The sequence below is a fragment of the Streptomyces griseus subsp. griseus genome, assembly GCF_003610995.1.
Taxonomy (GTDB): Bacteria; Actinomycetota; Actinomycetes; order Streptomycetales; family Streptomycetaceae; genus Streptomyces.
This window is the reverse complement of sequence record NZ_CP032543.1, coordinates 1,663,931-1,720,771: the sequence shown is the minus strand read 5'-3', so window position 1 is coordinate 1,720,771 and position 56,841 is coordinate 1,663,931. Positions and strand designations below refer to the sequence as shown.

Here is a 56,841-nt window from a genome sequence, read left to right as displayed (position 1 = left end):
GGCCACACCGGGTCCTCGGCCCGCACCGCCCCCAGGTTCTGCACCGGGCCGTAGCCCCACGACCGGTTCTGGATCAGCTGGACGGCGGCGGTCAGCGCCACCGCGGTCAGCGTCAGCGCGAGCGCCCGTACGCCGTGGTCGTGAAGTCTCGTCCGTACGGTGGTGACGAGCGGGCCCCACTCCCGCCACGCGGCCCGGCGCAGCGCCGGGAAGCGGTTCATCTAGGGGCGCCGAGTCGCGCGCGGTGCAGCCACTTCGGCAGCCCCGGCGCTTCCAGGAACCCTTCGGCGCGGCCCGCCGCGATGGAGATGCGCGCCAGGTCGGCGCTCTTCTCGAACAACATGAAACGTGGCTCCCAGATCGGTCGGTACTTGGCGTTCGCCCGGTAGAGCGACTCGATCTGCCACCAGCGCGAGAAGAAGCTCAGCAGCGCACGCCACAGCCTCAGCACCGGTCCCGCGCCGAGCCGCGATCCCCTCTCGAAGACGGACCGGAACATGGCGAAGTTGAGCGAGACCTGAGTGATCCCGATCTCGCCGGAGCGCTGGAGGAGCTCGATGACCATGAACTCCATGAGGCCGTTCTCCGCGTCGCGGTCACGGCGCATCAGGTCCAGGGAGAGGCCGTGGGGGCCCCAGGGTACGAAGCTGAGGACCGCGCGGAGTTCGCCGGGCTCGGTGGTGGCGTCCGTGTCCCCCTGGGCCCCCGGCTTCCCTTGGGTCTCCGGCTTCCCGCCCTCGCCTCCGTTCCGGCACTCCAGCATCACGCACTGTCCGTCCGCCGGGTCGCCGAGGCGGCCGAGCGCCATGGAGAAGCCGCGCTCGGTCTCCCCGTCGCGCCAGTCGTCGGCGCGCCGGACCAGCTCGGCCATCTCGTCCTCGGGGATGTCCGCGTGGCGCCGGATCGTCACCTCGTAACCGGCGCGCTTGACCCGGTTGTAGGCCTGGCGCACCCCGCGCATCGCCCGTCCGTCGAGGGTGAAGTCGGCCGTCTCCACGATCGCCTCGTCACCCAGCTCCAGCGCGTCCATCCCGTGCCGGGCGTAGACCGTGCCCGCCTCCTCGCTCGCGCCCATCACCGCCGGGATCCAGCCGTGCTCACGGGCCTCGGCGAGCCACGGTTCGATCGCGCCCGGCCAGGCCTCCGGGTCGCCGATCGGGTCGCCGGAGGCCAGCGAGACCCCGCCGACCACCCGGTAGACCACGGCGGCCTTTCCGGTGGGCGACCAGACGGCGCTCTTCTCCCGGCGCAGCGCGAAGTAGCCCAGCGAGTCCCGGTCGCCGTGCTTGTCCAGCAGGGCGCGCACCTTGGCCTCGTCCGCGGGGGAGAGCGGGTCGACGGCCCGGCGGGAGCGGAACGCGGCGTACACGACAGCGATCAGGAGCAGCGTCGAGAGGATGTTGATCACGACGTTGACCCAGCCCGGGGTGGTGATCCCGGGGAAGCGCGAGTCGTCGGCGGCCACGGAGATCAGCCGCAGCGCGCCGTAGCGCCAGCGGTCCAGGAAGGTGGAGCGGTACTCGTCGTGGGCGGTGTTGGTGACGGTGACCAGGGCCGTCGCGACCAGCGAGGTGACCAGCAGCCCCACCACGGCGACCAGGGCCGCCAGCTTGGGGTTGGAGCGGTCGCCCTTGGCGTAGAACTCCCGCCGCCCCAGCAGCAGCGCCACGACGAAGGCCGCCGTCAGCCCGAGCGAGACCCAGTTCTGGGCGTGCTGCCGGATCTCCGCGAAGAAGAACGCGAGGACCAGAGCGACGAGGACGAGCCCGCCCAGCACCATGTTCACGATCCACGCGGCCCGCTTGCGCCGCCGCATGGTGACCGCCAGGAACAGGGCGATCACTCCGGAGGAGAACCCGGCCGTGAGCAGATACGGCGTGAAGTAGTTCTCGGTGTTGTGGCGGCGCAGGTCCTGGCCGAGGCTGACCCAGACGGCGCTCAGGAAATTGATGAACGAGACGATGCGCAGATACCAGATGGCGAACGCCGCGCCGCGCCGGGACCGGGCGGTGCTGCGCCGGGCTGTCTCTTCGGCCGATCGAACCTCTCCCATGAGAGATGATCATATGGTGCATTACGGGCATGGGGGCGGTGGGGCCGCCCGTGGCCCGTACCAGGCCGGGCGGTGCGGGCCGGCTCGCGCGCCCGCACCGCCCCCGGCCGCTCAGGTCGCGTCCGGTGCCTTCACATCGTCCTCGGCGGGGGCCGCCTCGTCCTCGTCCGCCGCCGCCACCGGCGTACGCTCCGGCAGCTCGGCGGCGAACGCGGCCGCCGCCTGCACCAGCGGCAGGGCCAGCAGCGCCCCCGTGCCCTCGCCCACCGTGACCCCGTGGTCCAGCAGCGGGGTCAGCGCCATCCGGTCCAGCGCCTTCGACTGCGCGGGCTCCCCGCTGACCTGCCCGGCCAGCCACCAGTCCGGCGCCCGGAACGCCGCCCGCTGCGCCACCAGCGCACAGGCCGCCGCGACGACCCCGTCCAGGACCACCGGCATCCGGCGCACCGCCGACTGGAGCAGGAACCCGGTCATCGCGGCCAGATCCGCCCCGCCCACCGTGGCCAGCAGCTCCAGCTGGTCGCCGAGCACCGGCCGGGCCCGGCGCAGCGCGTCCCGGATCGCGGCGCACTTGCGCATCCAGGCCAGGTCGTCGATGCCCGCACCGCCGCGCCCGGTCACCACGGAGGCGTCCGTACCGCACAGGGCCGCGACGAGGGTGGCCGCCGCCGTGGTCCCGCCGACGCTCAGGTCGCCGAGCACCACCAGATCGGTGCCGGAGTCGGCTTCCTCGTCGGCGATGGCCATGCCCAGGCGGACGGCCCGCTCGGCCTCCTCGGCGGTCAGGGCGTCCTCGATGTCGATGCGCCCCGATCCGCGCCGCACCCGGTGACGTACGACGGACTCGGGAAGCAGCTCCGGGTCGCAGTCCACCCCGGCGTCCACGATCCGCAGTGGCACCGAGAAGCGCCGGGCCAGCACCGCCACCGGGCTCGCCCCGTCGAGGGCCGCCCGCACCAGCTCCTGGGTGGTGCCCGCCGCGCGCCCCGAGACGCCCAGCTCCGCCACCCCGTGGTCACCGGCGAAGAGCACCACGCGCGGCTGCGAGAGCGCCCTGACCGGTACGGACTGCTGCGCGGCGCTGAGCCACTCGCCCAGCTCGTCCAGCCGGCCGAGGGCCCCGGGCGGGACGATCAGCCGCTCCCGCCGTTCCTCGGCATCGCGCCGTACACCCCCGTCGGGGCGTTCGATCAGGTCGGAGAAGTCGTCCAGGTTCACGGAGGTCTGCCTCGCGGGTCGTCACGTCGGTTTCCGGTCCGGGCACCCGGCGGCGGGCCCCTGCCGGGAACAGTACCGGTCGGCCCGGACGGCCCGAGAGGTAGCGGTGACGCCCCCTCACGCCGCGAGCCCTGCTCAGGACCGGCCGACCGGCCCCCTCACGCCGCGAGCCCCACGCCTGAGCGGCCCCTCACCCGCCAGGCCCGCTCAGGACCCCCCGGCACCCGCGAGCCCCGCTCAGGACCGGCCGACCGCCCCTCACCCCCGCAACACCACCGCCTGCCCCGCCACCACCAGCAGCACTTCCTCGCACTCGGCCGCCACCGCCGCGTTCAGCCGCCCCAGCTCGTCCCGGAACCGCCGCCCCGCCGGGGTCGCCGGGACCACCCCCGCACCCACCTCGTTGGTCACCAGCACCACCTGACGCCGGGTTGCCCGCACCGCCGCCACCAGCTCCGCGACCCGCGCCCGCAACGCCTCCTCGCCGCCGTGCCGCCACCGTTCGTCCTCCCAGGCCTCCACCCGGTCCATCGCGTCCGTCAGCCACAGCGACAGGCAGTCCACCAGCAGCGGCGGCCCGTCCGAGTCCAGCAGCTCCGCGACCTCACAGGTCTCCTCGGTCCGCCACGCGCCCGGCCTGCGCTCCCGGTGCAGCCCCACCCGCGCCGCCCACTCCGGGTCCCCTTCGCGCCGCCCGCCGGTCGCCACGTACACGACCTCGGGGAACGTCTCCAGACGCCGCTCCGCCTCCAGCGACTTCCCCGACCGCGCACCGCCCGTCACCAGCAGCCGGCGCGGCACATCCGGCACCACCGGGTACTCGCCCACCACCAGCGTCGTCCCGTCCGGCACCGCCCGCGCCCCGGCCGCCGCGAGGAGCCTGTCCAGCGCCGCACCCGGAGGGGCGTCGTGGTCCAGATGGACCGCGATCACCTCGGTGGCCGGGCCGACCGCGCCGACCGCCCGCAGCCGCGCCACCGCGTCGGGCCGCCCGATCACATCGCAGACGACCAGGTCGTACGGCTTCTCCTGCCGCCCGTCGAGACCGGCGGGCGCGGCCCCCGGCGGCAGGTAGAGCAGCCGCTCGCCCTCCGGGGAGCCCACCTCGTAACCGGTCCCGGGCGCGTCCATCGGCACCGCCCGCACCCGGTGCCCGCTGATCAGCGTCAGCACCTGGCCGTCCGGCACCCGCCCGGCCGGCGGCAGGGTGGGCGGCAGCTCCACGGCGGGCCCGTCGTGCGGATGGGTCAGCAGCACCTGGCGCACCGCGCCCAGCGAATGGCCCGCGCGGGCGGCCGCGAACACCGCTCCCGGGGTCAGGTCGAGGAGCAGCGCGTCGTCGACCAGCAGGGCGGTCGCGGCGCGCGCCCACGGGCCGCGGGCCGTCGCGCAGGCGGCACAGGGGCAGGAGGGGCGCGGCAGCCCGTCGGGGGCTCCGGTGCCGAGCAGAGTCAGTTCCACACCTTGATCCTCCCGCGTCCCCCCGCGAGGTGCGCGCCCGGCTAGGCTTCGGGCAGCAACTGACCCAGGAGCAGCAGCGGGCCCAGGAGTCGGGCAGCAACGCGACCCAGGAGGCGGACATGGCGTGGACGTGGCGGTTCGAGAAGTCCGACGGTACGGAGACGGAGCCGGCCCTGCAGCCGGAGGAGTTCACCACCCAGGGCGACGCGGAGTCCTGGATCGGTGAGTTCTGGAAGGAGCTCCTGGAGGGCGGCGCCGCCCAGGTGACGCTCTTCGAGGACTCGACCAAGATCTACGGCCCGATGAGCCTCCAGGCCGACGGCGCCTGAGCGCAGCGCGAAGGGGCGGTACGGGAGCTCCCGTACCGCCCCTTCGCCGTGCGGGGCTCCCGTACCGCCCTCGCCCCGTGCGGGCCTTCCGTACCGCCCCTGCCCCCTGCGGGACTCAGATCTCCCCGAGCGTGACCTCGGTCGTCCTGCTGTCGCCGCCCCGGGTGTAGGTCACACTCACCTTGTCGCCCGGCTTGTCGCCCGCCAGGGCCTCGGAGAGCGACGTGATGGTGGCGACGGTCGTGTCGCCGATCTTCGTGATGATGTCTCCGGCCCGCAGTCCCGCCTCGTCCGCCGCCCCGCCGCGCTCCACGCTCACCAGCGCCACCCCGGCCGGCCGGTAGGAGTCGTCGACGACCGTACGGCCGGTGATGTCCAGCGCGGCCCGGCCCGAGTCGGTGACCCGGCCGTCCTTGATGATCTGGTCGGCGACCGTCCGCACCATCGAGACGGGGATCGCGAAGCCGATGCCCGGCGCCGCGCTGTCGCCCAGCTGCGGGTCGGTCGCCGCGAGGGTCGGGATGCCGATCACCTCGCTGTCCAGGTTGACCAGCGCCCCGCCGCTGTTGCCCGGGTTGATCGCCGCGGAGGTCTGCACCATGTTGGCGATCGTCGCGCCCGTGCCACCGCCGGCCCGGCTCTCGCTGACGGTGCGGCCGAGCGCCGAGACGATGCCCTGGGTGACGCTGCTGGAGAGGCCGAGCGGCGAGCCCATCGCCATCACGATCTGCCCCACCTCGACCTTCTCCGCGTCGCCGAACTTCGCGGCCTTCAGCCCGTCGGGCACATCGTCCAGCTTGATGACGGCCAGGTCCTGCTCCGGGTAGGAGGAGACCAGCGAGGCGTTCAGGACCGCCTCACCGGTGGCGACGGTGACCTTGAACTTCTTCTCGTCGCCGATCACATGGGCGTTGGTGACGATATGGCCCCTGTCGTCGTAGACGATCCCGGAGCCGAGGCTGTCCGACGCGTCGATCTGCACCACCGAGGGCAGCACATCGTTGATGACGGCCTGGTAGGCGCTCTGCAGATCGTCGGTGTCACGGGCCGCCGAGCCCTGGGCCGTGGCGGAGGGGCTGGCCTCCGGCGCGGGGGCGCCCGCCCGGTCCGTGCCGGAGCAGCCGGCCGCCAGGGCGAGCGCGCAGGCACCTGCGGACAGGGGGAGCAGCAGCCGCCGCACGGAGCGGTGGGAGGGGGATGCGTCCATATCCGGAGTCTGGTGGACCCACCCTTTCGGGTGCCTGTGCTGATGGGCCGAACGAGGGCCCGCGCCCGCTAGCCGCGCACCCCGCACAGGTGGAGCAGCGCCGCGACGCCCCGGTACGGGTCGGTCCGGCCGGCCCGGTCCTCCAGGGTCAGCACCCGCTCCAGCTCATCGGCGGACAGCTCGGTGCCGTCGGCCGTGTTGTCGGTGAAGACCCGCACCCCGTACCAGGCGTGCAGCGGGGCGGCGATCCCGGCGAGGGTGGCCCGCAGGGCGTCGAGGCGGTCGGCCCGCACGGTGAGACCGAGACCGTTCGTGTACGTCGCGGAGTCGAAGGCCTCCAGGGCCGCGCCGAAATCGCCGCCGAGCCCGGGGCGCATCGCCAGCGCGTCCGCGTTCCGTACGAGCAGCGAGAGCAGACCGCCCGGGGCCAGCATCCGGGCCAGCCCGGCGAGCATCGGGTCGGGCTCCTCGACGTACATCAGGACACCGTGGCAGAGCACCACGTCGAAGCTGCCCGGCAGGAAGTGCACACCGGTCTCCCGGCCGTGCCCCTCGATCAGTTTCATCCGCTCGCGGATGCCCTCGGGCTCGGTCGCCAGGACCTCGCGGGCCGCCCGCAGCAGCTCGCCGTCCGACTCCAGACCGGTCACCGAGTGACCGGCCCGCGCCAGCCGCAGCGCCTGCACACCCCGGCCCATGCCGACGTCCAGGACGCGCAGCCGCTGACCGACCGGGAACCGCCCGGCTATCTGCTCGTCCAGCTGCCGGGCGACCAGCTCCTGACGGACGGTCTCGCGTACGCCGGTGGAGCCGGAGGTCTCCGTGCTCAGGGCCGCTCTCCGCGCTTGACCTGCGGCTTCGGGAGCCGCAGACGACGCATCTGGAGCGTGCGCATCAGACCGTAGGCGACGGCTCCGCGCTTGGGGGTGTCCGGGAAACGCTCCCGCAGCTGCTTCTTCAGCCGGATCGACAGACCGATCGAGTCCAGCACGATCAGGATGATCACACCCATCCAGAGCATCAGCGAGATGGTCTGGATGTTCTGCACCTGGATCACGCTGAGGATCAGGATGACCACGGCGAGCGGCAGGAAGTACTCGGCGATGCAGAAGCGCGAGTCCACGAAGTCACGGACGAAGCGCCGCACCGGGCCCTTGTCGCGGACCGGGAGGTAGCGCTCGTCGCCCGACGCGAGCGCCTCACGCTGCCGGGCCAGATCGGCGCGGCGCGCTTCGCGCTGGCGCTTCACGGCCGCTTTGCGGTCGGTCGGCGCGCTGGACGCGGCGCGTCGGCGCTGCGTCTGGGCCTCGCTGCGCTTGGGGGTGGGGCGACCCTTGGGAGCCTGCGGGTCGCGGGGCTGCTGGGAGAGGTCCGCCGTCACCTTGTCGGTGGGGGCCTTCTCTGTCTTGGCACGGCTACGGAACACAAAACCCAAGGGTACGGGGTCGGGATACGGGCTCGTGGACCCGGGCGGGAACGATCCGGCAACGGACGGCGTCCTGGTAAGTACCCCGACAGGGGCGTAAGGGGTGTTCACCACGGGTTTCCCTGACCGTCGTCTACACCCTGGGCGGGAGTGATCGCAGGGGGCAGTCGTCCTTGGGTAGGAGCACATCGGGACTCGAACAGTGCGGTAATAGAGGCAGGACCCGTACTGTGGGTTCTATCGGGAGTGCTGGAGCTCAGTCCGTCAGAAGGGGGCGCGCGAAGCCCATGAGCGGTGTCATGAAGCGTATGGGGATGCTTTTCCGCGCGAAGGCAAACAAGGCCCTGGACCGGGCCGAGGATCCGCGCGAGACCCTGGATTACTCGTACCAGAAGCAGCTGGAGCTGCTTCAGAAGGTGCGTCGCGGCGTCGCCGACGTCGCGACGTCCCGCAAGCGGCTGGAGTTGCAGCTGAACCAGCTGCAGGGCCAGTCGTCCAAGCTGGAGGACCAGGGCCGCAAGGCGCTGGCGCTCGGCCGTGAGGACCTGGCGCGTGAGGCGCTGTCCCGGCGCGCCGCCCTCCAGCAGCAGGTCACCGACCTGGAGACGCAGCACACGACGCTGCAGGGCGAGGAGGAGAAGCTCACCCTCGCGGCCCAGCGGCTGCAGGCCAAGGTCGACGCCTTCCGCACCAAGAAGGAGACCATCAAGGCGACCTACACGGCGGCCCAGGCGCAGACCCGGATCGGCGAGGCCTTCTCCGGCATCTCCGAGGAGATGGGCGACGTCGGCCTGGCGATCCAGCGGGCCGAGGACAAGACGCAGCAGCTCCAGGCGCGGGCCGGCGCCATCGACGAGCTGCTCGCCTCCGGCGCCCTGGACGACCCGACCGGCACGGCGAAGGACGACATCGCCGCCGAGCTGGACCGGATCTCCGGCGGTTCGGATGTGGAGCTGGAGCTGCAGCGCATGAAGGCCGAGCTGGCCGGCGGCTCCTCGTCGCCGCAACAGGCGATCGAGGGCGGTGCCCAGGACGGCACCCAGCAGTCGCAGCAGTCCCCGCACAAGTTCGACAAGCAGTGAGGGCGGCGTCATGATCGTACGGATCATGGGGGAGGGCCAGGTCAAGCTGGCCGACAGTCACTTCGCCGAGCTGAACGAGCTGGACGATCTCCTGCTCAAGGAGATGGACAGCGGGGACGGCCCCGGCTTCCGCACCACGCTCCACGCGCTCCTCGACAAGGTGCGTGAGCTCGGCACTCCGCTCTCCGACGACTCCCTGGAGCCGTCGGAGCTGATCCTGCCGGCGCCCGGCGCGACCCTCGAAGAGGTGCGCGCCATGCTCAGCGACGACGGGCTCATCCCGAACTAGACGTACCTGCTCCACCAGCACTCACGCATCTGTGCCCCGCGTCCGGTCCGCCGGCGCGGGGCACACTGCTGTTCGCGTCCGCCCTCCCCGTACGGTTTCGTGGTCGTATCGGCACCCCGCGGAGACGGATCCGTGGGCGGCACGCCGTACCGTTGCTGGACGTGACCACCCTTCCCTCCGGGTTCGCGCGCGCCCGCCGCTGGCTTCGGGACCACCCCCTCGCGTTCGACGCGACCCTGGCGTTCTGCGTCCTCGTCGCGATGATCTGCGGCTCGTTCGCTGACCCGGGCAAGGGGCACGGGCCGACGTTCGGAACCCGCACCCCCGGCGCCTTCAGCATGCTGCTGATGGTGCTGGCGGCCTCGGTCCTCGTCCTGCGCCGGCGCCACCCCATGGCGGTCCTCGCGGTGACCGGGGTGTTCACGGCCACCGAGTACATCTTCACGGACCCGCCGGCCCCGGTCGTGATGAGCACCGTCATCGCGCTCTACACCGTCGCCTCGCGCACCGACCGCCCCACCACCTGGCGGGTCGGCCTGCTGACCATGGGGATCCTGACGGTCGCCGCGATGGCCTTCGGCTCCACGCCCTGGTACAGCCAGGAGAACCTCGGTGTCTTCGCCTGGACCGGGATGGCGTCGGCCGCCGGGGACGCCGTACGCAGCAGGCGCGCCTTCGTCGACGCGATCCGGGAGCGCGCGGAGCGGGCCGAGCGCACCCGGGAGGAGGAGGCCCGCCGCCGCGTCGCCGAGGAGCGGCTGCGGATCGCCCGGGACCTCCACGACGTCGTCGCCCACCACATCGCCCTGGTCAACGTGCAGGCCGGGGTCGCCGCCCACGTCATGGACAAGCGCCCCGACCAGGCGAAGGAGGCGCTCGCCCACGTGCGGGACGCCAGCCGCTCCGCCCTCAACGAGCTCCGGGTCACCGTCGGCCTGCTCCGCCAGTCCGGCGACCCCGAGGCGCCCACCGAACCCGCCCCCGGCCTCGCGGTCCTGGACGGGCTGGTGGACACCTTCCGCAACGCCGGGCTCCCCGTCGAGGTGGCCGGCGCCGACCGGGGCCCGGGGCTCCCCGCCGCCGTCGACCTGGCCGCGTACCGGGTCATCCAGGAGGCCCTGACCAACGTACGCAAACACGCGGGCGCCGGGGCCAGGGCCGAGGTGAGCGTCGTACGGGTCGGAGCCACCGCCGAGATCACGGTCCTGGACAACGGCCAGGGGAGCGCGGCCCGCCGCCCGGGCACGGAGAGCGGCGGCGACCCGGCGGGCGGCACCGAAGCCCCCGACGGCGGCGGCCACGGTCTCCTCGGCATGCGCGAACGCGTCACCGCCCTGGGCGGCGCCCTCACGGCGGGACCTCGCTACGGAGGCGGGTTCCGGGTCCATGCGATCCTGCCCATCGAGGCCCGCGCGGGTGAACCGGAACCGCCAGGCCCGGCGGCCACGACGGGGGAGCGCCGATGACACAGTCCGCAACCACCTCCGAGCCGCCCATCAAGGTGCTGCTCGCCGACGACCAGGCCCTGCTCCGCAGCGCGTTCCGGGTGCTGGTGGACTCCGAACCCGACATGGAGGTCGTCGGAGAGGCGGCCGACGGGGCCCAGGCGGTGGAGCTGGCCCGGGCGACCGGCGCCGATGTGGTGCTGATGGACATCCGGATGCCGGGCACGGACGGGCTCGCCGCCACCCGCATGATCAGCGCCGACCCGGCGCTGGCCGCGGTGCGGGTGGTCATGCTCACCACCTTCGAGGTCGACGAGTACGTGGTCCAGGCCCTGCGCGCCGGAGCCTCCGGCTTCCTCGGCAAGGGCGCCGAGCCGGAGGAGCTGCTCAACGCGATCCGGATCGCCAACGCGGGCGAGGCGCTGCTCTCCCCGGCGGCGACCAAGGGGCTCATCGCCACCTTCCTGGCCCAGGGCGGGAGTTCGGGGGAGGGGCCGGACAGCGCGGAGTACGGGGAGCGGCTGGCCGCGCTCACCGTGCGCGAGCGGGAGGTGCTCGTCCTGGTGGCGGGCGGCCACTCCAACGACCGGATCGCCGAGCGGCTCCAGGTCAGCCCGCTCACCGTCAAGACCCATGTGAACCGGGCGATGGCCAAGGTGGCGGCCCGGGACCGCGCCCAACTGGTCGTCATCGCGTACGAGTCGGGCCTGGTACGCCCCCGGGTGGAGTGAGGCGGAGCCGCAGGGCGCGGAGGGTGGAGAGACGGCGTACTCCACCTGCGGTATGCGCGGCATGAGAAAGCAGTCCGGGGGCCGACGTCCGGGCGATCCGGGTCGGAGATCGTATAAGCGGGCGGCTTGTCCCCGCGCGGACCCCCGGAACGGACCCCGTCACGGGCCCCGGCTCCCCGCTCTCCGCCCATCCGTCTCGCACGCCACAGAAGAGAGACCCACCCATGTCCTGGCTGTCCAGATTCAGCCTCGCGCAGCGGGCCCTGATCGGGCTGATCTCTATCGTCGCGCTCGTCTTCGGCGCGATTGCGATCCCGCAGCTCAAGCAACAGCTGCTGCCCACCATCGAACTGCCGATGGTCTCGGTGCTGGCCCCCTACCCGGGTGCGTCCCCCGATGTGGTGGAGAAGCAGGTCGTCGAGCCGCTGGAGAACTCCCTCAAGGCCGTCGACGGCGTCGAGGGCATCACCTCCACCGCCAGCGAGGGCAACGCCCTCATCATGGCGACCTTCGACTTCGGTGACGAGGGCACCAAGCAGCTCGTCGCCGACATCCAGCAGGCGGTGAACCGGGCCCGCGCCCAGCTGCCCCCCACCGTCGACCCGCAGGTCATCGCCGGTTCCACGGACGACATCCCGACCGTGGTCCTCGCCGTCACCTCCGACAAGGACCAGCAGGCGCTCGCCGACCAGCTGGACCGCACGGTCGTCCCCGCCCTCCAGGACATCGACGGCGTCGGCCAGGTCACGGTGGACGGGGTGCGGGAGCTCCAGGTCTCCGTCGTTCCCGACGACAAGAAGCTCGCCGCGGCCGGTCTGAACGCGGGCGCGCTCGCCCAGGCGCTCCAGGCGGGCGGCGCCACGCTCCCGGCCGGTTCCTTCTCCGAGGCCGGCAAGAACCGCACCATCCAGGTCGGCGGCGGCTACACCTCGCTGAAGCAGATCGAGGACCTCCAGGTCGTCGCCAAGGACCCGGCCGGCGCCCCGGACGGACCGGGCAAGCCGGTGCGGCTCGGTGACGTCGCCGAGGTGGAGCAGGAGCCGTCGACCGCGGTCTCCATCACGCGCACCAACGGCCGGCCCAGCCTCGCCGTGATGGCCACGATGGACAAGGACGGCAGCGCCGTCGCCATCTCGGACGCCGTCCAGGACAAGCTCCCCGACCTCCGCAAGGACCTCGGCGCCGGCGCCGAGCTGACCATCGTCTCCGACCAGGGCCCGGCCGTCTCCAAGTCGATCTCCGGTCTCACCACCGAGGGCGCGCTCGGCCTGGTCTTCGCCGTCCTGGTGATCCTGGTCTTCCTCGCCTCCATCCGCTCCACCCTGGTCACCGCGGTCTCCATCCCGCTCTCGGTCGTCCTCGCGCTGATCGTGCTGTGGACCCGCGACCTGTCTCTGAACATGCTGACGCTCGGCGCGCTGACCATCGCGATCGGCCGGGTCGTCGACGACTCGATCGTGGTCCTGGAGAACATCAAGCGGCACCTCGGCTACGGCGAGGAGCGCCACGAGGCGATCATCACCGCGGTCAAGGAGGTGGCCGGAGCGGTCACCTCCGCCACCCTCACCACCGTCGCCGTCTTCCTGCCCATCGGTCTGGTCGGCGGCATGGTCGGCCAGCTCTTCGGCTCGTTCTCGCTGACCGTCACCGCCGCGCTCCTGGCCTCGCTGCTGGTCTCGCTCACGGTGGTCCCGGTCCTCTCGTACTGGTTCCTGCGCGCCCCCAAGGGCACCCCCGAGGACGCGGCGGAGGCCCGCCGCGTCGCCGAGGAGAAGGAGGCGGCGAGCAAGCTCCAGCGCCTGTACGTCCCCGTCCTGCGCTTCGCGACCCGCCGCCGGGTCACCAGCCTGGTCATCGCCGCCGCGGTGCTCATCGCCACCTTCGGCATGCTCCCGCTCCTCAAGACCAACTTCTTCGACGCGGGCGAGCAGGAAGTCCTCACCGTCAAGCAGCAGTTGGAACCCGGCACCAGCCTCCAGGCCGCCGACGAGGCGGCCCGCAAGGTCGAGAAGGTCCTCACCGACGACAAGGGCGTCAAGGACTACCAGGTCACCGTCGGCTCCTCCGGCTTCATGGCGGCCTTCGGCGGCGGTACGGGCTCCAACCAGGCGTCCTACCAGCTCACGCTGAAGGACGCGGCGGACTACGAGGACGCCCAGGACCGTATCTCCGAGGCCCTCGGCAAGCTGGACGGCATCGGCGACACCACCATCGCGGCGGGCGACGGCTTCGGCTCCCAGGACCTGAGCGTCGTGGTCAAGGCGTCCGACGGTGACGTCCTGAAGAAGGCGGCCGAGGCGGTCCGTACCGAGGTGGCCACCATCAAGGACGTCACCGACGTCCAGAGCGACCTGGCGCAGAGCGTCCCGCGCATCTCCGTCACGCCGAACGAGAAGGCGGCCGCCGCCGGATTCGACTCCACCACCCTGGGCGGCATCGTCGCCGGAGCCGTACGCGGCACCCCGGCCGGCACCGCGATGCTGGACGACACCGAGCGTGACGTCGTCATCAGGTCCGCCCGCCCGGCGGCCACCATGGCCGAGCTGAAGGCCCTGCCGCTCGGCCCGGTCGAACTCGGCGACATCGCCACGGTGGAGCTGGTCCCCGGCCCGGTCTCGATGACCCGCATCGACGGCCAGCGGGCGGCGACCATCACCGCCAAGCCCGTCGGCGACAACACCGGCGCGATCAGCACCACCCTCGCCTCCAAGATCGACGCGCTGGACCTCCCCGAGGGCGCCACCGCCACCATCGGCGGCGTCACCGAGGACCAGAACGAGGCCTTCGCCCAGCTCGGCCTCGCCATGCTGGCGGCCATCGCGATCGTCTTCATGCTGCTCGTGGCCACCTTCCGGTCGCTCATCCAGCCGCTGATCCTGCTGGTCTCGGTCCCGTTCGCGGCGACCGGCGCCATCGGCCTCCTGCTCATCACGGGCACCCCGCTGGGCGTCCCCGCGATGATCGGCATGCTGATGCTCATCGGCATCGTGGTCACCAACGCGATCGTGCTGATCGACCTGATCAACCAGTACCGCTCGCGCGGTCTCGGCATCGTGGAAGCCGTCATCGAGGGCGGCCGCCACCGCTTCCGCCCGATCCTGATGACGGCGCTCGCGACCATCTTCGCCCTGCTCCCGATGGCGCTCGGCGTCACCGGCGAGGGCGGCTTCATCTCGCAGCCGCTGGGCGTCGTGGTGATCGGCGGCCTGATCAGCTCCACGGTCCTGACCCTGGTACTGGTCCCGACGCTGTACGCGATGGTCGAACTCCGCAAGGAACGCCGAGCCGAGAAGAAGGCCGCGAAGCGCGCGGCCGAGACGGGCGTCCCGGCGCAGCCGGAGCCGGCGGAGGCGAAGGAGACGGAGCCCTCGGGCGTGTAGCCGCCCGCCGCACGCCACAGGGGCCTGTCCCGCGCACCCGCGCGGGGCGGGCCCCTGTGGTGTGTCAGGCGTCCCCGCCGAGCGCCTGGATGATCCGGCGCCAGGTCTCCCCGTGCGGTTCGGGGTGGCGCAGGCTCAGGGCGGTGGTCTCCCGCACCAGCCGGACCCGGGTCTCCTCGTCGGACCTGTGCCGCAGCGCGGTCAGGTCCGCCGGGTCGAAGCCCTCGCTCTCGCCCGAGAGCACCAGCGCCACCTGGGCGTGGGTGAGGGAGGAGAGCCGGTCGCGGAAGACCTGCCCCTCGATGCCGCCGCCGTGCATCAGCGCCGTGCCGTCCCCGGCCTCCAACGACCGGTCCACATAGGCCTGGAGGGCCTCCCGGTCCTCCACCAGCCGGTAGGCGGCGTCCAGCCCCTCGGCCCGGCCGATGTCGAGCACGGCGACATGGGCCAGCGGGGTGTCCTGGGGCGGCTGGACGGTCAGCAGACGCGGGTGCTCCTCCAGATAGGTCCGGGACTCCGCCCAGTCCTCGCACTCCAGCCACTCCGCCAGCTGCTCCGAGAGGATCAGCGGATCGTAGGCGGCGGTCACCCCGTGGACGAGCACGGCGTCGCGGAGCAGGGCGTGCCGCTGCGCCCCGCGCGGGTCCAGCACCGCCAGCTCGTCCAGGGCCGTCGCCGCCTCCTCCCTGCCCAGCACCTCGGCGTTCTTGGACCAGAAGTCCCGCGACCGGGGCCAGTTGGGCGCGAACATCCAGGCGCTCACCAGCTCCAGGGCCTCCGGCGTGAGGGCGAGCCACCCCGGTACGGAGGTGAAGGTCTCCTCCTCCCACGCCGTGTGCACCGCCTTGATGTCACCGTACGAACGCAGCGCCTGCCGGGCCCGTACGGTCACGGTGTCCGCGCCCCCGCCGCTCTCCCCGTCCTCGTCCAGCCACGTCACCAGCTCGGCCACCCCGGTCGCGGGCAGGGGGTCAGGGCAGCGCAGCAGGAACGCGCTCCGCTCCACCCCCAGCCGCCGGGCGGTCGCCGGGTCGGCCGCGGCGAACTCCTTGACGGTCTCCTCGTACTCCTCGATCGCCGCCGCGTGCTCGCCGGTACGGGCGAGGGCGCGGGTCAGGCCGTCGAGAGCGGAGACCAGCGGGCCGGCGGAGGTGCCGGGGGCCTCCAGCGCCAGGGACCGGAGGAGCGCCACCGCCTCCGAGAACGCCTCCACCGCCACTTCGGCGTCATCGACCCGCTCCAGATTCGTCCCGAGCCCCTGGAGCGCGTCCGCCAGCTCGGGCAGGAAGGCGTCCCCCTGCTGCCGCAGCAGTTCGACGGCCTCCCGCGCCGGGCTCAGCGCCTCCTCCGGGCCGCCGTCCTCGCTCTCGGCCAGACCCCGGGCGAGGGTGCGGAGGGCGGCGGCGAGGCCCGGGCGGAAGCCCTCGGGCCGCTCGGCGACCAGCTCGCGGTACAGGGCGACGGCCTCCCGCGCCGTGCGGAGGCCCGCCTCCGTCTCTCCGGCCTTGTGGAGGTGACCGGCGAGGCCTTCCACCGCCGTGGCCAGCTCGGAACGGAAGGCGTCCGGCTGTCGCGTGGCGAGTCCACGGAAGAGCCCGCACGCCTCCCGGGCCGCCTCGACCGCCCCCGAGACGTCGCTCACCTCCCCTCGGTGGCTGCCGAGGGCGTGCAGAGCGGCGGCGAGCCGGGGGAGGAAGGTCTCCGCGTCCTCCGCCGCGAGCCCCCGGAACAGAACGACCGCCTCCTCCGTGTGCGGCACGGCCTCCACGCTCTCCCCGGCCCCCGCCAGATGCCCGCCGTACCCCAGCAGGTACTCCGCGAGCGCCGGGACCGACGCGCCCGGCCCGTCCTCCTCCACCAGCTCGCGCTGGAGCCGTACGGCCTGCTTCCCGAACGGCACGGCGCCTGACCGGTCCCCGGTATCGGCGATGCGCTCGCCCAGGGCGTCCATGGCCTGCGCCAGCTCCGCCTGGAAGCGGTCCGGGCGCTCCATGCCGAGCTCGGCGTAGATCCCCGCGGCCTCCTTCGCCTGGCACAGAGCCCCTTCCCGGTCCCCGGTGGCGGCGAGCCGGTCCGACAGCTGGTGCAGGGCCCCGGCCAGCTCGGGCAGGAAGCCGCCCGGCGGCTCCTCGCCGAGGGACCGGTAGATATCGACCGCCTCCCGGGCGGAGGCGAGGGAGCCCGTACGGTCCCCGGCCCCGGCCCGGCGGGCAGAGAGCCCGCCCAGGGCTTCGGCCAGACCGGGCAGACCGGCCGCGGGGTCGCGCTCGGCGGCGCCGCGCCGACTCCGTACCTCTTCCTCCGCCTGCGCCCGTCCCGGGTCCGCCACGACGCTCCGGTGCCCCACACCCGCCCCACGTGCCTCGACACCCACGCCCGTCCCACGGTCCTCGTACCTCATGCCCGCCCCACCGTCCTCGCCGTACATTCCGTTCAGCTCTGTCGATCCCGCCCTGCGAAGGGTCGCTGCGGTGAGTAGCAGCGTAGTTACGGGGAGGTGGGGCCGGGTGTCGTACGGAGAAGATTCAGCCTGTGCGTGAAAGGGGGTGAGAAGTGGCGTCCACCGCCGGAAGCCCTGGAAGCCCCGGTACGCCGACCTGCGGCATACCGGGGCTTCCGGCGGTGGACGCGGCTCCCGGTTACGGCAGCGCCAGCATCCGCTCCAGCGCGAGCTTCGCGTACTTCTCCGTCTCCGGGTCGACCTCGATCCGGTTGACCAGCTTGCCCTCGGCCAGCGACTCCAGCGTCCAGACCAGGTGCGGCAGGTCGATCCGGTTCATCGTGGAGCAGAAGCAGACCGTCTTGTCGAGGAAGACGATCTCCTTGTCCTCCGAGGCGAAACGGTTCGCCAGGCGGCGTACCAGATTCAGCTCCGTACCGATGGCCCACTTCGAGCCGGCCGGGGCCGCCTCCAGGGCCTTGATGATGTACTCCGTCGACCCGACGTGGTCCGCCGCCGCCACGACCTCGTGCTTGCACTCCGGGTGCACCAGGACGTTGACGCCGGGGATGCGGGCCCGGACGTCCTCGACCGACTCGACCGAGAAGCGGCCGTGGACCGAGCAGTGGCCGCGCCACAGGATCATCTTCGCGTCCCGCAGCTGCTCGGCGGTGAGGCCGCCGTTCGGCTTGTGCGGGTTGTACAGGACGCAGTCCTCCAGGCTCATCCCCATGTCCCGCACGGCCGTGTTGCGGCCCAGATGCTGGTCGGGGAGGAAGAGGACCTTCTCGCCCTGCTCGAAGGCCCACTCCAGGGCCCGCTTCGCGTTGGACGAGGTGCAGATCGTGCCGCCGTGCCTGCCGGTGAAGGCCTTGATGTCGGCGGAGGAGTTCATGTACGAGACGGGGACCACCTGATCGGCGACCCCGGCCTCCGTCAGCACGTCCCAGCACTCGGCGACCTGCTCGGCGGTGGCCATGTCGGCCATCGAACAGCCCGCCGCCAGGTCCGGCAGCACGACCGCCTGGGCGTCCGTGGTCAGGATGTCCGCGGACTCGGCCATGAAGTGCACCCCGCAGAAGACGATGTACTCCGCCTCCGGGCGCGCGGCCGCGTCACGGGCGAGCTTGAACGAGTCGCCGGTGACGTCCGCGAACTGGATGACCTCGTCGCGCTGGTAGTGGTGGCCGAGGACGAAGACCTTGTCCCCGAGCTTCTCCTTCGCCGCGCGGGCGCGCGCGACCAGGTCCGGGTCGGAGGGGGAGGGGAGGTCGCCGGGGCACTCGACGCCTCGCTCGCTCCTCGGGTCGGCCTCCCGGCCGAGCAGCAGCAGCGCGAGGGGTGTCGGCTGTACGTCCAGGGGCTGGGCCGTGGTCACGTCACGCACCCTTTCTTCTCTGCGTTCTGCTCTGCGCTTCTGCGAACGCGCCTTTTCGTCTATTTGACGCTATCTATCATAGCTCCTTCGTGTCACTTTGACGATGCCGATAGCGTCGATGTGACGCATCCCCCGGGCGGCCGGGTGTGCGAGCATGAAAAGGAACAGACAAGCGCTTGGCCCGGAATGAATCCGCGGCGCAGGCGGTTGAACCGTCGGCAAGCAGTCCGTACAACCCGGGAGAGAAGCAGATGTCCGTATCGGACGAGACCACCACCGTGAGCGACGGCATCCTCCTGTCCGACGCCGCCGCAGCCAAGGTCAAGGGCCTGCTGGAGCAGGAGGGCCGCGAGGACCTGGCACTGCGCGTCGCCGTCCAGCCCGGCGGTTGCTCCGGCCTGCGCTACCAGCTCTTCTTCGACGAGCGTTCGCTCGACGGTGATGTCGTCAAGGACTTCGACGGCGTCAAGGTCGTCACCGACCGCATGAGCGCCCCGTACCTGGGCGGCGCCTCCATCGACTTCGTCGACACCATCGAGAAGCAGGGCTTCACGATCGACAACCCGAACGCCACCGGCTCCTGCGCCTGCGGCGACTCGTTCAGCTAGCCGCTGCGAGCACGGAAACGTACGTACGAGGGCGGCCCCGGGAATCACTCCCGGGGCCGCCCTCGCAGGTTCATCGCATGCTCAGCCGCGCGGCACCGTCGCCCCGCTCTCCGCGTCGATCACCGTCCGGTCGCCCAGCGGCTCCTTCAGCGTCACCGTCCGCTTCAGCTCCTTGGCGATCATGATGCAGGCGCCGTCCTTCTGCTTCCCCTCCGTGATGGTGATCCGCACCTGACCCGGGCTCTCCTGGGCGCTCGCCGTGTACGTGGAGCAGACACCGCCCCAGAAGGTCACCTCAAGGGTCCGGCCGTCGGCCGCGTACGAGGTGGCCTTGCGGTCGCCCGAAGGCATCGGCTCGGTGGGCTTCTCGACGAACTCCGGCGCCACCGCGATCTGCGTGACCGTGCTCTCCGGCCCGCCCGGCGCCTGCCGGACGTGGAACAGCCACGACGGCACGAGGGCCTGCCGGCCGTCGACGTACTGGAGGGCCAGGCCGAACACGGCGTCCTCGACCGTCTGTGTGACCGGCGCCCGCTTGCCGTTGGAGGGCACGCACTGGAGGCCGGTGGGCTTGGGCTCGCCCTCCAGCGGTACGGGGGTGGCGCAGCCGCCGATGTCCTTGCCGCCGTCCCCCTTGGCCCCGCTCGTCTCGTTGAGCTGCTTCAGCGCCTCGTCGGCACCGACCACCGGGTAGGTGTCGCCCTTCTCCAGCGCCTTCAGCTGCCCGCTGCCCCCGGCCACCTTGCCGTCAGGGCCGATCCGCACCCCCGTCGACCAGCCGTACGTCGGCAGCCCGTCCACCTCGGGGTCCGCGTTCACCACGCGTACGTCGCCCATGAGCTGGCCCGCGTTCAGCGCCGCGTCGTCCTGGCCGACCGCCTTGAGCACCGGCGCCGCGGCGGCCTTCGCGGCCTTCTCGCTCACCGGCTGCCCATCGGCCTCCGGCGGGCTCTGGTTCGCGCACATCTTCCCCGGGTCGCAGGGCTTCGTGGGGGTGGTGCGGGCGAACGTCCAGGTGCCCGGGGCCTGTTTGGTGACCTTCAGGAGCGCACCGGGCCCGTCCTCGTCACCGACCACCCAGGACGCGTCCACGGTCCGCGGTGTCCCCGGGATACCGAGCGCCTTCGCCAGCCGGGCGACCTCCGCCGAGGCGACCGTGCCCGTGGCGCGGTGGACCGCCGCCTCGGCGGGGCCGTCGGGGAGCTGGCCCGCCGCGCGGTAGACCACGGGCGGACCGTTCGGGTCCGGTTCACCGGGGGCGATACCCGGGGGCGGGGTGCTCGGGTCGCCGGGCGTGGCCGGGCCCGCCTCGGCGACGGAGTCCAGGGCCAGCACGGGGGCCTTGTCGCGGGAGGCGGAGTCGCGGTCCGCCGCGTTGCCGCCGGAAGCGGTGGCGGCCCAGTAGGCGCCGCCGCCCCCGGCCAGCAGCACCGCTGCCGCCACCGAGGCCACCGCGAGCGGCGGACGCCGCCGCCGGGGGCCGGTCACGTCGTTGTCGGGTCGCTCGGTGCTCACCGGATCGCTCCTTCGACTGCGTTGCCGTCGCGTTCACTGCCGCGTGCCCCCGGACGGGGACACCGGTGGGACGGAGCGGAGGAGGATGCGGTTCCCCTACGACGGCGAACCGGGCGCGGAGCCCGTACAGTTCCGGCCGGAGACCGTACCGAAGCGGTCAGTCCCCGTACTCGGACATCGCGTCGATCAGCCGCGCCGACGCGGGCGGCACCGTGACCCCGTGGATGAGCGACGGCTTCACCGGCGCGGTGACGGTCTTCACGGGGGCGGACCAGTGCGGAGCCATGCGCGCACAGTCCCCGCGCAGCTCAGCCAGGCTCACTTCGGACTCTCGCGATGCGGTGTGGTTCGACATATCCGCACCGTAACCACGGTCACGCTCAGGTAGAAAGCCCTACTATCGGGTAGTTTTCCCTTTTCCCACCCGGAGAGCTCACCCGGTAGCGTGAACTGTCACGCCGTCCCGGAGGGCGCACCTCGGCCCTTCGCCTTCCGCAGGAGAAGCCTCCCCGTGCGTATCGCAGTCACCGGCTCCATCGCCACCGATCACCTCATGACCTTCCCCGGCCGCTTCGCCGACCAGCTGGTCGCGGATCAGCTGCACACGGTCTCCCTCTCCTTCCTGGTCGACAACCTCGATGTGCGCCGGGGCGGTGTGGCCGCCAACATCTGCTTCGGCATGGGCCTGCTCGGCACCAAGCCGATCCTCGTGGGCGCCGCGGGCTCCGACTTCGACGAGTACCGCGCCTGGCTGGACCGGCACGGCGTCGAGACCGGCTCGGTCCGGATCTCCGAGGTGCTGCACACCGCCCGCTTCGTCTGCACCACCGACGCCGACCACAACCAGATCGGCTCCTTCTACACGGGTGCGATGAGCGAGGCCCGCCTCATCGAGCTGAAGAGCGTCGCGGACCGCGTCGGCGGCCTCGACCTCGTCTCGATCGGCGCGGACGACCCGGAGGCGATGCTCCGCCACACCGAGGAGTGCCGCTCGCGGAACATCCCGTTCGCCGCGGACTTCTCGCAGCAGATCGCGCGGATGAACGGAGAGGAGATCCGCATCCTGCTGGAGGGCGCCACCTTCCTCTTCTCCAACGAGTACGAGAAGGGGCTCATCGAGTCCAAGACCGGCTGGAGCGACGAGGAGATCCTGTCCAAGGTCGGCCACCGGGTGACCACGCTCGGCTCGCGCGGTGTGCGGATCGAGAAGGCGGGCGAGGCGGTCATCGAGGTCGGCTGCCCCGAGGAGGAGTCCAAGGCCGACCCGACCGGCGTCGGCGACGCCTTCCGGGCCGGGTTCCTCTCCGGTCTCGCCTGGGGCGTCGGCCTGGAGCGCGCCGCCCAGGTCGGCTGCATGCTCGCCACCCTGGTCATCGAGACGGTCGGCACCCAGGAGTACACCCTGCGCCGCACCCACTTCATGGACCGCTTCACCAAGGCGTACGGCCACGAGGCCGCCGCCGAGGTCCGGCAGCACCTGGCCTGATCAGCTGAGCCGGCGGACCACATAGGCCGAGCCCCGGTCCGCCGGCTCCTCGCCCACGTACTCCTGCTCCCGCATCTCGCACCAGGCGGGGATGTCCAGCCGCGCCGCCTCGTCGTCGGCGAGCACCGTCACCGTGGCGCCCACCGGCACCTCCCCGATCACCTTTGCGAGCTCGATCACCGGGACCGGGCAGCGCCGGCCGAGCGCGTCCACCACCAGGGAGGCGACGGGCGCGGGGGAGGGCGGCGAGGAGACCGGGGCGCCGAGCCGCTCCCGTACCTCCGCGACCACCCCGGGCACCACCTCAAGGAACCGGTCCACATCGGCCTCCGCCGTGCCCAGCGGCAGCGACACCCGGACGTTCCCCTCCGAGAGCACGCCCATCGCCTTGAGCACATGGCTCGGCTCCAGCGTGCTGCTCGTGCAGGACGAACCGGACGATACGGAGAAACCGTGCCGGTCCAGCTCATGGAGCAGGGTCTCCCCATCGACATAGAGACAGGAGAAGGTGACCAGATGCGGCAGCCGCCGCTCCGGATCGCCGACCACCTCCACATCGCCCACCCGCTCGGCCACCACCGACCGGATCCGGTCCACCAGCGCCCGCAGCCGCACCGCCTCGGCCGCCGCCTCCTCTCGCACCGCACGGAGCGAGGCCGCCGCCGCCACGATCGCCGGCAGGTTCTCGAACCCCGGCGCCCGGCCCGACTCCCGCTCCCCGGCCGGGCCTTGCGGCGCGAACCGCACCCCCTTGCGTACCGCCAGCAACCCCACCCCGGCCGGCCCGCCCCACTTGTGCGCGCTCGCCGTCAGCAGCGACCAGCCACCCGCCACCGGCCCCCACCCCAGCGACTGCGCGGCGTCCACCAGCAGCGGCACCCCCGCCTCGGCGCAGAGCCCGGCCACCTCCGCCACCGGCTGCTCGGTCCCCACCTCGTGGTTGGCCGACTGGAGGCAGGCCAGCGCGGTGTCGGGCCGGAGCGCTCCGGCGTACGCCACCGGGTCCACCGCCCCCGACCGCTCCACCGGCACCTCGGTGGACGAGCCGCCCGCCGCCTCGTGCGCCGCCGCCGAATGGAGCACCGACGAGTGCTCGACCGCCGAGAGGGCCAGATGGCGGCCGACACGCCGACGCCCCGAAAGAGCGCCGGCGATTCCCGCGTGCACCGCACTCGTCCCCGAAGAGGTGAAGACCAGCTCGTCCGGACGGCAGCCGACCGCGTCCGCCGCGGCCTCCCGGGCGGCGTCCAGCAGCAGCCGGGCGCGCCGCCCCTCGCGGTACAGGCGGGCGGGGTCGGCCCAGCCCTCGTCCAGCGCGGCAAGCAGCGCCTGGCGTGCGACGGGGTGCAGAGGGGCGGCGGAGGCGGCGTCGAAGTAGGGCACGCCGCCACGCTAGCCCGCACCGGTCCCCGCCCGGCGCCCGCCTGCCCGGACCGGCCGGGAGAGAGGGCGTCAGATGGCCGCCGGAGGCCCCGATTCCACCCCTTCGGGGAGTCGGGCGGCGCGTTGGGCACCCTCCCCGCGCGACCCCAAATAGCGTCCAGTAGGGTTTGGTCCGCATAAACATCCAAACCCCTGCCCGCGACAGGGACGGCGACCGACCAGAGAGACGGGCGCGCCGGCCGTGCGGGCGAGACTCTCGGGAAGGCGCTACGTGAGTCCCAACGGCTCCGACCGCTCGTCGCGGCGCCCGATGCGGCGGAAGCTGCCGCAGGTGCTGACTGCGGGCCTGGTCCTGGCGACGGCCTCCGGTTGTTCATACAACTGGGAGGATTTTCCCCGCCTCGGTATGCCCACCCCGGTAACGGAAGAGGCCCCTCGGATCCTCTCCCTCTGGCAAGGCTCGTGGGCGGCAGCGCTCGTCACGGGTGTCCTTGTCTGGGGGCTGATCCTCTGGAGCGTCTTCTTCCACCGGCGTAGCCGGACCAAGGTGGAGGTACCTCCGCAGACCAGGTACAACATGCCCATCGAGGCGTTGTACACAGTGGTTCCCCTCATCATCGTCTCGGTGCTCTTCTACTTCACCGCGCGTGATGAGTCGAAGCTCCTCGAACTCTCCGACAAGCCGGCCCACACGGTCAACGTGGTCGGCTACCAGTGGAGCTGGGGCTTCAACTACATCGAGAAGGTGGAAGGCCAGCCCGCTGCGGGCGGCGAGGTTCCCAAGGAGCTCGCGGCCATCCCCCAGAAGTTCCAGGATGACTTCCCGAAGGACGCCACCGGCGTCTACGACGCGGGCATCCCCGGGACGCGCAACCCCCAGAACGGCAACCCGGGCCCGACCCTGTGGCTGCCGAAGGGGGAGAAGGTCCGCTTCGTCCTCACTTCGCGTGACGTCATCCACTCCTTCTGGGTGGTGCCGTTCCTCATGAAGCAGGACGTCATCCCGGGCCACACCAACGTCTTCGAGGTCACTCCCAACCGGGAGGGCACCTTCATGGGCAAGTGCGCCGAGCTCTGCGGCGTCGACCACTCCCGGATGCTCTTCAACGTCAAGGTCGTCTCCCCGGAGCGGTACCAGCAGCACCTCAAGGAGCTGGCTGAGAAGGGTCAGACGGGCTACATGCCGGCAGGCATCGAGCAGACCGACCCGGCCAGGAATTCGGAGAAGAAGCAACTGTGAGCATCCTCAACGAACCTCAGGGTGCGGCACCGGCAGACGACTCGTACGAGGACGAACTGCCCGTGCGCCGCAAGGAGCCGGGAAACGTCGTCATCAAGTGGCTGACCACCACTGACCACAAGACGATCGGCTCGCTCTACCTGGTCACGTCGTTCGCCTTCTTCATCATCGGCGGACTCATGGCGCTCTTCATGCGCGCCGAGCTCGCTCGTCCCGGCACCCAGATCATGTCGAACGAGCAGTTCAACCAGGCGTTCACGATGCACGGCACGATCATGCTGCTGATGTTCGCGACGCCGCTGTTCGCCGGATTCGCGAACTGGATCATGCCGCTCCAGATCGGCGCGCCCGATGTGGCGTTCCCGCGGCTGAACATGTTCGCGTACTGGCTGTACCTCTTCGGCTCGCTCATCGCGGTGGCCGGCTTCCTCACGCCGCAGGGCGCCGCCGACTTCGGCTGGTTCGCCTACGCGCCGCTGAACGACGCGGTCCGCTCGCCGGGCATCGGCGCCGACATGTGGATCATGGGTCTGGCCTTCTCCGGCTTCGGCACGATCCTCGGCTCGGTCAACTTCATCACCACGATCATCTGCATGCGCGCCCCCGGCATGACGATGTTCCGCATGCCGATCTTCACCTGGAACGTCCTGCTGACCGGTGTCCTGGTCCTGCTGGCCTTCCCCGTTCTCGCCGCCGCGCTCTTCGCGCTGGAGGCGGATCGGAAATTCGGTGCGCATATCTTCGACTCCGCCAACGGCGGCGCGTTGCTCTGGCAACACCTCTTCTGGTTCTTCGGACACCCAGAGGTGTACATCATCGCCCTGCCGTTCTTCGGAATCATTTCCGAGGTCATCCCGGTATTCAGCCGCAAGCCGATGTTCGGCTACATCGGTCTGATCGCCGCGACGATCGCCATCGCCGGTCTCTCGGTGACGGTGTGGGCGCACCACATGTATGTGACGGGCGGCGTGCTGTTGCCGTTCTTCTCCTTCATGACGTTCCTGATCGCGGTACCGACCGGGGTGAAGTTCTTCAACTGGATCGGCACGATGTGGAAGGGGTCGTTGTCCTTCGAGACACCGATGCTCTGGGCCGTCGGCTTCCTGATCACCTTCACCTTCGGTGGTCTGACCGGCGTCATCCTGGCCTCGCCCCCGATGGACTTCCACGTCTCCGACTCGTACTTCGTCGTCGCGCACTTCCACTACGTCATCTTCGGCACCGTGGTCTTCGCGATGTTCTCCGGATTCCACTTCTGGTGGCCGAAGTTCACCGGCAAGATGCTGGACGAGCGGCTCGGGAAGATCACCTTCTGGACGCTGTTCGTCGGCTTCCACGGGACCTTCCTGGTGCAGCACTGGCTCGGTGCCGAGGGAATGCCGCGTCGCTACGCGGACTACCTCGCCGCCGACGGCTTCACCGCGCTGAACACGATCTCCACGATCGCGTCCTTCGTGCTCGGCCTGTCGATGCTGCCGTTCTTCTACAACGTCTGGAAGACCGCCAAGTACGGCAAGAAGGTCGAGGTCGACGACCCCTGGGGCTACGGCCGCTCGCTGGAGTGGGCGACCTCCTGCCCGCCCCCGCGGCACAACTTCCTCACCCTGCCGCGGATCCGTTCCGAATCCCCGGCGTTCGACCTGCACCACCCGGAGATCGCGGCGCTCGAACAGCTTGAGCACCACTCCGAGTCGGACAAGGCCCTCGTCGGCGGCAAGGAGGCAGGCAAGTGAAGATCCAGGGACACCTGTTCCTCTGGCTGAGCGCCTTCATCCTCATCATGGCCGGCGTGTACGGCTGGTGGTCGAAGGAGCCGGTCGGCACCACCGCCCTCTTCCTGGCCTTCGGGCTCTCGGTCATGATCGGCTTCTACCTGGCCTTCACGGCCAACCGGGTGGACGCCATGGCCCAGGACGACAAGGAGGCGGACGTCGCCGACGAGGCGGGCGAGCTGGGGTTCTTCTCCCCGCACAGCTGGCAGCCGCTCTCCCTGGCCGTCGGTGGCGCCTTCGCCTTCCTGGGCGTCGTCTTCGGCTGGTGGCTGATGTACTTCTCGGCTCCGCTGCTCCTGATCGGCCTCTTCGGCTGGGTCTTCGAGTACTACCGGGGCGAGAACCGCACCCAGTGACACCCCCCGGAGGGTGACACCGCACTACCCCACGAGGGGCCCGCGTCGCACGAAGCGACACGGGCCCCTCGCTCGTTCGGAGTCATTGAACGCGCTGGATCGGATGAATCTTCTTAGCGTGGCTTCATGAACCACACGCCGCGCATCCGCACCGTAGTGAGCTGCACTCTGCTGGTCGTGACCCTTGGCGCGGGTGCGACCGCCTGTGGCGAGCCCGACGGAAACCCGCTGTCGACGAAGCCGTACGACGCCGGGGACCAGGTCTCCTTCAACGGTCCCTCCAAGAACGAGAAGGCCGACCCCGACAAGCCGCTGGAAGTCACCGTCAAGGGTGACGACGGCCGCATCACCGATGTCAGCGCCGTGGACACGGGCGGCCGCCACCTGGCGGGCGAGCTCTCCGCCGACGGCCGCAGGTGGCGCTCCACGGCTCCGATGGCGGCCGGCACCGGATACACCGTCAGGGTCTCCACCGAGAACGAGGACGGCGCTCCCGGCGCCCGTACGCTCACCTTCGAGACCACCTCGCCCAAGAAGCTGCTGAAGGTCGCCTTCGGCCCGGAGACGGGCACCTACGGCGTCGGACAGCCCATCACGGCGGAACTCAGCGCTCCGGTCACCGACAAGGCCGCACGCGCCACCGTGGAGCGCGCCCTGAAGGTCCGCTCCACCCCGGCCGCCACCGGCTCCTGGTACTGGGTCGACGACAAGAAGCTCCACTACCGGCCCCAGGAGTTCTGGCCCGCCAACGCCACCATCGAGGTCCGCTCCAACCTGACGGGCATCAAGGTGACCAACGCCCTCTACGGTGCCGAGGCCAAGCCCCTGAAGATCACCACGGGCGACCGGGTGGAGGCACTCACCGACGCCTCCACGCACACCATGACGATCCTGCGCAACGGAGAAGTGATCAACACCATTCCGGTCACCACCGGCAAGCCGGGCTTCTCCACCCGTAACGGGATCAAGGTGGTCCTCGCCAAGGAGCAGTTCGTCCGGATGCGCGGGGAGAGCATCGGCATCGCGGCCGGCTCGTCGGAGTCGTACGACCTGCCCGTCTACTGGGCCACCCGGGTGACCTGGAGCGGTGAGTACGTCCACGCCGCGCCCTGGTCCGTCGGCTCCCAGGGCAGCGCCAACGTCAGCCACGGCTGCACCGGGATGTCCACCGGCAACGCCGAGTGGTTCTTCGACACCGTGCGCCAGGGCGACATCGTCAAGGTCGTCGGCAGTGAGGGGGAGACCATGACCCCGTTCGACAACGGGTTCGGCGACTGGAACCTCTCCTGGGCGAAGTGGCAGAAGGGCAGCGCCCTCAACGAAGGCGTCCCGGACAGCCCGCAGACGCTCCAGGCCGCCCGCCTGCGGCCGCATGTCTGACCGGACACAGCAGGAGCGCCCCGCAGTGCGGGGCGCTCCTCACGGGCTCACAGGGCCCTCTCAGGCCTCCACGGCCAGCCGGGCGCGCAGCAGGGCCGCCAGTGCGTCGGCGAACTCCACCGGGTCCACCGGCAGCGTCACAGCGGCCTCCGCCCGGCTCCAGGTGGCCAGCCAGGCGTCCTGCGGGCGGCCGATCAGCAGGAGGACCGGGGGGCAGTGGAAGATCTCGTCCTTGATCTGGCGGCAGACGCCCATGCCGCCGATGGGAGCCGTCTCGCCGTCCAGGACGCAGACGTCGACGCCGCCGCCGTCCAGCGCGGACAGCACGGCCGGAAGCGTCGCGCACTCCAGGAACTTCACCGGTGGAACGTCGGCGGCAGGCCTGCGACCGGCTGCCAGCTTCACCTGCTCGCGGATGTTGGCGTCGTCGCTGTAGACCAGGACCGTGGCGGTCGCCTGCATTGTTCCTCCGTGACATCTGTGTCTTCGGGGCTCTCGGGGCATGAACCGATGCGCGGATCGTACTCCGGTCGACCGGCCGTCAGCACCGGTAAGGGCACCGATTCGATGGGCCGTTCGGGCAGGACACACGGGACTGACACACCGAACGGCACCCCCCGGAGTGAGGGCGGGATAAGCGACCGACATAATGTCGGTCGTGGCGACAGCAACGACAGTAGAAACCGGGCACGCGCACCCGTCGGTCAATCGGCCGAACCTCACCAGCGTCGGAACCATCATCTGGTTGGCGTCCGAGCTGATGTTCTTCGCGGCCCTCTTCGCGATGTACTTCACCCTTCGATCGGTGATGGGACCCGATTACTGGAAGGAGATGGCCGGGCATCTGAACTTCCCGTTCTCGGCCACGAACACCACGATCCTGGTGCTTTCCTCGCTCACCTGCCAGCTCGGCGTCTTCGCCGCCGAGCGGGGCGACGTGAAGAAGCTCCGTACCTGGTTCATCGTGACGTTCGTGATGGGTTCGATCTTCATCGGCGGCCAGGTCCTGGAGTACACCGAGCTGGTCAAGGACGCGGGGCTCTCCCTCTCGTCCGACCCGTACGGCTCGGTGTTCTACCTGACCACCGGCTTCCACGGTCTGCACGTGACAGGCGGTCTCATCGCCTTCCTGCTGGTCCTCGGCAGGACGTACGCGGCCAAGAGGTTCACCCATGACCAGGCCACCGCGGCCATCGTCGTGTCCTACTACTGGCACTTCGTGGACGTGGTGTGGATCGGTCTGTTCGCAACGATCTACATGATCAAGTAACCGGGGCTCGCACCCGCCCACCATCGACGCAGAAGATCCTGACACCGGGGTAATCCGTGAAAAAGCTCTCCGCACGACGACGCCATCCGCTGGCGGCGGTCGTCGTACTACTCCTCGCGCTGGCGGCCACCGGGGGGCTGTACGCCGCGTTCGCGCCTGCGGGCAAGGCGCAGGCCGATGAAACCGCCCAGTCCCTCGCCATCGACGAGGGCAAGAAGCTCTACACCGTAGGCTGCGCCAGCTGCCACGGAACCGGCGGTCAGGGCACCACCGACGGGCCGTCCCTCGTGGGCGTGGGCTCCGCCGCCGTCGACTTCCAGGTCGGTACGGGCCGTATGCCCGCGCAGCAGCCGGGCGCCCAGGTACCGAAGAAGAAGGTCATCTACAGCCAGGCGGAGATCGACCAGCTCGCGGCGTACGTCGCGTCGCTCGGCGCCGGTCCCATCACGCCGACCGACAAGCAGGTCGACCCGGCCGGTGCGGACGTCGCCAAGGGTGGCGAACTGTTCCGCAACAACTGCGCCCAGTGCCACAACTTCACCGGTCAGGGCGGCGCCCTCACCAAGGGCAAGTACGCCCCCAGCCTCGAAGGCGTGAGCCCGAAGCACATCTACGAGGCCATGCAGACCGGCCCGCAGAGCATGCCCTCCTTCCCGGACACGACGATGCCGGAGCAGGAGAAGAAGGACATCATCGCGTACATCAAGTCCGTGAACGGTGACGAGACGGCGAGCCCCGGTGGCCTCTCCCTCGGCGGTCTGGGCCCGGTCAGCGAAGGCCTCTTCGCCTGGATCTTCGGGCTCGGCGCCCTCGTCGCAACCGCCGTCTGGGTCGCGGCCCACACCGCTAAGGCCAAGAAGTCATGAGTAGCCAACAGATTCCAGAAGACAACCTGCCCGTAGTGCAGGAGACCGCGCACGGCGCGGTGGAGCGTACGGACGACCCGTTCGCGGACCCGGGGCTGCCGGCCCACAAGCCGCGCATCCAGGACCTCGACGAACGCGCAGCGAACCGCTCCGAGCGGACCGTCGCGTTCCTGTTCGTCCTCTCGATGCTGTCGACGGTGGGCTTCATCGCCTCCTACGTCATCTTCCCGGTGGACAGGATCGTCTACATCTGGCCCTTCGGCCATGTGAGCGCGCTCAACTTCTCCCTGGGGCTGACGCTCGGCTTCGCGCTCTTCTTCATCGGAGCGGGCGCCGTCCACTGGGCGCGCACCCTGATGTCCGACGTCGAGGTTCCGGCCGAACGGCACCCGATCGAGGCGCCGGCCGAGGTCAAGGCGCAGGTCCTCGCCGACTTCAAGGCCGGTGCCGAGGAGTCCGCGATCGGCCGTCGCAAGCTGATCCGCACCACCATGTTCGGCGCGCTGGCCCTGGTGCCGCTCTCCGGTGTGGTGCTGCTGCGCGACCTCGGTCCGCTCCCGGAGAAGAAGCTCCGGACCACGATGTGGGCCAAGGGCAAGCTGCTCGTCAACATGAACACGATGCAGCCGCTGCGCCCCGAGCACGTCGCCGTGGGCTCGCTGACCTTCGCCATGCCCGAGGGCCTGGAGGAGGACGCGCACGACTTCCAGTCGCAGATCGCCAAGGCCGCCCTGATGATCGTCCGCATCGAGCCGGACGACATCAAGGACAAGCGCCAGCGCGACTGGGCCCACGAGGGCATCGTCGCCTTCTCCAAGATCTGCACCCACGTCGGCTGCCCGATCAGCCTGTACGAGCAGCAGACACACCACGTGCTCTGCCCGTGCCACCAGTCCACCTTCGACCTCTCCGACGGCGCCCGCGTCATCTTCGGTCCGGCCGGCCACCCGCTTCCGCAGCTGCGGATCGGTGTGAACAGCGAGGGCAACCTCGAGGCGCTCGGTGACTTCGACGAGCCCGTCGGCCCTTCCTTCTGGGAGCGCGGATGAGTACTGCGACAACCAACCCGCCCGCCGACCAGGCGGGACAGCGCAAGGCACCCGCGGGCGAGCGGGTCGCCGACTGGGCGGACGGCCGGCTGGGCATCTACGGCCTGGCCAAGGCCAACATGCGCAAGATCTTCCCGGACCACTGGTCCTTCATGCTCGGTGAGGTCGCGCTCTACAGCTTCATCATCATCATCCTCACGGGTGTGTATCTGACGCTGTTCTTCCAGCCGAGCATGAACGAGGTCGTCTACCACGGCCCGTACGAGCCCATGCAGGGCATCCGCATGTCGGAGGCGTACGCCTCCACGCTGAAGATCAGCTTCGAGGTCCGCGGCGGTCTGCTCGTCCGGCAGATCCACCACTGGGCCGCGCTGATCTTCCTGGCCGCCATGTTCGTGCACATGATGCGCGTCTTCTTCACGGGCGCCTTCCGCAAGCCGCGCGAGGTCAACTGGCTCTTCGGCTTCCTGCTGTTCGTGCTGGGCATGTTCACCGGCTTCACCGGCTACTCCCTCCCGGACGACCTGCTCTCCGGTACGGGTGTCCGCTTCACCCAGGGCGCGATCCTGTCCGTGCCGATCGTCGGTACGTACATCTCGATGTTCCTGTTCGGCGGCGAGTTCCCCGGCCACGACTTCGTGGCCCGGTTCTACTCGATCCACATCCTGCTGCTGCCGGGCATCATGCTCGGGCTGCTGGTGGCCCACCTGATCCTGGTCTTCTACCACAAGCACACGCAGTTCGCGGGTCCCGGCAAGACGAACAAGAACGTCGTCGGCATGCCGCTGCTGCCGGTCTACATGGCGAAGGCCGGAGGCTTCTTCTTCCTGGTCTTCGGTGTCATCGCCATCATCTCGGCGATCGCCACGATCAACCCGATCTGGGCGCTCGGCCCGTACCGCCCGGACCAGGTGTCCACCGGCGCCCAGCCCGACTGGTACATGGGCTTCGCCGAGGGTCTGGTCCGTGTCATGCCGGGCTGGGAGATCAGCTACTGGGGCCACACGCTCAACCTGGGCGTGTTCATCCCGCTGGTCCTCTTCGGACTGGTGCTCTCGCTGCCCGCGGTGTACCCGTTCCTGGAGTCCTGGATCACCGGGGACAAGCGCGAGCACCACATCCTGGACCGCCCGCGCAACGCCCCGACGCGTACGGCGCTCGGCGTCGCCTGGATCACGGCGTACTTCATCGGCCTCGTCGGCGGTGGCAACGACCTGTGGGCCACGCACTTCCATCTGTCGCTGAACGCCATCTCGTGGTTCGTCCGGATCTTCTTCTTCGCCGGACCGGTCATCGCGTTCATCGTCACGAAGCGGATCTGCCTGGGCCTCCAGCGCCGCGACCGGGACAAGGTGCTGCACGGTCGTGAGACCGGCATCATCAAGCGCCTGCCGCACGGTGAGTTCGTCGAGGTCCACGAGCCGCTCTCGCCGGGGCAGCTGCACACGCTCACGGCACACGAGCAGTACAAGCCCGTCGAGCTCGGCCCCGAGGTCGACGAGAACGGTGTCAAGCGCAAGATCTCCCCGGCCCAGAAGCTGCGCGCCAAGCTCAGCAAGGGCTACTACGGCGAGAACAACCAGATCGCCAAGCCCACCGCGGAGGAGTACAAGGAGATCACCGAGGGCCACGGCCACCACTGATCACCTGACCTGATCGCCACCGTGAGAGCCCCGTCCATTCGATGGACGGGGCTCTTCGCGGTCCCGGCGGCTGGATAGGGTGGTGCCGGACTCTTTACCGGCTGTGGACCCCCTGGAGCGGACCATGAACGTTGTGACCCCGAGCGGCGGCGACAGCGTGGCGGACCGTTCCTGGCCCGGCCTGCTGAACCCCCTGCTGCGCGGCGAGAACCTCTCCTCCGAGGAGACGGCCTGGGCGATGGACCGCATCATGAGCGGCGAGGCCACCGACGCGCAGATCGCCGGCTTCGCGGTCGCGCTGCGGGCCAAGGGCGAGACCGTCGAGGAGGTCACCGGTCTGGTGCGCGCGATGTACGCGCACGCCAACACCATCCAGGTGCCCGGCCGCACGGTCGACATCGTCGGCACCGGCGGCGACCTCGCCAAGACGGTCAACATCTCCACCATGTCCGCGATCGTCATCGCCGGGACCGGCGCGAAGGTCGTCAAGCACGGCAACCGGGCCGCCTCGTCCGCCAGCGGCTCCTCCGACGTACTGGAGAAGCTCGGCGTCAACCTGGAGCTGACCCCGCAGCGGGTGGTGGAGGTCGCCGAGGCGGCGGGCATCACCTTCTGCTTCGCCGTCAAGTTCCACCCCGCCCTGCGGTACGCGGCCAAGGCCCGCCGGGAGCTCGGTGCGCAGACCACGTTCAACATCCTGGGCCCCCTCACCAACCCGGCCCAGGTGCGCTCCCAGGCCATCGGGGTGGCCGACGCCCGGATGGCGCCCATCGTCGCGGGCGTGCTGGCGGAGCGGGGCAACTCGGCTCTCGTCTTCCGCGGCGACGACGGCCTCGACGAGCTGACCACCACCGCCACCTCGCGGGTCTGGGTGGTCCGCGACGGCACGGTCCGCGAGGAGCCCTTCGACCCGCGCGACGTCGGCCTCCCGCTGGTCCCCGTCGAGGCGCTGCGCGGCGCCGACGCCTCGTACAACGCCGATGTGGCCCGCCGCCTGCTGGACGGCGAGGGCGGGGCGGTACGGGAGGCGGTGGTGCTCAACTCGGCGGCGGCGCTGGTCGCCCTCGACCCGGGGCCCGGCACGCTGACCGAGCAGATCGCGGCGAAGATCGCGGTGGCGGCCGAGGCCATCGACTCCGGGGCCGCCAAGCGGGCGCTGGAGCGGTGGGTGGCGGCCAGCAACGCCTGAAATCGGCCAAGGGCGCGGTCCGGATGCCGGACCGCGCCCTTGCGCGTGTGCATACATATGGCAAGATGCTGCGCAGGTCATGAGTGACAGCGACTACGGCCCCGGCCCGCTGTCCGGCAACCCTCCGTCCGTGGCGGGGTGCCCCGGGTGAAGACCAGGCCGTAGGCAGCGAGGTCTGCGGCAAGCGCGGGCCCCTCGGCGTCCAGTGGACGCCAGCCCCCGGGGTCCTGGTCCCTAGGGAGCCTCTTGTGAGCAAGCGAATGCGTTAGGGCTCGTCCCAGGGCTCTTCATGTCCTGGGCTGAACGCCCTTCTTCCGCAGACCCTTCTTTCTTCCCTCTCCTGCGCTGCCGCGTACCCGCCGGCGCCGGATTTCGCCTGCCTCTTACGGGAGTTCGCCATGTCTGTCTCCACCGCTGCCATCGACCCGTCGGTCTGTGCCCCGCTGCCCGTTCTGGGGCAGGATGTCACTGTTCCGCTCGTCACCGGCGGTGAAGTCACCTACGCCGCACTCGACTACGCCGCCAGCGCCCCGGCCCTCCAGCGGGTCTGGGACGACGTCGCCGCGTACGCCCCGTACTACGGCAGCGTCCACCGCGGGGCCGGCTACCTCTCGCAGCTCTCCACCGACCTCTTCGAGAACAGCCGCCGCACGGTCGCGGAGTTCCTCGGCTGCCGCGCCGACGACCAGGTCGTCTTCACCCGCTCCACCACCGACTCCCTCAACCTGCTGGCCGCCGCGATCCCCGCGAACTGCCAGGTCTTCGTCTACGAGACCGAGCACCACGCCTCCCTGCTGCCCTGGCGCGACGCCCAGGTCACCTACCTCAACGCGCCCCGCACGCCGGGCCAGGCGGTGGAGTTCCTGGAGCGCGCGCTCGCCGACCGCGACCCGTACGGCCCCGCCCTGGTCTGCGTCACCGGTGCCTCCAACGTGACCGGTGAGCTGTGGCCGGTGAAGGAGCTGGCCGCCGCCGCCCACGCGCACGGTGCCCGGATCGTCCTCGACGCCGCCCAGCTCGCCCCGCACCACGCCGTGGACATCGCCGGACTGGATGTCGACTGGGTCGCGTTCTCCGGCCACAAGCTCTACGCGCCCTTCGGCTCCGGGGTCCTCGCCGGCCGCGCCGACTGGCTCCAGGCGGCCGAGCCGTACCTCGCCGGCGGCGGCGCCTCCCGCAAGGTCGCCCGGCGCGCCGACGGCGGCGTGGACGTCGACTGGCACACCACGGCCGCCCGCCACGAGGCCGGTTCGCCCAACGTCATCGGGGTCTACTCCATCGCCTCCGCCTGCAAGGCCCTCACCGAGGCGGGCTTCGACTCGCTGGTCGCCCGGGAGCAGGAGCTGGTGACCCGGGTACGCGAAGGGCTCGCCGAGGTACCCGAGGTCCAGGTGCTCTCGCTCTTCGGCGACGACGCGCCCCGGGTCGGCGTCATCTCCTTCGTGGTGCGCGGCTGGAACAGCTCGCACTTCGCCGCCGCCCTCTCGGCGGAGTACGGCATCGGCGTCCGCGACGGCCTCTTCTGCGCCCACCCGCTGGTCCGCACCCTCCTCGGCAGCGACCCGCAGGACCCGGGCGAGTGCGGTGCCCCCGAGGCCGAGCCGGGCGAGCGGTCCCTCAACGCCATCCGGGTCAGCTTCGGCGCCGGTACGCCGGACGAGCACATCGAGCGGTTCCTGCGCGCGGTCTCCGAGCTGGTCAGCGAGGGTGCCCGGTGGAAGTACCGCACCGAGGACGGCCGTTGCGTCCCGGACCGGGGCGAGGCCGCGCGTACGGCCTGAAACACCTCGGCCGGGGACGGGCGCGCTGCCCGTCCCCGGCCGACGTGCGTAGGGTCCTAGGCGTCCAGGCCGATGGCGAACGCCGCTTCCAGGTCGTGCTGGGAGTACGTACGGAACGCCACATGGGTGTCGGTGCCCTCGACGCCCGGGATCTTGCTGATCCGGCCGGGGATGACATCGGCGAGGTCGTCGTGGCGGGCCACCCGGACCATGGCGATCAGGTCGTAGGTGCCGGTGACGGAGAAGACCTCGCTGACACTGTCCAGCGCGGCGATGGCCTCGGCGATCTCCGGAATCCGGTCCACGCTGGTCTTGATGAGCACGATCGCGGTGATCACGGCTGGCTGTCTCCCTCGGTGGCCGTGGCTGGAACCTTCACTCTAGTCCGTCCCCGACAGCGTCCCCAGGCGTACAGGAACCCGGCCGCGAACCCCGCCACGTGCGCCAGATAGGCCACCCCCGGCCCCGCGTCCGCAGCCTGGGCCGCCGCCCACTGGAGCCCGAACCAGAAGACCAGCACGATCCAGGCGGGAAACCGCAGCGGCAGGAAGAAGAGGAACGGGAACAGGCTGGTCACCCGGGCCTTCGGGAACAGGTACAGGAACGCGCCGAGTACCGCCGAGATCGCACCCGACGCCCCGACCAGCGTCTGCTCCGAGTCCGCGTGCACCGCCGCGTAGCAGACCAGCGCCAGGTAGCCGCACCCCACGTAGAAGAGGGCGAACCGCACGCGGCCCAGGCGTTCCTCGACCATCGCCCCGAACACGTAGAGGAAGAGCAGGTTGCCCAGCAGGTGCAGCCAGCTGCCGTGCACGAACAGCGCGGTGAACGGGGTGGCCAGGGCGCGCGGCGAGCCCTCCCACAGCTCGGCCGGGATCACCCCCCACCGCTCGAAGTACCCGGCCTGTGCGGCGAGCAGCGCGTCCTGGCTGCCGTAGGCGGCACCGCCGAACCCGGCGAGCGGGCTGATCACGAAGATCGCGCAGCACAGGGCGATCAGCCCGTACGTCACCGGCGCCCCGCCCGCCGCGCCGCCCTGGACCCTCCGGGCCGTGGCCCGCCAGTCGATCCGCCGCACGTCGATCATGTACAGAGCATGACGTACCGGGGGAGAAGGGGACGGGGCGCCTCGCCGTGCCGATGCCTATACGCGAGGCCGTAGGGTTACGCCAGGACTTCCGCAGTTCGACGGCGCACCGCGAGATCCTTGACGTAGGACAGGAAGCGACGCGGCGGCGCGCCCGGCGCGCGCTCTCGGAGACGACGAAAGAGGACGCAACGATGACGACGGTTCCCCTGCCGACCGACGGGACCCGCTGGCGCTGCACCCTGTGCGGCAATCTCACGCGCTTCGATGTGACGCGGTCCTCCAAGGTCGTGGAGTACGTGCACCTCGACCTGGCCGGTGAGTCCAGTGTCGAGGAGCGGGAGGTGGTCAGTGAGACCATCGAGTCGGTCCGCTGTCGTTGGTGCAACGCGGTGGACCAGATCGAACTGGTGGACAGGCCGGGTGCCGCCTCCTGAGGGAGCGCGCCGACAGACATATCTATGGGGTGACGGACGGTGGATCAGCCGACCAGCGACGCCGAACCGGCCGATGCGGCCGACGGCGGTGCCGAGGCGCTCGACCGTCCGCTGCCCGAAGGCGTACGGCGGCGGGTCATCGCCCTGGTCTCGGACGCCTTCGGCGGGCTGACCGTCGCCGAACTGCCCGCCCAGTTGCGGCAGTATGCCCGGTTCACCCCGACCCGCCGGGCCAAGTTCGCCGGGAACGCGATGGCCGCCGCCCTGGAGAGCGAACCGCTCTTCCGGCAGCGCATCGGTGAGCGGCTGAGCCAGGCCCAGCCGGAGCTGGCCGGCGCGCTGGAGGCCGGTTCGCCGCCCGCGGCCGCCGACCCCCTCGATGTGGCCGCCGCCGCCTATGTGCTGCGCCCGGTGGGCTGGGTCAAGCTGGTCGAGGCGGCCGGCGAGGAGGTCCAGCGGGCCGACGCGGAGCGGGTGGGCGAGGAGACCCGGCGCGAACTGGTCCAGCTGCGCGAGGAGCTGGAGCGGGCCCGCGCCCACACCCGCAGCGAGACCGAGCGGCTCCGCGCCGAGCTGGACGCGGCCCGCAAGGAGTCCGAGTCGCTCCATCGCAAACTGCGCTCCGCGCTGAGCGAGGTGAAGCGCGGCGAGGCCGCTCTCCGCCGCGGCGCCGCCGAGGCCGACACCCAGCGGGCCGAGGCCGCCGCCCAGCTCTCCGCCGCCGAGAGCGAGTCGCGCCGGCTCAAGCACCGGCTCGGCGAGGCGGAGGCGGCCGTCGAGGCGGGCCGCCGGGCCTCCCGCGAGGGGCGGTCGGTGGAGGACATGAGGCTGCGGCTGCTCCTGGACACCGTGCTGGACGCGGCCTCGGGGCTGCGGCGCGAGCTGGCCCTGCCCCCGGTGACAGCCCGCCCGGCCGACAGCGTGGACGCGGTGGAGCCGGGCCGGATGTCGCCGAAGGACATTGCCGCCAGGGCGCTTTCCGAGACGGACCCGGCGCTGCTGGACCAGCTCCTCGCGCTGCCGCAGGCGCATCTCATCGTGGACGGCTACAACGTCACCAAGACCGGCTATCCCCAGATGCCGCTGGAGAAGCAGCGGTTGCGGCTGCTGGGCGGCCTCTCGGTGCTCGCCGCGCAGACCGGCGCCGAGATGACCTGTGTCTTCGACGGAGCCGAACTGGCCGCCCCGGTGCTCCTCGCGCCGCCGCGCGGGGTGCGGGTGCTGTTCAGCAAGGCGGGGATCACCGCGGACGAGCTGATCCGTCAACTGGCCCGCGCGGAACCACCGGGACGGCCCGTGGTGGTGGTCTCCACCGACCGCGAAGTGGCGGACGGGGTGGCCAAGGCCGGTGCCAGGCCCGTCGCGTCCGTCTTGCTCCTGAAGCGCCTTTCGCGCGTCTAGGCGCAGATGTGCGCCATGTGTGGCATGCCGGATTTTTGGGAACGTACCGTCAAGTCACCGCTACGCGTGGTTCGGTGAGAGTAAAGAAGTGCCTGGTGTGACAAGAAAAATCCGGTGAGGATTTGAACTGATCACAAGAGGGTCACTATGGTCAGGCCTCGAACCTTCGCACGGTTGATCACCCATCCGGGGTGGCAGTGAAGGAACCGCCTAGTCCGTCATGCGCACGGAGCCGGGGATCCCATCCCCCACAAGCCCGGTAGGCGGCTCGAGGAAGAAGGAGCTCGCCTTCGTGGCGTCCCACCGTCGTCCCAAGCAGCCGAGCCGCACCCGCGTGACCGTGCTCACCGCGACCGCCGCTGCGGCCGTGGCCCTGACCTCCCAGGCCGCCCACGCCGACCCCAAGCCGACCAAGAACGAGGTCAAGGCGAAGGTCGACAAGCTCTACCACGAGGCCGAGGCCGCCACCGAGAAGTACAACGGGGCCAAGGAGCAGCAGGACAAGCTCAAGAAGCAGGTCGACGCGCTGCAGGACAAGGTCGCCCGCGGGCAGGACGAGCTCAACGACCTGCGCGGCGAGCTGGGTTCGATCGCCACCGCGCAGTACCGCTCCGGCGGTATCGACCCCTCGGTCGCGCTCTTCCTCGCCTCGGACCCGGACAGCTTCCTCGACCAGGCCTCCGCACTCGACCAGCTGACGGTCAAGCAGACGGAGTCGCTGCAGAAGATCCAGGCCAAGCAGCGCACCCTCGCCCAGCAGCGCAAGGAAGCCCAGGACAAGCTCGGCGACCTCGCCGACGTCCGCAAGCAGCTCGGCGAGAACAAGAAGAAGTACCAGGGCAAGCTGGCCGACGCGCAGCGGCTGCTCAACAGCCTGACCGCCGCCGAGCGGGCGAAGATCGCCCAGGAGGAAGAGGCGAAGAACCGCGCCAGCCGCGCCACCAGCGACCGCGTCCAGCTCGGTAACGAGGCCCCCGCCTCCAACCGTGGCGCCGCCGCCCTCTCCGCCGCCGCCACCCAGCTCGGCAAGCCGTACGTCTCCGGCGGCTCGGGCCCCAACTCCTACGACTGCTCCGGGCTGACCCAGTGGGCCTTCGCCCAGGCCGGTGTCAACATCAGCCGGACCACGTACACCCAGCAGAACGACGGAGTGAAGATCGGCCGCGGGCAGCTCAAGCCGGGCGACCTCGTCTTCTTCAACGGCCTGTCGCACGTCGGCTTCTACGCCGGCAACAACCAGATCCTGCACGCCCCGAAGCCGGGCACCGTCGTCCGCTACGAGTCGATGGACTACATGGGCACCTTCCAGTTCGGCGTCCGCATCTGACGCCACGCCCGCCCGGAGCGACGCCCGAACGAGGGAATCGCCCCACCCCACGCTGACGCCCTGCCCCGCCGGAGACCGAGGTCACCGGCGGGGCAGGGCCGTTCGACGCCCCTTCCGCCACCGGCGAGGTCTTTGGCCGCCCGGTAGTCGGCCGATTACTGTCTGGCTGCTGTGCGGCTCCCGCTCATCGGTCCGCCCGTCCCGGGCGGCCGGGCGCCGCGCGTTCCTGCGTCAACTGCGTCAGCGGAAGGAAGTGCGGCTTCCTGTGGTGTCCCATCGCCGTCCCACCCAGTCCGGCCTCCATCGGGGCGTCCGCGTCACGGTCGTCACGGCGGCCGCCGCCACCGCGGCCGCGACCCTGACCGGAGCCCCCGCGAGCGCCGACCCCAAGGACACCCGCGAGAGCGCCAAGGCGGCCGTCGACCGGCTCCACGGCGAGGCCGAGCAGGCCACCGAGCGCTACAACGAGGCCGGGGAGCGGGTGGAGCGGCTGCGTGGCGAGGCGGACCGCGCCCAGGACGCGACGGCCCGCGGCCAGGAGGCCATCAACCGGATGCGCAACTCCCTCGGCGCGATGGCGGGTGCCCAGTACCGCACCGGCTCCATCGACCCGGCGCTCGCCCTCCTGCTCTCCTCCGACCCGGACACCTACCTGGAGCGGGCCGCCGCCCTCGACCGGGCCGGTGTCCGCCAGACGCTCACCCTGGACAAGCTCCGCCGCGCCCAGCGGGGCGTCGCCCAGACCCGCGCCGAGGCCAACCGCGCCCTCGCCGAGCTGGAGCGCAACCGGGCCGCCGTGACCCGCCACAAGAGATCCGTCGAGGCCAAGCTCCGCCAGGCCCGGCAACTGCTCAACTCCCTGCCCGCCGAGGACCGCGCCTCCTTCGAGCGGGCCTCCCGCTCCGGCCGCGACGGCGCCCCCGACCTCTCCGGCGTCGCCCCCGGCTCCGCCCGGGCGATGTCCGCCGTGGCCGCCGTCCGCCAGGCGCTCGGCAAGCCGTACGTGTGGGGCGCCAACGGGCCCTCCGGCTTCGACTGCTCCGGCCTCATGCAGTGGGCCTACGCCCAGGCCGGGGTGAGCCTGCCCCGCACCTCGCAGGCCCAGCGGTACGCGGGCCGCATGGTGCCCCTCTCCCAGGCCCAGCCCGGCGACCTGGTCGCCTACCGCGCCGACGCCAGCCACATCGCCATGTACGTCGGCAACGGCCAGGTCATCCACGCCCCCTATCCGGGCGCCCCGATCCGCTACGACCCCGTCGGCATGATGCCCGTCTCCTCGGTCACCCGGATCTGACCACCGCCCGGATCAGGCCGCCCGGCCGACCGTCCGCCCGGATCTGACCGTACGATCGGCAGGGTGGCCGTACGAGGACGTGGTGCGCGAGGGAGACGCCCTCGGCGGTGGCGGCGTGCGGCGGGCCTGGTGCTCGCCGCCCTGCTGACCGCCTCCGCCTGCACGGCCCCGGCCGCCCAAGGGGATGTCGCCGCCTCCCTCACCGTCCGCGAGATCGACGCCACCCTGGAGCGCCGCGCCGCCGCCGTCCTCGCCCGGGACCCGGCGGGCTACCTCGACACCCTCGCCCCCGACGCCGCGAAGCTGCGGGCCGCCCAGCGCACGGAACTGGCCAACCTCGCCGACGTACCCCTGAAGTCGTGGACGTACGAGGTGAAGGGCATCACCGAGGAGGACGGCGACTGGGCCACCGCCGAGGTGGAGCTGCGCTACCGGATCACGGGGTACGACACCGCGCCCGTCACCACCCGCCGCACCCTGGAGCTGATGCGGGACGGCGAGCGGTGGTACGTCAGCGCCGACCGGCCCGCCGAGGGCGCCTCCGACCAGCTCTGGCACCAGGGGGAGGTGGAGGTCGTCCGGGGCGCCCACAGCCTCGTCCTGGGCGTCGGACGGCCCGAGGAGGAGCTGCGCCAGGTCGCCGACACCGTGGACCTCGCCGTACCGGCCGTCTCCGACGCCTGGCCGCAGTCCTGGGCGCGCCGGGTGGTCGTCCTCGTCCCGGACTCCGTGGAGTCCATGGCGGGGCTGCTGGGCGCCACGGAGTCCAGCTACCGGGGGATCGCCGCCGTCACCACGGGCGAGGCCGGCACCCCCGGGAAGCGGCCCGCCCTCGCGGACCGGGTCATCGTCAACCCGCAGGCGTACGGCTCACTCGGCAGCTTCGGCCAGCGGGTCGTCCTGACCCATGAGACGACCCATGTCGCCACCCGGACCAGCACCTCCGCGGCCACCCCCGTCTGGCTCTCCGAGGGCTTCGCCGACTGGGCCGCCTACCGGGGCGAGGACCGCACCCCCGACCTCATCGCCCCGGAGCTGACGGGCGCGGTCCGGGCCGGTGACGTACCCGCCGAACTCCCCGTCGACAAGGACTTCGGCTTCGACGGCGACCCGGCCGAGCTGGCGCGGGCCTACGAGAGCGCCTGGATGGCCTGCGAGCTCATCGCGGAGCGGTGGGGCGACGAGAAGCTCACCGCCTTCTACGCCGCTGTGGGGGCCCATCCCGGGCGGGACGGGGCGGTGGAGCAGGCGCTGGGATCGGTCCTCGGCACGACGCCCGAGCAGTTCACCGCCGACTGGCGCGACTACCTGAGCACCCGGCTCGGCTGATCCCCCCGGGCCGGGTCCGCCCCGGACCGCCGCGCCCCCGGCACCGTCTCCCGCCACAGCCGGCGCGCGGCCAGCAGCGAGGCGGCCACCAGCAGCCCGTTCCGTACGAGGAGGAGCGCCACGCCCGACGCGTCGCTCGCCACCACCTCGGCGAAGTACACCGGGAACTCCAGCACCGTCACCCCCGCCGCCAGCACCACCAGCACGGCGGGCCGCACCATCCCGCCGCCCCGGAACGCCAGGCAGACCGCCGCGAGACCGACCAGCCACACCACGTACTGCGGGCTGATCACCCGGCTCGTCGTGGTGAACAGCAGCACCGCCGTGAACGCGGCCTGCGCCGGGGTGTGGGCGGCGAACGTCCGGGCCCGCAGCCGCCACACCAGCAGCCAGCCCAGCGCGAGCACGGCCAGCCCCAGCATCAGCGTCGAGACCGGCCCCACCTGCGGGCCGAGGAACTCCATGGAGCCGTAGTGCAGCTCCACCCGCCCCTCCCAGCCGGCGTGCCGGGCGAGATGGAAGTACAGCGCCCCCAGCGACTCGATCTCCAGCCCCCGGTCCCGCTGGAAGGCCAGGAACGCATACGCCCCCGGCATCCACAGCGCGAAGCCCGCACCGAGACCGGCCGCCGTCAGCGCCGCCGCCGACCAGGCCGCCCGGGTCGGCCGCCCCCGCCGGACCCCCACCAGCACCAGCGCCGGCCACACCTTCAGCAGCGCCCCGAACGCGGCCAGCGCCCCCAGCACCTTCGGATGGCGCACCCCCGCCAGCAGCGCCGCCACCGCGACCGCCGTCACCATCAGGTCGTACCGGGCGTACACGGTCGGCCCCAGCAGCGGCACCCCCACGACCCACACCCACGCCCCCGCCGCCCGCATCCCCGGCCGCCGGCCCGCGTACAGCAGCAGCCCGAACACCAGCGCGTCGCAGAGCAGCACCAGGGCGTAGAAGGCGCTCGCGTACCCCCAGAAGGGCAGCAGGGCGGGGGAGAGGATCGCGAGGGCGGCACCCGGCGGGTACTGCCAGGTGACGTCGTCCAGCGGGTACGTGCCGGTCAGCAGCGTCTCGTACCAGCCCCGGTAGATCACCGACACGTCCACCGTGACATCGAGGCCGCCCAGGGTGAGCACCCCGCACACCCAGAGCAGCAGCGCCGCCCGGGTCAGCGCCCAGACCGCGCAGGGCAGGAGCCCCGCGCCCATGCGTGTCCGCCCGGTCATCGCCGCCGCCCTGGATCGTCTCCGGCCCTCGTCCGGCGGCCCATGATGCCCGGGGGTGAGGGCGTGGGCCGTGAAGCGCGGCCGTTCGGTACTGTCAGCCGCGATGGACAAGACCCTGATCGTGACCAACGACTTCCCGCCCCGTCCCGGTGGCATCCAGGCGTTCCTGCACAACATGGCGCTGCGCCTGGACCCCGACCGGGTCGTCGTCTACGCCTCCACCTGGAAGCGCGGCGAGGAGGGCGCGGCGGCCACCGCCGCCTTCGACGCCGAGCAGCCGTTCATCGTGGTCCGCGACCGGACGACGATGCTGCTGCCGACCCCGCGCGTCACCCGGCGGGCCACCGCCCTGCTGAGGGAACACGGCTGCACCTCCGTCTGGTTCGGCGCCGCCGCCCCGCTCGGCCTGATGGCCCCGGCGCTGCGCCGCGCGGGCGCGGAGCGGCTGGTGGCCACCACCCACGGGCACGAGGCCGGGTGGGCCCAGCTGCCCGCCTCCCGGCAGCTGCTGCGGAGGATCGGTGAGTCCACGGACACGATCACCTATCTGGGTGAGTACACCCGCTCCCGGATCGCCGCCGCCCTCACCCCGGACGCGGCCGCCCGCATGGTGCAACTGCCGCCGGGCGTCGACGAGAAGACCTTCCACCCGGCCTCCGGAGGCGACCGCGTCCGCGCCCGCCTCGGCCTCTCCGACCGGCCCGTCGTCGTCTGCGTCTCGCGGCTGGTGCCGCGCAAGGGCCAGGACACGCTGATCCTGGCCATGCCCGCGATCCTGGCGCAGATCCCGGACGCGGTGCTGCTGATCGTGGGCGGCGGCCCGTACGCCAAGGACCTGGAGCGGCTCGCGGTGGAGACCGGGGTGCAGGACTCGGTGCGGTTCACCGGGCCCGTGCCGTGGGCGGAGCTGCCCGCGCACTACGGGGCCGGGGACGTCTTCGCCATGCCGTGCCGGACGAGGCGGCGGGGGCTCGACGTGGAGGGGCTCGGGATCGTCTACCTGGAGGCGTCCGCGACCGGACTCCCGGTGGTGGCCGGGGACTCGGGCGGCGCTCCGGACGCGGTGCTGGACGGCGAGACCGGGTGGGTGGTGCGCGGCGGCAGCGCCGAGGAGTCGGCGGACCGGATCGTGACGCTGCTCGGCGATCCGGAGCTGCGACAGCGGATGGGGGAGCGGGGCCGGGCCTGGGTCGAGGAGAAGTGGCGCTGGGACCTGCTGGCGGAGAAGCTCAAGACGCTGCTGTGAGTGCGGAGAAGAACACGCTGCTGTGAGGACGCAGGAGCACGCTGCTGTGAGGACGCAGAGGAACACGCTGCGGTGAGTACGCCGAAGGGGCCCGCGCCATCATGGCGCGGGCCCCTTCGTGCGCGTAACGCTCAGGCCCGGTAGATCGACTCCACCTCGTCCGCGAAGTCCTTCGCCACCACATTCCGCTTCAGCTTCAGTGACGGCGTGATGTGGCCCGCCTCCTCGGTGAACTGGGCGGGCAGGATCCGGAACTTGCGTACGGACTCGGCCTTGGAGACCGCCGCGTTGCCGTCGTCCACCGCCCGCTGCACCTCGGCCAGCAGCTCCGCGTCCTCGCGCAGCGACAGGGCGGTCGATCCGGCCGGCTTGCCGTGCTCCTCGGCCCAGCGGCCCAGGAACTCCTCGTCCAGGGTGACCAGCGCGCCGACGAACGGGCGGCCGTCGCCGACGACCATGCACTCGGCGACCAGGGCGTGGGCGCGGATGCGGTCCTCGATCACCGCGGGGGCGACGTTCTTGCCGCCCGCCGTGACGATGATCTCCTTCTTGCGGCCGGTGATCGCGAGGTAGCCGTCCTCGTCGAGGGTGCCGATGTCGCCCGTGTGGAACCAGCCGTCGGCCAGTGCCTCGGCGGACGCCGACTCGTTGTTCCAGTACCCGGTGAACAGGTGCTCGCCGTGGAGCAGCACCTCACCGTCGTCGGCGATCCGGACCACCGAGCCGGGCAGCGGCTGGCCGACCGTGCCGATCTTCGGCCGGTCCCACGGGTTGAACGCGGTGGCCGCGCACGACTCGGTCAGGCCGTAGCCCTCCAGGACCGTGAAGCCGATGCCCCGGTAGAAGTGGCCGAGCCGCTCGCCCAGCGGGGCGCCCCCGGAGATCGCGTACTCGCCCCTGCCGCCCAGGACCGCGCGCAGCTTGCCGAAGACCAGCTTGTCGAAGAGCCTGTGCTTGAGCTTCAGCCCGAGCGCGGGGCCCTGCGGGGTGGACAGCGCCCGGCTGTAGGCGATCGCCGTGTCGGCGGCCCGGTCGAAGATCCTGCCCTTGCCGTCCGCCTGCGCCTTGGCGCGGGCCGCGTTGTAGACCTTCTCGAAGACCCGGGGGACACCCAGGATCAGCGTCGGCCGGAACGAGGCCAGCTCGTCGGTGAGGTTCTTGATGTCCGGGACGCAGCCGAGCTTGATCGGGGCCATCACCGAGGCCACCTCCACCAGCCGGCCGAAGACGTGCGCGGCGGGCAGGAACAGCAGCACCGAGCACTCGCCCGTACGGAACAGCGGCTTCAGCCGCTCCACCACGTTGCCGCACTCCGCGAAGAAGCTGCGGTGGGTGAGCACACAGCCCTTGGGACGGCCCGTCGTGCCGGAGGTGTAGACGATGGTCGCCGGATCGTCCGCCTTGGCGCTGACCATCCGCAGGTCCATGGTCTCGTCGGAGACCTCGGCACCCGCCTCGCCGAGCGCCGCCACGGCGCCCGCGTCGATCTGCCAGACATGCTCCAGCTCCGGCAGCGCTTCCCGCACCGAGGCCACGGACGCCGCGTGCGCGTCGCTCTCCACGAGCACCGCCACCGCACCGGAGTCACCCAGGATCCACTGGACCTGCTCGGCGGAGCTGGTCTCGTACACCGGCACGGTCACCGCGCCCGCGCTCCAGATCGCGAAGTCCAGCAGCACCCACTCGAAGCGGGTGCGCGACATCAGGGCGACCCGGTCGCCGGGCTGCACGCCCGAGGCGATCAGACCTTTGGCGGCGGCTCTCACCTCGGCCAGGAACTGCGTGGCGCTGACATCGGTCCAGGCACCGGCCACCTTGCGGCTCATCACCGCGACTTCGGGATGCTGAGCGGCGTTGCGGCGGATGAGATCCGTCAGATTGCCGTCCGTCGGGACCTCGTACAGGGCCGGAAGGCTGAACTCGCGCAAGACTGCTGCTCCTCATCGGGCTCCGGTGCCACGGCTCTGTGTGACGCACCGGCTGCGGTCCGAGAATGGCGGGTGCTCAGTGGGGTGAGCACGACTGGACTGCCCGGACGTTACCCACCGGTACCAGGTTCCCGATAGGGGGTTCCGGCCAGATGTCTTATGCATCACACATGTAAATGGCCCTTACCACGCACAGTAGTCCACCGGCGCGATGACTCGGAAGTAACCGCAGGTCCGGCCGGTCTACCCCGCACGCGGGCGGGCGCTTTAGGGTGATCCGTATGCGAGGCAGTGAAGCGGACGGGCCGGCGGCGGGCGCACGGCGCTCCACCCGGATCCACGTGGTCAGCGATGTGCACGGCAACACCGAGGCCCTGGCCCGGGCCGGGGACGGTGCCGACGCCCTCATCTGCCTCGGTGACCTGGTGCTCTTCCTCGACTACGCCGACCACTCGCGCGGCATCTTCCCCGACCTGTTCGGCAAGGAGAACGCGAGCCGCATCGTCGCGCTGCGCACCGCCCGCCGCTACGAGGAGGCCCGCGCCTTCGGCCACGAGCTCTGGGCGGGCCGGGACCGCAACACCGAGATCATCGGCGCGGTACGCAGGCAGTACGCCGAACTCTTCGCCGCCTTCCCCACCCCGACGTACGCCACCTACGGCAATGTCGACGTCCCCCGACTGTGGCCCGAGTACGTCCTCCCCGGCACCACCGTGCTGGACGGCGAGCGGGTGGAGATCGGCGGCCGGGTCTTCGGCTTCGTCGGCGGCGGCCTCAGGACCCCGATGAACACCCCGTACGAGATCAGCGACGAGGAGTACGCCGCCAAGGTCGAGGCGCTCGGCCCGGTCGACGTGCTCTGCTCGCACATTCCGCCCGAGGTCCCGGAGCTGACGTACGACACCGTCGCCCGCCGCTTCGAACGCGGCAGCACCGCCCTGCTGGAGGCCATCCGCACCACCCGCCCCCGGTACGCGCTTTTCGGCCATGTTCATCAGCCGTTGGTCCGCCGGATGCGCCTGGGCGACACCGAGTGCGTCAACGTCGGCCACTTCGCCTCCACCGGGACGCCCTGGGCGCTGACCTGGTGACCGGAAGCCCCCGGGCCGTGGACCGGAGCGCGGCGGGCACGCGATAGCCTGCACAGCGGCAGGCCTCTGCCGAACGCGACCGGTAACACCGCACTGGAGGGCCACGGCGATGGCTGAACACACCAGCTCGAGCATCACGATCGAGGCGGCACCGGCCGACGTCATGGCGGTGATCGCCGACTTCGCCCGCTACCCGGAGTGGACCGGCGAGGTCAAGGAGGCCGAGGTCCTGGCCACCGACGACCAGGGCCGCGCCGAGCAGGTCCGCCTCGTCCTGGACGCCGGAGCCATCAAGGACGACCACGTCCTGAAGTACACCTGGCTGGGCGACAAGGAAGTCAGCTGGACCCTCGTCAAGTCCCAGATGCTGCGCTCCCTGGACGGCACCTACGCCCTCGCGTCCATGGCCGGCGGGGTGCGCACCGAGGTCACCTACAAGCTCGCCGTCGACGTCAAGATCCCGCTCCTGGGCATGATCAAGCGCAAGGCCGAGAAGGTCATCATCGACCGCGCGCTGGCCGGCCTGAAGAAGCGCGTCGAATCCATCCCGCAGGGCTGAGAGCGATGCGTACGGTCCTGACCACCGGCCCCGGCGGCGCAGGCCGTACCACCCTCGCCGCGGCGACCGCCCTGGCCGCCGCCGCGAACGGCGGCCGCACCCTCCTGGTCTCCGCCGAGCCCATACCCGGCTTCCCCGACGGCACGGAACCCACCGCGGTCACGGACCGGCTCGACCACGCCCGGATCGACTCCGGCGCCCACTTCCGCGCCGAACTCACCGAGCTCCAGCAGCGCGCCTCCGGCGTCCTGGACCTGGTCGGCGCCGGGCGCCTGGACGGAGAGGAGCTCACCGAACTTCCCGGCTCCCCGCAGCTCGCCCTCCTGCACACCCTGCACCGCGCCGCCGCCGGCGACTGGTCCACCGGCGGCTACGACACCCTCGTCGTCGACCTCCCGCCGCTCGACCAGGCCCTCGCCCTGCTGGCCCTCCCCGAGCAGCTCCGCCGCTATCTGCGCCGCCTGCTCCCCGCCGAACGCCAGGCCGCCCGCGCCCTGCGCCCCGTCCTCGCCCAGCTCGCCGGGGTCCCGATGCCCGCGCAGTGGCTGTACGAGGCCGCCGCCCGCAAGGACGCCGAGCTGGCCGCCGTACAAGCCCTGGTCGAGGACGGCTCCACCACCCTGCGCCTGGCCGCCGAGCCCGGGCCCGCCGCCGAGGCCGCCCTGCGCACCGCCCGCACCGGCCTCGCCCTGTACGGGCTCCGCGCCGACCTGCTGGTGGCCAACCGGGTGCTGCCGCGCCACTCCTCCGACCCCTGGTTCGCCGATCTCGCCGCCCAGCAGGAGAAGTGCCTGGGCCACTGGCACGAGGAGTGGGCCCCCTACGTCCCGGTCCACGAGGCCGCCCACCTGGGCCGCGACCCCCGGACCGCCGACGACCTGGCCGCGCTCGCCGTCCCCGCGCCGGACGAGCGGGAGCCCGGCCGGGTGGACGACCCCTGGTGGATCGAGGAGGAGCCGGGCGAGGAGGGCCGCCCCTCCGTGCTGGCCTGGTGCCTGCCGCTGCCCGGCGCGGCCAAGGAGGACCTGCGGCTGGTCCGCCGGGGCGAGGAACTGCTCCTGACCGTGGGCCCGTTCCACCGGATCGTCCGGGTCGCCTCGGCCCTGCGCCGCTGCACCGTCTCCGGCGCGGCCCTGACCGACGGCGTCCTGCGGGTCCGCTTCACGCCCGACCCGGCGCTCTGGCCGCGCACCCCGTGATCCTTTGGCCGCGTACGTCCCGGTTCCTGAACGGGCCGCGGCCATTCGGGTAACGTCGGTGGTACGAGTCATGAGCCCCGCCGGCCGCCCGTCGGCGGCCGGCACCCGCGTCGCAGGAGTCCGCCATGAGTGAAGCCACCGATCGTCCCGTCGACGGCGACGCGTGGGCCGACGCCTGCGCCGAGGACCTCGCGGAGGAGAAGGCCCGCCGCCGCGCGCAGTACGGCCCGCAGCCCGGCTCCGCCGCCGAGGAGCTGCGCAAGCTCGTCGACGCGGTCGCCGACAAGGTCTCCTCCCTCCAGTCGCCGCTGCTCGGCGTCGCCGCCCAGGGCGCGGTCCAGCAGGCCATCCGGCAGGCGAAGTCCGCCGTGGAGCCGGTCATCGAGCGCAACCCGCAGGTCTTCGACCACCTCGCCGCCGCGGGCAACGAGCTGCTCGCCGCCTACCGCTCGGCGGTGGAGGGCCAGGAGAGCCGCTGGACCCGCACGGCGGCCGACCCCGCCGAGGCCGCCCCTGACGCCACCGCGGAGAAGGCCGCCGACGACCCGTCCGACCCCCGTGACGAAGGCCGCGACGAAGGCCCCTCCGGCACCGAACGCATCGACCTGGACTGACCGGAGGCACCCCCCGGCGGCCCGCTCCGCAAAGGCCGGGACCGACCGGTCCCGGCCAGGCCGGGCGCTGCCTCGGGTACGGTTGGCCCTAGCGGGGCTCGACCGAAACTGAGGGATTCATGGGACTCACCATCGGCGTCGATATCGGCGGCACGAAGATCGCGGCTGGAGTGGTCGACGAAGAGGGCCGGATCCTCTCGACGTTCAAGGTGGCGACGCCCCCGACGGCCGAAGGCATCGTCGACGCGATCTGCGCGGCGGTGGCCGGGGCGAGCGAGGGCCACGAGGTGGAGGCCGTCGGCATCGGCGCCGCCGGATACGTCGACGACAAGCGCGCCACCGTGCTCTTCGCACCCAACATCAACTGGCGCCACGAACCGCTCAAGGACAAGGTCGAGCAACGTGTCGGCCTGCCCGTCGTCGTCGAGAACGACGCCAACGCGGCGGCCTGGGGCGAGTACCGCTTCGGCGCCGGCCAGGGCCACGACGACGTCATCTGCATCACGCTCGGCACCGGCCTCGGCGGTGGCATCATCATCGGCAACAAGCTGCGCCGCGGACGCTTCGGCGTGGCCGCGGAGTTCGGCCACATCCGGGTCGTCCCGGACGGTCTGCTCTGCGGCTGCGGCAGCCAGGGCTGCTGGGAGCAGTACGCCTCCGGCCGCGCGCTCGTGCGGTACGCCAGGCAGCGCGCCAACGCCACCCCGGAGAACGCCGCCGTACTGCTGGGCCTCGGCGACGGCACCGTGGACGGCATCGAGGGCAAGCACATCAGCGAGGCCGCCCGCCAGGGCGACCCGGTGGCCATCGACTCGTTCCGCGAGCTGGCCCGCTGGGCCGGTGCCGGACTGGCCGACCTCGCCTCGCTCTTCGACCCCTCCGCGTTCATCGTCGGCGGCGGCGTCTCGGACGAGGGCGAGCTGGTCCTCGACCCGATCCGCAAGTCGTTCCGGCGCTGGCTGATCGGCGGCGAGTGGCGCCCGCACGCCCAGGTGCTGGCCGCCCAACTCGGCGGCAAGGCAGGGCTCGTGGGCGCGGCCGACCTGGCACGCCAGGGCTAGGGGGGTCCGGCCCTGATCCGCCGGACACGCCCAGCCCGGTCCCGTACGACGCACAAGGCGCCCGTCGCCGCCCTCCGGGGCAGCGGCGGGCGTCCGTCGTATCGTGGCCCGCATGGTCCTGACGCCACTGCCCGACTCCCGTACCGAGCCGGACGGTTCAGCCGTGATCCGGGTGCTGAGCTACAACGTCCGCTCCCTGCACGACGACACCGAGGCCCTGGCCCGGGTCATCCGCGCCTGCGCCCCCGACCTCGTCCTCGTCCAGGAGGCGCCGCGCTTCTTCCGCTGGCGCAAGGCGGCCGCGAGGCTGGCCAAGAGCGGCGGCCTCGTGGTCCTCGGTGGCGGCGCCACCGCCGCCGGACCGCTGCTGCTCTGCTCGCTGCGGGCGGCCGTCGAGAGCACCGAGGACATCCTGCTGCCGCTCACCCCGGGCCTGCACCGCAGAGGGTTCGCCACCGCCGTCGTGAAGATCGGCGGGGTCCGGCTCGGGGTGCTGAGCTGTCATCTGAGCCTCCAGCGTGAGGAGCGCCTCACCCAGGCCGGACTGCTGCTGGAGCGGCTGGCGTCCATGGGCGTGGAGCACGCCGTGGCGGGCGGCGACCTCAACGACGTACCGACCGGAAAGGCCTTCCAGCACCTGGCCGGCCACCTTCAGGACTGCCGGGCCGTCGCCCCTTGGGGCGGCGAGCTCACCTTCACCCCCGACGACCCCCGCAAGCGCATCGACGCCGTCTTCGCGACCCCGGGCATCGAGGTGCTCGGCTGCGGGGTCCCGGCCGGGCTCCCCGGGGTGCGCGAGGAAGACCTGAGGGCGGCCACGGACCATCTGCCGGTCCTGGCCGCCCTCAGAGTCCCCGCGGGGTGACGGATCACACGACCGCGCCGCGCCCCGGATCGCCGTAGGTGTCGTCATCGTCGTCGTGCGGCATCCGGGCCACCAGCGTGACGAAGCCGCCCAGGAAGCCGCCGACGCAGATCGTGGTGAGCCACCACGTCATGTTCCACTGGAGCAGCACCGCCAGCAGCATCAGGACCGGCCCGCCGATCACCGCCAGCCAGGCGAACTTCGCCGTGGTGTCGGCCTCCGGCAGCGGCGGCGGCTCCGGGGGCACGAAGTGGCCCTCCTCACCGTCGTCCGGCACATCGATGCCGTCGTCCTTGGGCTCGGACAGCTCGTAGTCGCGGGGACCGGCCACACCGGGCGCGAAGACCACGGAGCTGCCCAGCGGCTTCTTCTCCGGCGGCTTCGGGGGAGCCTTGCCCGACCCCTTGTCCGCCGGGTCACCGGCCCGGCCGTGGTCCGGCCCCACCACATTGCGCTGGTCGTCCTCCAGCAGGGCGAGGTCCTCGACCGACTTGAACGGCTTGGCGCCCGGCGGGTCCGGCGGCTCCTCCCCGTACCCCGCGACGATCGCGGCCCACGCCGCGTCCTCGTCGACCGTCCGCTCCTCGTCGGCTCTCTTCTCGGGCTCGGCCCCTTCCGGGACGGCCGGTTTCGTCGTCCCCTCCGGGACGGCCGCGCTCTCCGTGGGGCGCGGTTCGCGCTCCTCGTCGCTGCCTGTGCGTTCCGCGTCGTGCTCAGCCACCGGACGTGCTCCCCTTCATCCCGACGTTCGGTGCGAGACGGCCGATGAACCGGTAGCTCTCATCGAAGATCCGCTCCGCATCATGGTCCAACGTCGCCACGTGGTAGCTCTGTTCCAACAGGATCTCCGTGACGTCCGTGGAGGAGATCCGGCTCAGGATCCGGGCGCTGTCCGCAGGCGGTACGACATGGTCCTGCGGGCTGTGCAGCAGCACCACCGGCTGGGTCACCTGCGGCAGCTCCCCGTCGACCAGCCGGAAGAACTTCCGCACCGAGTGGGCCGCGTGCAGCGGCACCTTGTCGTAGCCCACCTCGTGCGAACCGGGGAGCGCGATGTCGTCGGCCAGCCCCTTCGTCGTACGGACGAAGTGGCGGGCGACCGGCAGGGCGTACGCCGAGAGGCCGTGCACCTTGTTGGCCGGGTTGACCAGCACCAGACCGCTGATCGCGTCCCCGTGCCTGGCCGCCAGCCGCAGGGACAGGGCACCGCCCATGGAGAGGCCGAAGACGAAGACCTGCTCGCACGTCTCGCGCAGCACCCGCAGCTCGCGGTCCACCTCCGCGTACCAGTCCTGCCAGCCGGTGACCGCCATGTCCTCCCAGCGGGTGCCGTGGCCGGGCAGCAGCGGCAGGGAGACGGTGAGCCCGCGCTCGGCGAGATGGTCGGCCCAGGGGCGCAGCGACTGCGGCGAGCCGGTGAAGCCATGACAGAGGAGGACGCCGACCTCTCCGCCCTCGTGGCGGAACGGCTCGGCTCCAGGGAGGACCGGCACCGGGGTCTCCTGTTCGTGAGGTGAGGCGGGGCGGGGCGCACCGGGGGAAGTGCTTGACGGATGACTTCACCGTACGCGACCGGACCGACACCGACCAGGGCCGTCACCGCCTCTCCGAGGCCCCGGGTTAAGGTCTGACCGACAGCACACAGGAGGCACCACAGGTGATCTACGGCGCAATGAAGTTCTCCATCGGCGGCTCGTTGAAGCTCGCCTTCCGGCCGTGGGTGGAGGGCCTGGAGAACATCCCCGAGCGGGGGCCGGCGATCCTCGCGAGCAACCATCTCTCCTTCTCCGACTCGTTCTTCCTCCCCGCTGTCCTGGACCGCAAGGTCACCTTCATCGCCAAGGCCGAGTACTTCACTGCCCCCGGCGTGAAGGGCAAGCTCACCGCCGCCTTCTTCAAGGGCGTCGGCCAGCTCCCCGTGGACCGCTCCGGAGCGCGCGGCGCCGGTGAGGCGGCGATCAAGGCGGGCATCCAGGTCGTCGAGAGCGGCGGCCTCTTCGGCATCTACCCCGAGGGCACCCGCTCGCCCGACGGCCGCCTCTACCGTGGCAAGCCCGGCGGCCTGGCCCGCGTCGCGCTCGCCACCGGCGCCCCGGTGATCCCGGTCGCGATGATCGACACGGAGAAGATCCAGCCGCCCGGCCAGGTGATGCCCAAGCTGATGCGGCCCGGTATCAGGATCGGCAAGCCGCTGGACTTCAGCCGCTACCAGGGCATGGACGGCGACCGCTTCATCCTGCGCTCGGTGACCGACGAGGTCATGTACGAGATCATGAAGCTCTCCGGCCAGGAGTACGTGGACATCTACGCCACCGCCGCCAAGCGCCAGATCGCCGACGAGGCGAAGGCCAAGGCGGAGGAGGCCAAGCGCGATCGCAAGCAGGCGGCGGGCGACGAGAACGGAACGGAACGGTCCGGCGCCTAGGAGCGTCGTTGACCGTCGGGGGGTGGGGCCAGATGGCCAAGCGTGAGCGGGTCGTACGGATGTCGGTCGAGCAGCCGCTGTGGCGTGCGCTGATGGGCTACCGCGTACTGACGATGGTCTACGCGGTGCTGCTCGCCGTCTTCGGGAAGGATCACCTCGGCCAACGGCCCTTCGAACGGCCCTGGGTGGCCTTCGCCTACCTCGCGTTCCTCGCCGTGTGGACGCTCGCCACCCTGCCCAAGGTCCGCTCGGCGGCGAGCTGCACCAAGCGCTTCCTCGGCGCGGACCTCGTCGTCGCGCTGACCGGGATCATGCTCACCCCCGTCGCCGACATCCACTCCCAGACCTTCGACGGCCCGACGCTCCCCTCGATCTGGACGGCCGGGGCGGTCCTCGCCTTCGCCATCAAGGGCGGCTGGCGGTGGGCGGCCTTCGCCTCCACCTTCGTCGCCGCCGCCAACATCATCCAGCGCGGCGAACCCAGCCGGGACACCTTCCACAACGTCCTGCTGGTCTGGGTCGCCTCGATAGCGATCGGGTACGTCGTCGAGGTCGCCCGCGCCAGTGAACGCACCCTGGCCCGCGCCCTGGAGATCGAGGCGGCCACCCGGGAACGCGAGCGGCTGGCCCGCGACATCCACGACAGCGTCCTCCAGGTCCTCGCCATGGTGCAGCGCCGGGGCACCGCGATCGGCGGCGAGGCGGCCGAGCTGGGCCGGATGGCCGGGGAGCAGGAGGTCGCCCTGCGCACCCTGGTCTCCAGCGGCCTGGTCCCGCCCACCCGGGTCTCCGAGGACGCCGCCGAAGGCGCGGTCGTCCGCACGGTCGACGTGGACGAGGAGAGCCCCGGCGGCGACGGGGCCACCTGCGACCTGCGCGCCCTGCTCGCCCCGCACGCCGGCTCCCGCACCAGCCTCGCGGAGCCCGGCGCCCCCGTGGTCCTCCCGGCCGAGGCCGCCCGCGAGCTGGCCGCCGCTGTCGGTGCCGCCCTGGACAATGTACGGGTGCACGCGGGGGCCCGGGCCCAGGCGTGGATCCTGGTCGAGGACGAGCCCGGCGAGGTGATCGTCACCGTCCGGGACGACGGCCCCGGCATCCCGGAGGGCCGCCTCGCCCAGGCGGAGGGGGAGGGGCGGATGGGGGTCGCGCTCTCCATCCGCGGCCGGCTGCGCGATCTCGGCGGCACGGCCGAGGTGATCTCGGTGCCGGGACAGGGCACCGAGGTCGAGTTGAAGGTTCCGAAAGCACAGGTTTCCCGGGGGAAGGCAGGATCGGCCCGATGAGTACGCAGAACGCACCGCGGCAGGACGGCACGGAGGCCGCCGACCGGCCCATCAAGGTCATGGTGGTCGACGACCACCCGATGTGGCGCGACGCCGTCGCCCGCGACCTCGCCGAGTCCGGCTTCGACGTCGTCGCGACCGCCGGGGACGGCCCGCAGGCGGTCCGCCGCGCCAAGGCCGCCAACCCCGACGTCCTGGTCCTCGACCTGAACCTGCCCGGCATGCCCGGCGTCCAGGTCTGCAAGGAGCTGGTGCCCGCCCATCCCGGCCTGCGCGTCCTGGTCCTCTCCGCGAGCGGCGAGCACGCCGACGTCCTGGAGGCGGTGAAGTCCGGCGCCACCGGCTATCTCCTCAAGTCCGCCTCCACCCAGGAGCTGACCGACGCCGTCCGCTCCACCGCCAACGGCGACCCGGTCTTCACCCCGGGCCTCGCGGGCCTGGTCCTCGGCGAGTACCGCAGGCTCGCCTCCGACCCGGCACCCGCCGCGTCCGACGAGC

The 56,841-nt window shown here is 71.6% G+C and carries 52 protein-coding genes and 1 riboswitch (2 of these 53 only partly in view); of the genes, 33 read left to right on the top strand and 19 right to left on the bottom strand.

The window, feature by feature from the left end; genetic code table 11:
- From D6270_RS32465 to D6270_RS07945, 4 genes are all read right to left on the bottom strand, one after another.
- Window positions 1–221: the 5' portion of a hypothetical protein gene (locus D6270_RS32465; protein ID WP_158650486.1), read on the bottom strand. The gene continues 499 nt to the left of window position 1, outside the view; the window shows 221 of its 720 coding nt (coding positions 1–221); the start codon lies at window positions 219–221; the stop codon falls past the left edge of the window.
- Entirely contained in the window at window positions 218–2,053 is a 1,836-nt protein-coding gene (locus D6270_RS07955) for a phosphatidylglycerol lysyltransferase domain-containing protein (RefSeq protein WP_109166067.1), read from the bottom strand. Before D6270_RS07955 ends, D6270_RS32465 begins: the two co-directional genes overlap by 4 nt.
- A 111-nt stretch (window positions 2,054–2,164) precedes the next feature.
- Window positions 2,165–3,271 (bottom strand): nicotinate-nucleotide--dimethylbenzimidazole phosphoribosyltransferase, encoded by a 1,107-nt coding sequence (gene cobT / locus D6270_RS07950; protein ID WP_109166068.1) that lies wholly within the window; start codon window positions 3,269–3,271, stop codon window positions 2,165–2,167.
- A gap of 258 nt (window positions 3,272–3,529) precedes the next feature.
- Complete coding sequence (locus tag D6270_RS07945; RefSeq protein WP_109166069.1) at window positions 3,530–4,732, bottom strand: bifunctional adenosylcobinamide kinase/adenosylcobinamide-phosphate guanylyltransferase; 1,203 nt, start codon at window positions 4,730–4,732, stop codon at window positions 3,530–3,532.
- A gap of 119 nt (window positions 4,733–4,851) precedes the next feature.
- On the opposite strand from D6270_RS07945, the gene D6270_RS07940 reads away from it, so the two are divergent.
- The gene (locus tag D6270_RS07940; RefSeq protein ID WP_003969611.1) at window positions 4,852–5,061 is read left to right on the top strand and encodes a hypothetical protein; all 210 of its coding nucleotides are present in this window, start codon (window positions 4,852–4,854) and stop codon (window positions 5,059–5,061) included.
- Window positions 5,062–5,176: 115 nt separating this feature from the next.
- On the opposite strand, the gene D6270_RS07935 is transcribed toward D6270_RS07940, so the two are convergent.
- The 3 genes from D6270_RS07935 to D6270_RS07925 all read right to left on the bottom strand — a co-directional run bounded on the left by D6270_RS07935 (window position 5,177) and on the right by D6270_RS07925 (window position 7,694).
- Window positions 5,177–6,268: a S1C family serine protease gene (locus D6270_RS07935; protein WP_109166070.1), complete on the bottom strand. Its 1,092-nt coding sequence runs from the start codon at window positions 6,266–6,268 to the stop codon at window positions 5,177–5,179.
- A gap of 68 nt (window positions 6,269–6,336) precedes the next feature.
- A complete protein-coding gene (locus D6270_RS07930; protein WP_109166071.1) occupies window positions 6,337–7,044 on the bottom strand; it encodes a methyltransferase domain-containing protein in 708 nt (235 codons plus the stop codon).
- A 50-nt stretch (window positions 7,045–7,094) separates the two neighbouring features.
- On the bottom strand, window positions 7,095–7,694 hold the full coding sequence (locus D6270_RS07925; RefSeq protein WP_109166072.1) for a DUF3043 domain-containing protein: 600 nt from the start codon (window positions 7,692–7,694) through the stop codon (window positions 7,095–7,097).
- A gap of 299 nt (window positions 7,695–7,993) precedes the next feature.
- Between D6270_RS07925 and D6270_RS07920 the strand changes: the two genes are divergently transcribed.
- The 5 genes from D6270_RS07920 (at window position 7,994) to D6270_RS07900 (ending at window position 14,621) form a co-directional block, all read left to right on the top strand.
- On the top strand, window positions 7,994–8,776 hold the full coding sequence (locus D6270_RS07920) for a PspA/IM30 family protein (RefSeq protein WP_109167546.1): 783 nt from the start codon (window positions 7,994–7,996) through the stop codon (window positions 8,774–8,776).
- Between the two features lie 10 nt (window positions 8,777–8,786).
- The gene (gene pspAA, locus D6270_RS07915) at window positions 8,787–9,065 is read left to right on the top strand and encodes a PspA-associated protein PspAA (protein WP_109166073.1); all 279 of its coding nucleotides are present in this window, start codon (window positions 8,787–8,789) and stop codon (window positions 9,063–9,065) included.
- A gap of 161 nt (window positions 9,066–9,226) precedes the next feature.
- Window positions 9,227–10,531: a sensor histidine kinase gene (locus tag D6270_RS07910; RefSeq protein WP_109167547.1), complete on the top strand. Its 1,305-nt coding sequence runs from the start codon at window positions 9,227–9,229 to the stop codon at window positions 10,529–10,531.
- On the top strand, window positions 10,528–11,241 hold the full coding sequence (locus D6270_RS07905) for a response regulator (protein WP_109166074.1): 714 nt from the start codon (window positions 10,528–10,530) through the stop codon (window positions 11,239–11,241). The genes D6270_RS07910 and D6270_RS07905 overlap by 4 nt, the downstream gene beginning before the upstream one ends.
- 224 nt (window positions 11,242–11,465) lie before the next feature.
- On the top strand, window positions 11,466–14,621 hold the full coding sequence (locus D6270_RS07900) for an efflux RND transporter permease subunit (RefSeq protein WP_109166075.1): 3,156 nt from the start codon (window positions 11,466–11,468) through the stop codon (window positions 14,619–14,621).
- A 64-nt stretch (window positions 14,622–14,685) separates the two neighbouring features.
- On the opposite strand, the gene D6270_RS07895 is transcribed toward D6270_RS07900, so the two are convergent.
- Both D6270_RS07895 and nadA read right to left on the bottom strand, forming a co-directional pair.
- Entirely contained in the window at window positions 14,686–17,022 is a 2,337-nt protein-coding gene (locus D6270_RS07895) for a tetratricopeptide repeat protein (RefSeq protein ID WP_109167548.1), read from the bottom strand.
- A 238-nt stretch (window positions 17,023–17,260) separates the two neighbouring features.
- Window positions 17,261–18,439: a quinolinate synthase NadA gene (nadA, locus tag D6270_RS07890; protein ID WP_109167549.1), complete on the bottom strand. Its 1,179-nt coding sequence runs from the start codon at window positions 18,437–18,439 to the stop codon at window positions 17,261–17,263.
- A 251-nt stretch (window positions 18,440–18,690) separates the two neighbouring features.
- On the opposite strand from nadA, the gene D6270_RS07885 reads away from it, so the two are divergent.
- Window positions 18,691–19,047, top strand: a complete 357-nt coding sequence (locus tag D6270_RS07885) for a HesB/IscA family protein (protein WP_003969624.1) — start codon at window positions 18,691–18,693, stop codon at window positions 19,045–19,047.
- 81 nt (window positions 19,048–19,128) lie between these two features.
- Here the strand turns inward: D6270_RS07885 and D6270_RS07880 are convergent, their stop codons facing one another.
- Window positions 19,129–20,562, bottom strand: coding sequence for a hypothetical protein (locus tag D6270_RS07880; protein ID WP_109166076.1), 1,434 nt, complete (start codon window positions 20,560–20,562; stop codon window positions 19,129–19,131).
- Between the two features lie 157 nt (window positions 20,563–20,719).
- A complete protein-coding gene (locus tag D6270_RS07875; protein ID WP_109166077.1) occupies window positions 20,720–20,917 on the bottom strand; it encodes a hypothetical protein in 198 nt (65 codons plus the stop codon).
- 156 nt (window positions 20,918–21,073) lie between these two features.
- Here D6270_RS07875 and D6270_RS07870 point away from each other — a divergent pair, with 156 nt between their 5' ends.
- Complete coding sequence (locus D6270_RS07870) at window positions 21,074–22,048, top strand: carbohydrate kinase family protein (protein WP_109166078.1); 975 nt, start codon at window positions 21,074–21,076, stop codon at window positions 22,046–22,048.
- Here D6270_RS07870 and D6270_RS07865 read toward each other — a convergent pair whose 3' ends face one another.
- Window positions 22,049–23,431, bottom strand: a complete 1,383-nt coding sequence (locus tag D6270_RS07865; RefSeq protein ID WP_109166079.1) for a cysteine desulfurase/sulfurtransferase TusA family protein — start codon at window positions 23,429–23,431, stop codon at window positions 22,049–22,051.
- Window positions 23,432–23,702: 271 nt separating this feature from the next.
- On the opposite strand from D6270_RS07865, the gene coxB reads away from it, so the two are divergent.
- From coxB to D6270_RS07845, 4 genes are all read left to right on the top strand, one after another.
- Complete coding sequence (gene coxB / locus D6270_RS07860) at window positions 23,703–24,671, top strand: aa3-type cytochrome oxidase subunit II (RefSeq protein WP_109166080.1); 969 nt, start codon at window positions 23,703–23,705, stop codon at window positions 24,669–24,671.
- Window positions 24,668–26,404, top strand: a complete 1,737-nt coding sequence (gene ctaD / locus D6270_RS07855) for an aa3-type cytochrome oxidase subunit I (protein WP_109166081.1) — start codon at window positions 24,668–24,670, stop codon at window positions 26,402–26,404. The genes coxB and ctaD overlap by 4 nt, the downstream gene beginning before the upstream one ends.
- Window positions 26,401–26,799, top strand: a complete 399-nt coding sequence (locus tag D6270_RS07850; RefSeq protein WP_109166082.1) for a cytochrome c oxidase subunit 4 — start codon at window positions 26,401–26,403, stop codon at window positions 26,797–26,799. Before ctaD ends, D6270_RS07850 begins: the two co-directional genes overlap by 4 nt.
- Before the next feature lie 126 nt (window positions 26,800–26,925).
- Window positions 26,926–28,179 carry a L,D-transpeptidase gene (locus D6270_RS07845; protein WP_109166083.1) on the top strand — a complete coding sequence of 418 codons (1,254 nt, stop codon included), beginning with the start codon at window positions 26,926–26,928 and terminating at the stop codon, window positions 28,177–28,179.
- A gap of 60 nt (window positions 28,180–28,239) precedes the next feature.
- Here D6270_RS07845 and D6270_RS07840 read toward each other — a convergent pair whose 3' ends face one another.
- A complete protein-coding gene (locus D6270_RS07840; protein ID WP_109166084.1) occupies window positions 28,240–28,641 on the bottom strand; it encodes a DNA-binding transcriptional response regulator in 402 nt (133 codons plus the stop codon).
- 187 nt (window positions 28,642–28,828) lie between these two features.
- Here D6270_RS07840 and D6270_RS07835 point away from each other — a divergent pair, with 187 nt between their 5' ends.
- The 6 genes from D6270_RS07835 (at window position 28,829) to D6270_RS07810 (ending at window position 35,977) form a co-directional block, all read left to right on the top strand.
- On the top strand, window positions 28,829–29,449 hold the full coding sequence (locus tag D6270_RS07835) for an aa3-type cytochrome oxidase subunit III (RefSeq protein WP_109166085.1): 621 nt from the start codon (window positions 28,829–28,831) through the stop codon (window positions 29,447–29,449).
- A 56-nt stretch (window positions 29,450–29,505) separates the two neighbouring features.
- The gene (locus D6270_RS07830) at window positions 29,506–30,315 is read left to right on the top strand and encodes a cytochrome bc1 complex diheme cytochrome c subunit (protein ID WP_109166086.1); all 810 of its coding nucleotides are present in this window, start codon (window positions 29,506–29,508) and stop codon (window positions 30,313–30,315) included.
- Window positions 30,312–31,364, top strand: coding sequence for a cytochrome bc1 complex Rieske iron-sulfur subunit (locus D6270_RS07825; protein WP_109166087.1), 1,053 nt, complete (start codon window positions 30,312–30,314; stop codon window positions 31,362–31,364). The genes D6270_RS07830 and D6270_RS07825 overlap by 4 nt, the downstream gene beginning before the upstream one ends.
- Window positions 31,361–33,007: a cytochrome bc1 complex cytochrome b subunit gene (locus D6270_RS07820; protein WP_109166088.1), complete on the top strand. Its 1,647-nt coding sequence runs from the start codon at window positions 31,361–31,363 to the stop codon at window positions 33,005–33,007. The genes D6270_RS07825 and D6270_RS07820 overlap by 4 nt, the downstream gene beginning before the upstream one ends.
- 124 nt (window positions 33,008–33,131) lie before the next feature.
- Window positions 33,132–34,196, top strand: a complete 1,065-nt coding sequence (gene trpD / locus D6270_RS07815; RefSeq protein WP_109167550.1) for an anthranilate phosphoribosyltransferase — start codon at window positions 33,132–33,134, stop codon at window positions 34,194–34,196.
- A gap of 75 nt (window positions 34,197–34,271) precedes the next feature.
- Window positions 34,272–34,389: riboswitch (SAM riboswitch) on the top strand.
- Between the two features lie 205 nt (window positions 34,390–34,594).
- Window positions 34,595–35,977, top strand: coding sequence for an aminotransferase class V-fold PLP-dependent enzyme (locus D6270_RS07810; RefSeq protein WP_109166089.1), 1,383 nt, complete (start codon window positions 34,595–34,597; stop codon window positions 35,975–35,977).
- A 56-nt stretch (window positions 35,978–36,033) separates the two neighbouring features.
- On the opposite strand, the gene D6270_RS07805 is transcribed toward D6270_RS07810, so the two are convergent.
- Together D6270_RS07805 and D6270_RS07800 are read right to left on the bottom strand one after the other, a co-directional pair.
- Window positions 36,034–36,315 (bottom strand): Lrp/AsnC family transcriptional regulator, encoded by a 282-nt coding sequence (locus D6270_RS07805; RefSeq protein WP_003969641.1) that lies wholly within the window; start codon window positions 36,313–36,315, stop codon window positions 36,034–36,036.
- Entirely contained in the window at window positions 36,312–37,064 is a 753-nt protein-coding gene (locus D6270_RS07800) for a rhomboid family intramembrane serine protease (protein WP_109166090.1), read from the bottom strand. Before D6270_RS07800 ends, D6270_RS07805 begins: the two co-directional genes overlap by 4 nt.
- A 194-nt stretch (window positions 37,065–37,258) precedes the next feature.
- Here D6270_RS07800 and D6270_RS07795 point away from each other — a divergent pair, with 194 nt between their 5' ends.
- The 5 genes from D6270_RS07795 to D6270_RS07775 all read left to right on the top strand — a co-directional run bounded on the left by D6270_RS07795 (window position 37,259) and on the right by D6270_RS07775 (window position 42,852).
- Window positions 37,259–37,501, top strand: a complete 243-nt coding sequence (locus tag D6270_RS07795; RefSeq protein ID WP_015608051.1) for a hypothetical protein — start codon at window positions 37,259–37,261, stop codon at window positions 37,499–37,501.
- Between the two features lie 39 nt (window positions 37,502–37,540).
- The gene (locus D6270_RS07790; protein ID WP_109166091.1) at window positions 37,541–38,902 is read left to right on the top strand and encodes an NYN domain-containing protein; all 1,362 of its coding nucleotides are present in this window, start codon (window positions 37,541–37,543) and stop codon (window positions 38,900–38,902) included.
- 292 nt (window positions 38,903–39,194) lie between these two features.
- The gene (locus tag D6270_RS07785; protein ID WP_109166092.1) at window positions 39,195–40,229 is read left to right on the top strand and encodes a C40 family peptidase; all 1,035 of its coding nucleotides are present in this window, start codon (window positions 39,195–39,197) and stop codon (window positions 40,227–40,229) included.
- Between the two features lie 265 nt (window positions 40,230–40,494).
- Entirely contained in the window at window positions 40,495–41,523 is a 1,029-nt protein-coding gene (locus D6270_RS07780) for a C40 family peptidase (protein ID WP_109166093.1), read from the top strand.
- Window positions 41,524–41,586: 63 nt separating this feature from the next.
- Entirely contained in the window at window positions 41,587–42,852 is a 1,266-nt protein-coding gene (locus D6270_RS07775; RefSeq protein WP_109166094.1) for a Cif family virulence factor, read from the top strand.
- Here the strand turns inward: D6270_RS07775 and D6270_RS07770 are convergent.
- Window positions 42,828–44,072 carry a glycosyltransferase 87 family protein gene (locus tag D6270_RS07770; RefSeq protein ID WP_109166095.1) on the bottom strand — a complete coding sequence of 415 codons (1,245 nt, stop codon included), beginning with the start codon at window positions 44,070–44,072 and terminating at the stop codon, window positions 42,828–42,830. The genes D6270_RS07775 and D6270_RS07770 overlap by 25 nt on opposite strands.
- Before the next feature lie 103 nt (window positions 44,073–44,175).
- On the opposite strand from D6270_RS07770, the gene D6270_RS07765 reads away from it, so the two are divergent.
- On the top strand, window positions 44,176–45,318 hold the full coding sequence (locus tag D6270_RS07765) for a glycosyltransferase family 4 protein (protein ID WP_109166096.1): 1,143 nt from the start codon (window positions 44,176–44,178) through the stop codon (window positions 45,316–45,318).
- Window positions 45,319–45,449: 131 nt separating this feature from the next.
- On the opposite strand, the gene D6270_RS07760 is transcribed toward D6270_RS07765, so the two are convergent.
- Window positions 45,450–47,246, bottom strand: a complete 1,797-nt coding sequence (locus D6270_RS07760; RefSeq protein WP_109166097.1) for an AMP-dependent synthetase/ligase — start codon at window positions 47,244–47,246, stop codon at window positions 45,450–45,452.
- A gap of 281 nt (window positions 47,247–47,527) precedes the next feature.
- Here D6270_RS07760 and D6270_RS07755 point away from each other — a divergent pair, with 281 nt between their 5' ends.
- From D6270_RS07755 to D6270_RS07730, 6 genes are all read left to right on the top strand, one after another.
- Window positions 47,528–48,337 (top strand): metallophosphoesterase family protein, encoded by an 810-nt coding sequence (locus tag D6270_RS07755; RefSeq protein WP_109166098.1) that lies wholly within the window; start codon window positions 47,528–47,530, stop codon window positions 48,335–48,337.
- 109 nt (window positions 48,338–48,446) lie between these two features.
- Window positions 48,447–48,896 (top strand): SRPBCC family protein, encoded by a 450-nt coding sequence (locus D6270_RS07750; RefSeq protein ID WP_109166099.1) that lies wholly within the window; start codon window positions 48,447–48,449, stop codon window positions 48,894–48,896.
- Between the two features lie 5 nt (window positions 48,897–48,901).
- On the top strand, window positions 48,902–50,095 hold the full coding sequence (locus tag D6270_RS07745) for an ArsA family ATPase (RefSeq protein ID WP_109166100.1): 1,194 nt from the start codon (window positions 48,902–48,904) through the stop codon (window positions 50,093–50,095).
- 125 nt (window positions 50,096–50,220) lie between these two features.
- Entirely contained in the window at window positions 50,221–50,709 is a 489-nt protein-coding gene (locus tag D6270_RS07740; RefSeq protein WP_109166101.1) for a DUF5304 domain-containing protein, read from the top strand.
- Window positions 50,710–50,828: 119 nt separating this feature from the next.
- Window positions 50,829–51,770, top strand: coding sequence for an ROK family glucokinase (locus tag D6270_RS07735; protein ID WP_109166102.1), 942 nt, complete (start codon window positions 50,829–50,831; stop codon window positions 51,768–51,770).
- Between the two features lie 112 nt (window positions 51,771–51,882).
- Window positions 51,883–52,635 carry an endonuclease/exonuclease/phosphatase family protein gene (locus D6270_RS07730; protein ID WP_109166103.1) on the top strand — a complete coding sequence of 251 codons (753 nt, stop codon included), beginning with the start codon at window positions 51,883–51,885 and terminating at the stop codon, window positions 52,633–52,635.
- 4 nt (window positions 52,636–52,639) lie between these two features.
- On the opposite strand, the gene D6270_RS07725 is transcribed toward D6270_RS07730, so the two are convergent.
- A complete protein-coding gene (locus D6270_RS07725) occupies window positions 52,640–53,356 on the bottom strand; it encodes a hypothetical protein (RefSeq protein WP_109166104.1) in 717 nt (238 codons plus the stop codon).
- Window positions 53,349–54,128 carry an alpha/beta hydrolase gene (locus D6270_RS07720; protein ID WP_109166105.1) on the bottom strand — a complete coding sequence of 260 codons (780 nt, stop codon included), beginning with the start codon at window positions 54,126–54,128 and terminating at the stop codon, window positions 53,349–53,351. Before D6270_RS07720 ends, D6270_RS07725 begins: the two co-directional genes overlap by 8 nt.
- A 164-nt stretch (window positions 54,129–54,292) precedes the next feature.
- On the opposite strand from D6270_RS07720, the gene D6270_RS07715 reads away from it, so the two are divergent.
- The 3 genes in view from D6270_RS07715 to D6270_RS07705 are tightly spaced (at most 32 nt apart) and all read left to right on the top strand, a layout consistent with a single transcriptional unit that may run on beyond the window.
- Window positions 54,293–55,060 (top strand): lysophospholipid acyltransferase family protein, encoded by a 768-nt coding sequence (locus D6270_RS07715; protein WP_109166106.1) that lies wholly within the window; start codon window positions 54,293–54,295, stop codon window positions 55,058–55,060.
- A gap of 32 nt (window positions 55,061–55,092) precedes the next feature.
- Entirely contained in the window at window positions 55,093–56,343 is a 1,251-nt protein-coding gene (gene macS / locus D6270_RS07710) for a MacS family sensor histidine kinase (RefSeq protein WP_109166107.1), read from the top strand.
- Window positions 56,340–56,841: the 5' portion of a response regulator gene (locus D6270_RS07705; protein WP_109166108.1), read on the top strand. It continues 206 nt past the right edge of the window; the window shows 502 of its 708 coding nt (coding positions 1–502); its start codon is at window positions 56,340–56,342; its stop codon lies off the right edge, out of view. The genes macS and D6270_RS07705 overlap by 4 nt, the downstream gene beginning before the upstream one ends.

What these genes read in the sequence shown, in the direction of transcription:
- D6270_RS07955 (WP_109166067.1), bottom strand. Translation starts at nt 2,053, where the DNA reads ATGGGAGAGGTTCGATCGGCCGAAGAGACAGCCCGGCGCAGCACCGCC.
- D6270_RS07940 (WP_003969611.1), top strand. Translation starts at nt 4,852, where the DNA reads ATGGCGTGGACGTGGCGGTTCGAGAAGTCCGACGGTACGGAGACGGAG.
- D6270_RS07935 (WP_109166070.1), bottom strand. Translation starts at nt 6,268, where the DNA reads ATGGACGCATCCCCCTCCCACCGCTCCGTGCGGCGGCTGCTGCTCCCC.
- D6270_RS07920 (WP_109167546.1), top strand. Translation starts at nt 7,994, where the DNA reads ATGAAGCGTATGGGGATGCTTTTCCGCGCGAAGGCAAACAAGGCCCTG.
- pspAA (WP_109166073.1), top strand. Translation starts at nt 8,787, where the DNA reads ATGATCGTACGGATCATGGGGGAGGGCCAGGTCAAGCTGGCCGACAGT.
- D6270_RS07905 (WP_109166074.1), top strand. Translation starts at nt 10,528, where the DNA reads ATGACACAGTCCGCAACCACCTCCGAGCCGCCCATCAAGGTGCTGCTC.
- D6270_RS07900 (WP_109166075.1), top strand. Translation starts at nt 11,466, where the DNA reads ATGTCCTGGCTGTCCAGATTCAGCCTCGCGCAGCGGGCCCTGATCGGG.
- D6270_RS07895 (WP_109167548.1), bottom strand. Translation starts at nt 17,022, where the DNA reads ATGAGGTACGAGGACCGTGGGACGGGCGTGGGTGTCGAGGCACGTGGG.
- D6270_RS07885 (WP_003969624.1), top strand. Translation starts at nt 18,691, where the DNA reads ATGTCCGTATCGGACGAGACCACCACCGTGAGCGACGGCATCCTCCTG.
- D6270_RS07875 (WP_109166077.1), bottom strand. Translation starts at nt 20,917, where the DNA reads ATGTCGAACCACACCGCATCGCGAGAGTCCGAAGTGAGCCTGGCTGAG.
- D6270_RS07845 (WP_109166083.1), top strand. Translation starts at nt 26,926, where the DNA reads ATGAACCACACGCCGCGCATCCGCACCGTAGTGAGCTGCACTCTGCTG.
- D6270_RS07840 (WP_109166084.1), bottom strand. Translation starts at nt 28,641, where the DNA reads ATGCAGGCGACCGCCACGGTCCTGGTCTACAGCGACGACGCCAACATC.
- D6270_RS07835 (WP_109166085.1), top strand. Translation starts at nt 28,829, where the DNA reads ATGTCGGTCGTGGCGACAGCAACGACAGTAGAAACCGGGCACGCGCAC.
- D6270_RS07825 (WP_109166087.1), top strand. Translation starts at nt 30,312, where the DNA reads ATGAGTAGCCAACAGATTCCAGAAGACAACCTGCCCGTAGTGCAGGAG.
- D6270_RS07820 (WP_109166088.1), top strand. Translation starts at nt 31,361, where the DNA reads ATGAGTACTGCGACAACCAACCCGCCCGCCGACCAGGCGGGACAGCGC.
- trpD (WP_109167550.1), top strand. Translation starts at nt 33,132, where the DNA reads ATGAACGTTGTGACCCCGAGCGGCGGCGACAGCGTGGCGGACCGTTCC.
- D6270_RS07810 (WP_109166089.1), top strand. Translation starts at nt 34,595, where the DNA reads ATGTCTGTCTCCACCGCTGCCATCGACCCGTCGGTCTGTGCCCCGCTG.
- D6270_RS07800 (WP_109166090.1), bottom strand. Translation starts at nt 37,064, where the DNA reads ATGATCGACGTGCGGCGGATCGACTGGCGGGCCACGGCCCGGAGGGTC.
- D6270_RS07795 (WP_015608051.1), top strand. Translation starts at nt 37,259, where the DNA reads ATGACGACGGTTCCCCTGCCGACCGACGGGACCCGCTGGCGCTGCACC.
- D6270_RS07770 (WP_109166095.1), bottom strand. Translation starts at nt 44,072, where the DNA reads ATGACCGGGCGGACACGCATGGGCGCGGGGCTCCTGCCCTGCGCGGTC.
- D6270_RS07765 (WP_109166096.1), top strand. Translation starts at nt 44,176, where the DNA reads ATGGACAAGACCCTGATCGTGACCAACGACTTCCCGCCCCGTCCCGGT.
- D6270_RS07755 (WP_109166098.1), top strand. Translation starts at nt 47,528, where the DNA reads ATGCGAGGCAGTGAAGCGGACGGGCCGGCGGCGGGCGCACGGCGCTCC.
- D6270_RS07750 (WP_109166099.1), top strand. Translation starts at nt 48,447, where the DNA reads ATGGCTGAACACACCAGCTCGAGCATCACGATCGAGGCGGCACCGGCC.
- D6270_RS07745 (WP_109166100.1), top strand. Translation starts at nt 48,902, where the DNA reads ATGCGTACGGTCCTGACCACCGGCCCCGGCGGCGCAGGCCGTACCACC.
- D6270_RS07740 (WP_109166101.1), top strand. Translation starts at nt 50,221, where the DNA reads ATGAGTGAAGCCACCGATCGTCCCGTCGACGGCGACGCGTGGGCCGAC.
- D6270_RS07735 (WP_109166102.1), top strand. Translation starts at nt 50,829, where the DNA reads ATGGGACTCACCATCGGCGTCGATATCGGCGGCACGAAGATCGCGGCT.
- D6270_RS07730 (WP_109166103.1), top strand. Translation starts at nt 51,883, where the DNA reads ATGGTCCTGACGCCACTGCCCGACTCCCGTACCGAGCCGGACGGTTCA.
- macS (WP_109166107.1), top strand. Translation starts at nt 55,093, where the DNA reads ATGGCCAAGCGTGAGCGGGTCGTACGGATGTCGGTCGAGCAGCCGCTG.